This is a genomic window from Amycolatopsis albidoflavus (assembly GCF_039525725.1).
GTDB classification, from domain to species: Bacteria; Actinomycetota; Actinomycetes; order Mycobacteriales; family Pseudonocardiaceae; genus Amycolatopsis; species Amycolatopsis albidoflava.
On sequence record NZ_BAAAHV010000016.1, the window covers coordinates 1 to 55,151 of the forward strand.

General features: G+C 69.9%; 56 protein-coding genes and 1 pseudogene. 24 read left to right on the top strand and 33 right to left on the bottom strand.

All coding sequences use genetic code 11. From position 1 onward, the window contains the following. Nucleotides 1-8 precede the first annotated feature (8 nt). A complete protein-coding gene (locus tag ABD156_RS26130) occupies nt 9-140 on the bottom strand; it encodes a hypothetical protein (RefSeq protein ID WP_344279005.1) in 132 nt (43 codons plus the stop codon). A gap of 15 nt (nt 141-155) precedes the next feature. Continuing rightward, a complete protein-coding gene (locus ABD156_RS26135; protein ID WP_344279008.1) occupies nt 156-653 on the bottom strand; it encodes an EXPERA domain-containing protein in 498 nt (165 codons plus the stop codon). Between the two features lie 52 nt (nt 654-705). On the opposite strand from ABD156_RS26135, the gene ABD156_RS26140 reads away from it, so the two are divergent. From ABD156_RS26140 to ABD156_RS26155, 4 genes are all read left to right on the top strand, one after another. Further along, nucleotides 706-1,530: a DUF1295 domain-containing protein gene (locus ABD156_RS26140; RefSeq protein ID WP_344279011.1), complete on the top strand. Its 825-nt coding sequence runs from the start codon at nt 706-708 to the stop codon at nt 1,528-1,530. 123 nt (nt 1,531-1,653) lie between these two features. Next, nucleotides 1,654-2,031 (top strand): hypothetical protein, encoded by a 378-nt coding sequence (locus ABD156_RS26145; protein ID WP_344279014.1) that lies wholly within the window; start codon nt 1,654-1,656, stop codon nt 2,029-2,031. Nucleotide 2,032: 1 nt separating this feature from the next. Next, complete coding sequence (locus tag ABD156_RS26150; RefSeq protein WP_344279017.1) at nt 2,033-3,070, top strand: hypothetical protein; 1,038 nt, start codon at nt 2,033-2,035, stop codon at nt 3,068-3,070. Between the two features lies 1 nt (nt 3,071). Further along, nucleotides 3,072-3,683, top strand: a complete 612-nt coding sequence (locus ABD156_RS26155; protein WP_344279020.1) for a YbaB/EbfC family nucleoid-associated protein — start codon at nt 3,072-3,074, stop codon at nt 3,681-3,683. Nucleotides 3,684-3,687: 4 nt separating this feature from the next. Here ABD156_RS26155 and ABD156_RS26160 read toward each other — a convergent pair whose 3' ends face one another. Further along, on the bottom strand, nt 3,688-4,356 hold the full coding sequence (locus ABD156_RS26160; RefSeq protein WP_344279023.1) for a TetR/AcrR family transcriptional regulator: 669 nt from the start codon (nt 4,354-4,356) through the stop codon (nt 3,688-3,690). 140 nt (nt 4,357-4,496) lie between these two features. On the opposite strand from ABD156_RS26160, the gene ABD156_RS26165 reads away from it, so the two are divergent. Then, nucleotides 4,497-5,348: a 3-hydroxybutyryl-CoA dehydrogenase gene (locus ABD156_RS26165; protein ID WP_344279026.1), complete on the top strand. Its 852-nt coding sequence runs from the start codon at nt 4,497-4,499 to the stop codon at nt 5,346-5,348. A 20-nt stretch (nt 5,349-5,368) separates the two neighbouring features. Then, nucleotides 5,369-6,523 (top strand): acyl-CoA dehydrogenase family protein, encoded by a 1,155-nt coding sequence (locus tag ABD156_RS26170; protein ID WP_344279029.1) that lies wholly within the window; start codon nt 5,369-5,371, stop codon nt 6,521-6,523. Between the two features lie 584 nt (nt 6,524-7,107). On the opposite strand, the gene ABD156_RS26175 is transcribed toward ABD156_RS26170, so the two are convergent. Further along, nucleotides 7,108-7,515, bottom strand: coding sequence for a winged helix-turn-helix transcriptional regulator (locus ABD156_RS26175; RefSeq protein WP_344279032.1), 408 nt, complete (start codon nt 7,513-7,515; stop codon nt 7,108-7,110). 87 nt (nt 7,516-7,602) lie between these two features. Between ABD156_RS26175 and ABD156_RS26180 the strand changes: the two genes are divergently transcribed. The 4 genes from ABD156_RS26180 to ABD156_RS26195 all read left to right on the top strand — a co-directional run bounded on the left by ABD156_RS26180 (nt 7,603) and on the right by ABD156_RS26195 (nt 9,848). Continuing rightward, the gene (locus tag ABD156_RS26180; protein WP_344279035.1) at nt 7,603-8,457 is read left to right on the top strand and encodes an NAD(P)H-binding protein; all 855 of its coding nucleotides are present in this window, start codon (nt 7,603-7,605) and stop codon (nt 8,455-8,457) included. A gap of 91 nt (nt 8,458-8,548) precedes the next feature. Then, nucleotides 8,549-8,905, top strand: coding sequence for an ArsR/SmtB family transcription factor (locus ABD156_RS26185; protein WP_344279038.1), 357 nt, complete (start codon nt 8,549-8,551; stop codon nt 8,903-8,905). Between the two features lie 26 nt (nt 8,906-8,931). Next, complete coding sequence (locus tag ABD156_RS26190; RefSeq protein ID WP_344279041.1) at nt 8,932-9,096, top strand: hypothetical protein; 165 nt, start codon at nt 8,932-8,934, stop codon at nt 9,094-9,096. Beyond that, entirely contained in the window at nt 9,093-9,848 is a 756-nt protein-coding gene (locus ABD156_RS26195) for a hypothetical protein (RefSeq protein WP_344279044.1), read from the top strand. The genes ABD156_RS26190 and ABD156_RS26195 overlap by 4 nt, the downstream gene beginning before the upstream one ends. Nucleotide 9,849: 1 nt before the next feature. On the opposite strand, the gene ABD156_RS26200 is transcribed toward ABD156_RS26195, so the two are convergent. From ABD156_RS26200 to ABD156_RS26210, 3 genes are all read right to left on the bottom strand, one after another. Next, nucleotides 9,850-10,401: a DUF6069 family protein gene (locus tag ABD156_RS26200; RefSeq protein ID WP_344279047.1), complete on the bottom strand. Its 552-nt coding sequence runs from the start codon at nt 10,399-10,401 to the stop codon at nt 9,850-9,852. A 45-nt stretch (nt 10,402-10,446) separates the two neighbouring features. Next, the gene (locus ABD156_RS26205) at nt 10,447-11,040 is read right to left on the bottom strand and encodes an HdeD family acid-resistance protein (RefSeq protein WP_344279050.1); all 594 of its coding nucleotides are present in this window, start codon (nt 11,038-11,040) and stop codon (nt 10,447-10,449) included. Between the two features lie 87 nt (nt 11,041-11,127). Continuing rightward, on the bottom strand, nt 11,128-12,264 hold the full coding sequence (locus ABD156_RS26210) for a cytochrome P450 (RefSeq protein WP_344279818.1): 1,137 nt from the start codon (nt 12,262-12,264) through the stop codon (nt 11,128-11,130). A gap of 97 nt (nt 12,265-12,361) precedes the next feature. Here ABD156_RS26210 and ABD156_RS26215 point away from each other — a divergent pair, with 97 nt between their 5' ends. Next, on the top strand, nt 12,362-13,438 hold the full coding sequence (locus ABD156_RS26215) for a TetR/AcrR family transcriptional regulator (protein ID WP_344279053.1): 1,077 nt from the start codon (nt 12,362-12,364) through the stop codon (nt 13,436-13,438). Nucleotides 13,439-13,446: 8 nt separating this feature from the next. Here ABD156_RS26215 and ABD156_RS26220 read toward each other — a convergent pair whose 3' ends face one another. The 6 genes and pseudogenes from ABD156_RS26220 to ABD156_RS26245 form a co-directional block, all read right to left on the bottom strand. After that, nucleotides 13,447-14,607 carry an MFS transporter gene (locus tag ABD156_RS26220; protein ID WP_344279056.1) on the bottom strand — a complete coding sequence of 387 codons (1,161 nt, stop codon included), beginning with the start codon at nt 14,605-14,607 and terminating at the stop codon, nt 13,447-13,449. Nucleotides 14,608-14,746: 139 nt separating this feature from the next. Beyond that, nucleotides 14,747-15,910, bottom strand: a complete 1,164-nt coding sequence (locus ABD156_RS26225) for a S8 family peptidase (RefSeq protein WP_344279059.1) — start codon at nt 15,908-15,910, stop codon at nt 14,747-14,749. A 61-nt stretch (nt 15,911-15,971) separates the two neighbouring features. Beyond that, on the bottom strand, nt 15,972-16,433 hold the full coding sequence (locus tag ABD156_RS26230) for a thioredoxin family protein (RefSeq protein ID WP_344279061.1): 462 nt from the start codon (nt 16,431-16,433) through the stop codon (nt 15,972-15,974). An 11-nt stretch (nt 16,434-16,444) separates the two neighbouring features. Then, the gene (locus tag ABD156_RS26235) at nt 16,445-16,846 is read right to left on the bottom strand and encodes a rhodanese-like domain-containing protein (RefSeq protein WP_244223542.1); all 402 of its coding nucleotides are present in this window, start codon (nt 16,844-16,846) and stop codon (nt 16,445-16,447) included. Between the two features lie 144 nt (nt 16,847-16,990). Next, nucleotides 16,991-18,127 (bottom strand): annotated as a pseudogene (locus ABD156_RS26240) (purine-cytosine permease family protein); the annotation flags it as partial. Then, on the bottom strand, nt 18,124-18,807 hold the full coding sequence (locus tag ABD156_RS26245; protein WP_344279063.1) for a tRNA-dependent cyclodipeptide synthase: 684 nt from the start codon (nt 18,805-18,807) through the stop codon (nt 18,124-18,126). The gene ABD156_RS26245 and the pseudogene ABD156_RS26240, both read right to left, overlap by 4 nt. Nucleotides 18,808-19,034: 227 nt before the next feature. On the opposite strand from ABD156_RS26245, the gene ABD156_RS26250 reads away from it, so the two are divergent. Both ABD156_RS26250 and ABD156_RS26255 read left to right on the top strand, forming a co-directional pair. Continuing rightward, on the top strand, nt 19,035-19,988 hold the full coding sequence (locus ABD156_RS26250; protein WP_344279066.1) for a LysR family transcriptional regulator: 954 nt from the start codon (nt 19,035-19,037) through the stop codon (nt 19,986-19,988). Next, the gene (locus ABD156_RS26255) at nt 19,964-20,899 is read left to right on the top strand and encodes a LysR substrate-binding domain-containing protein (RefSeq protein ID WP_344279069.1); all 936 of its coding nucleotides are present in this window, start codon (nt 19,964-19,966) and stop codon (nt 20,897-20,899) included. Before ABD156_RS26250 ends, ABD156_RS26255 begins: the two co-directional genes overlap by 25 nt. 63 nt (nt 20,900-20,962) lie before the next feature. Here the strand turns inward: ABD156_RS26255 and ABD156_RS26260 are convergent, their stop codons facing one another. From ABD156_RS26260 to ABD156_RS26270, 3 genes are all read right to left on the bottom strand, one after another. Then, complete coding sequence (locus ABD156_RS26260; RefSeq protein ID WP_344279072.1) at nt 20,963-24,340, bottom strand: S8 family peptidase; 3,378 nt, start codon at nt 24,338-24,340, stop codon at nt 20,963-20,965. A gap of 244 nt (nt 24,341-24,584) precedes the next feature. Continuing rightward, nucleotides 24,585-25,808: an MFS transporter gene (locus tag ABD156_RS26265; protein ID WP_344279075.1), complete on the bottom strand. Its 1,224-nt coding sequence runs from the start codon at nt 25,806-25,808 to the stop codon at nt 24,585-24,587. Further along, a complete protein-coding gene (locus ABD156_RS26270) occupies nt 25,805-26,443 on the bottom strand; it encodes a GntR family transcriptional regulator (RefSeq protein WP_344279078.1) in 639 nt (212 codons plus the stop codon). Before ABD156_RS26270 ends, ABD156_RS26265 begins: the two co-directional genes overlap by 4 nt. 92 nt (nt 26,444-26,535) lie before the next feature. On the opposite strand from ABD156_RS26270, the gene ABD156_RS26275 reads away from it, so the two are divergent. After that, a complete protein-coding gene (locus ABD156_RS26275; RefSeq protein WP_344279081.1) occupies nt 26,536-27,420 on the top strand; it encodes an ornithine cyclodeaminase family protein in 885 nt (294 codons plus the stop codon). 59 nt (nt 27,421-27,479) lie between these two features. Then, a complete protein-coding gene (locus tag ABD156_RS26280) occupies nt 27,480-28,109 on the top strand; it encodes a class I SAM-dependent DNA methyltransferase (protein ID WP_344279084.1) in 630 nt (209 codons plus the stop codon). 594 nt (nt 28,110-28,703) lie between these two features. On the opposite strand, the gene ABD156_RS26285 is transcribed toward ABD156_RS26280, so the two are convergent. Continuing rightward, nucleotides 28,704-29,261, bottom strand: coding sequence for an antitoxin (locus tag ABD156_RS26285; protein ID WP_344279087.1), 558 nt, complete (start codon nt 29,259-29,261; stop codon nt 28,704-28,706). A gap of 208 nt (nt 29,262-29,469) precedes the next feature. On the opposite strand from ABD156_RS26285, the gene ABD156_RS26290 reads away from it, so the two are divergent. Then, the gene (locus tag ABD156_RS26290) at nt 29,470-30,564 is read left to right on the top strand and encodes a CaiB/BaiF CoA transferase family protein (RefSeq protein WP_344279090.1); all 1,095 of its coding nucleotides are present in this window, start codon (nt 29,470-29,472) and stop codon (nt 30,562-30,564) included. A 125-nt stretch (nt 30,565-30,689) separates the two neighbouring features. Here ABD156_RS26290 and ABD156_RS26295 read toward each other — a convergent pair whose 3' ends face one another. Together ABD156_RS26295 and ABD156_RS26300 are read right to left on the bottom strand one after the other, a co-directional pair. Continuing rightward, nucleotides 30,690-31,913, bottom strand: coding sequence for a cytochrome P450 family protein (locus ABD156_RS26295; protein WP_344279093.1), 1,224 nt, complete (start codon nt 31,911-31,913; stop codon nt 30,690-30,692). 153 nt (nt 31,914-32,066) lie between these two features. Beyond that, complete coding sequence (locus ABD156_RS26300) at nt 32,067-33,602, bottom strand: purple acid phosphatase family protein (RefSeq protein WP_344279096.1); 1,536 nt, start codon at nt 33,600-33,602, stop codon at nt 32,067-32,069. 295 nt (nt 33,603-33,897) lie between these two features. Between ABD156_RS26300 and eno the strand changes: the two genes are divergently transcribed. Next, complete coding sequence (gene eno, locus ABD156_RS26305) at nt 33,898-35,172, top strand: phosphopyruvate hydratase (RefSeq protein WP_344279099.1); 1,275 nt, start codon at nt 33,898-33,900, stop codon at nt 35,170-35,172. 45 nt (nt 35,173-35,217) lie between these two features. Here the strand turns inward: eno and ABD156_RS26310 are convergent, their stop codons facing one another. The 3 genes from ABD156_RS26310 to ABD156_RS26320 form a co-directional block, all read right to left on the bottom strand. Further along, nucleotides 35,218-36,315, bottom strand: a complete 1,098-nt coding sequence (locus ABD156_RS26310; RefSeq protein WP_344279102.1) for an MFS transporter — start codon at nt 36,313-36,315, stop codon at nt 35,218-35,220. Between the two features lie 1,144 nt (nt 36,316-37,459). Then, the gene (locus ABD156_RS26315; protein ID WP_344279105.1) at nt 37,460-38,215 is read right to left on the bottom strand and encodes a S1 family peptidase; all 756 of its coding nucleotides are present in this window, start codon (nt 38,213-38,215) and stop codon (nt 37,460-37,462) included. Between the two features lie 740 nt (nt 38,216-38,955). Then, nucleotides 38,956-40,167, bottom strand: coding sequence for a hypothetical protein (locus ABD156_RS26320; protein ID WP_377926502.1), 1,212 nt, complete (start codon nt 40,165-40,167; stop codon nt 38,956-38,958). A gap of 173 nt (nt 40,168-40,340) precedes the next feature. Here ABD156_RS26320 and ABD156_RS26325 point away from each other — a divergent pair, with 173 nt between their 5' ends. Further along, a complete protein-coding gene (locus tag ABD156_RS26325; protein WP_344279108.1) occupies nt 40,341-41,168 on the top strand; it encodes an SDR family oxidoreductase in 828 nt (275 codons plus the stop codon). Between the two features lie 20 nt (nt 41,169-41,188). Here the strand turns inward: ABD156_RS26325 and ABD156_RS26330 are convergent, their stop codons facing one another. From ABD156_RS26330 to ABD156_RS26340, 3 genes are read right to left on the bottom strand one after another with little or no spacing between them, the layout of a single operon-like run. After that, on the bottom strand, nt 41,189-41,581 hold the full coding sequence (locus ABD156_RS26330) for an Imm1 family immunity protein (RefSeq protein WP_344279111.1): 393 nt from the start codon (nt 41,579-41,581) through the stop codon (nt 41,189-41,191). 30 nt (nt 41,582-41,611) lie between these two features. Further along, nucleotides 41,612-42,853: an RNA polymerase sigma factor gene (locus tag ABD156_RS26335; RefSeq protein ID WP_344279114.1), complete on the bottom strand. Its 1,242-nt coding sequence runs from the start codon at nt 42,851-42,853 to the stop codon at nt 41,612-41,614. Continuing rightward, nucleotides 42,853-43,251: a YciI family protein gene (locus tag ABD156_RS26340; protein ID WP_344279117.1), complete on the bottom strand. Its 399-nt coding sequence runs from the start codon at nt 43,249-43,251 to the stop codon at nt 42,853-42,855. The genes ABD156_RS26335 and ABD156_RS26340 overlap by 1 nt, the downstream gene beginning before the upstream one ends. Nucleotides 43,252-43,458: 207 nt before the next feature. Here ABD156_RS26340 and ABD156_RS26345 point away from each other — a divergent pair, with 207 nt between their 5' ends. Beyond that, nucleotides 43,459-44,250 carry a thioesterase family protein gene (locus ABD156_RS26345; RefSeq protein WP_344279122.1) on the top strand — a complete coding sequence of 264 codons (792 nt, stop codon included), beginning with the start codon at nt 43,459-43,461 and terminating at the stop codon, nt 44,248-44,250. 126 nt (nt 44,251-44,376) lie between these two features. On the opposite strand, the gene ABD156_RS26350 is transcribed toward ABD156_RS26345, so the two are convergent. Continuing rightward, a complete protein-coding gene (locus ABD156_RS26350; RefSeq protein WP_344279125.1) occupies nt 44,377-45,153 on the bottom strand; it encodes a GntR family transcriptional regulator in 777 nt (258 codons plus the stop codon). A gap of 96 nt (nt 45,154-45,249) precedes the next feature. Here ABD156_RS26350 and ABD156_RS26355 point away from each other — a divergent pair, with 96 nt between their 5' ends. Further along, entirely contained in the window at nt 45,250-46,302 is a 1,053-nt protein-coding gene (locus ABD156_RS26355) for a YeiH family protein (RefSeq protein WP_344279128.1), read from the top strand. Nucleotides 46,303-46,306: 4 nt separating this feature from the next. On the opposite strand, the gene ABD156_RS26360 is transcribed toward ABD156_RS26355, so the two are convergent. Continuing rightward, on the bottom strand, nt 46,307-46,576 hold the full coding sequence (locus tag ABD156_RS26360) for a hypothetical protein (RefSeq protein WP_344279130.1): 270 nt from the start codon (nt 46,574-46,576) through the stop codon (nt 46,307-46,309). 94 nt (nt 46,577-46,670) lie between these two features. On the opposite strand from ABD156_RS26360, the gene ABD156_RS26365 reads away from it, so the two are divergent. Continuing rightward, nucleotides 46,671-47,177: a putative immunity protein gene (locus tag ABD156_RS26365; protein ID WP_344279133.1), complete on the top strand. Its 507-nt coding sequence runs from the start codon at nt 46,671-46,673 to the stop codon at nt 47,175-47,177. Here the strand turns inward: ABD156_RS26365 and ABD156_RS26370 are convergent. From ABD156_RS26370 to ABD156_RS26385, 4 genes are all read right to left on the bottom strand, one after another. Further along, nucleotides 47,174-48,793, bottom strand: coding sequence for an ABC-F family ATP-binding cassette domain-containing protein (locus ABD156_RS26370; protein ID WP_344279136.1), 1,620 nt, complete (start codon nt 48,791-48,793; stop codon nt 47,174-47,176). The two genes, ABD156_RS26365 and ABD156_RS26370, sit on opposite strands and share 4 nt — an antisense overlap. A gap of 114 nt (nt 48,794-48,907) precedes the next feature. Further along, on the bottom strand, nt 48,908-50,434 hold the full coding sequence (locus ABD156_RS26375; protein ID WP_344279139.1) for a catalase: 1,527 nt from the start codon (nt 50,432-50,434) through the stop codon (nt 48,908-48,910). Beyond that, nucleotides 50,431-50,871 (bottom strand): Fur family transcriptional regulator, encoded by a 441-nt coding sequence (locus ABD156_RS26380; RefSeq protein WP_344279142.1) that lies wholly within the window; start codon nt 50,869-50,871, stop codon nt 50,431-50,433. Before ABD156_RS26380 ends, ABD156_RS26375 begins: the two co-directional genes overlap by 4 nt. Nucleotides 50,872-50,934: 63 nt before the next feature. Then, nucleotides 50,935-51,570, bottom strand: coding sequence for a TetR/AcrR family transcriptional regulator (locus ABD156_RS26385; RefSeq protein ID WP_344279144.1), 636 nt, complete (start codon nt 51,568-51,570; stop codon nt 50,935-50,937). Between the two features lie 67 nt (nt 51,571-51,637). Here ABD156_RS26385 and ABD156_RS26390 point away from each other — a divergent pair, with 67 nt between their 5' ends. From ABD156_RS26390 to ABD156_RS26400, 3 genes are all read left to right on the top strand, one after another. Next, complete coding sequence (locus ABD156_RS26390) at nt 51,638-51,916, top strand: hypothetical protein (protein ID WP_344279147.1); 279 nt, start codon at nt 51,638-51,640, stop codon at nt 51,914-51,916. After that, nucleotides 51,913-52,056: a hypothetical protein gene (locus ABD156_RS26395; protein WP_344279149.1), complete on the top strand. Its 144-nt coding sequence runs from the start codon at nt 51,913-51,915 to the stop codon at nt 52,054-52,056. The genes ABD156_RS26390 and ABD156_RS26395 overlap by 4 nt, the downstream gene beginning before the upstream one ends. A 145-nt stretch (nt 52,057-52,201) precedes the next feature. After that, nucleotides 52,202-53,155: an alpha/beta hydrolase gene (locus tag ABD156_RS26400; protein ID WP_344279152.1), complete on the top strand. Its 954-nt coding sequence runs from the start codon at nt 52,202-52,204 to the stop codon at nt 53,153-53,155. Nucleotides 53,156-53,515: 360 nt separating this feature from the next. On the opposite strand, the gene ABD156_RS26405 is transcribed toward ABD156_RS26400, so the two are convergent. Both ABD156_RS26405 and ABD156_RS26410 read right to left on the bottom strand, forming a co-directional pair. Then, nucleotides 53,516-54,619, bottom strand: a complete 1,104-nt coding sequence (locus tag ABD156_RS26405; protein WP_344279155.1) for a helix-turn-helix domain-containing protein — start codon at nt 54,617-54,619, stop codon at nt 53,516-53,518. A gap of 21 nt (nt 54,620-54,640) precedes the next feature. Continuing rightward, a complete protein-coding gene (locus tag ABD156_RS26410) occupies nt 54,641-55,108 on the bottom strand; it encodes an HNH endonuclease (protein WP_344279158.1) in 468 nt (155 codons plus the stop codon). Between the last annotated feature and the right edge of the window lie 43 nt (nt 55,109-55,151).

Below are 55,151 nucleotides of genomic sequence, written 5' to 3' on the forward strand. Positions count from 1 at the left end.
GACGACGGTCAGTGCGGCCGGATCGCCGGGCCGGTGTCGTTCTTCAACCGGCTCGGCGGATTGGCCGGTCCGATGGTGCTTTCGCCGCCGGTCACGCCCGCGCCCCGGAAGCGCTCTTCGGCGAGCCAGTCCCTGCCCATGTCTGTCCACAGTGGTCAAAACCGCCGAGCGAACGGCAGCGGTCGACGCATCCTCACCAGCAACAGCAACGGGATCAGCACGTAAGGGAGGTTGAACGCGAGGAACTTGCCCGGGTTGCCGGTACGGGTCGCCGGGTCGCTGAAGAACTCGACGCCGAACACGACGATCCCGGTGAGGGTGACGATCATCGTCGCGTAGATCACCGCGAACAGCTGGATCCCGTTGCGGCCGGTGACGAGACACCAGACGAGCACGACGTAGAAAGGCAGGTAGACGAACGCGGACAGCCCGGTGACGATCCGCATCCAGTCCGGCGGGTGCATGAAGAGCGGGTCGGCGTCGTGGGCGTACCAGTAGTTGGAGTCGACGAAGAAGTTGCCGGTCGGCCGCGAGAAGTCGACGCCGATCGTCGGCAGCAGGTCGCTGATCAGCGACGTCACCGTGAAAACCGAGAAGATCACCGCGAAGAAGAGGTCGATCTTGCGCTCGCGCAGGGGCAGGTTCGCCGTCATCGGCGGATTCTAACGGCGTCGCGCGGGCGATCCCGGCAGTAAAGTCGCGGTCATGAACGCGTTCCAGGTGTGCCTCTGGGTTTTCGCGGGCGTGTGCGCCGGCTGCTGGCTGCTGTCGGTGCTCACCAGGGAGCACTCCTGGGTGGACCGGATCTGGTCGGTCGTCCCGGTGGCCTACGCCGGGATCTTCGCCGGTCACGCGGGGTTCGCGGACGCCAGGCTGAACCTGCTGTTCGCGCTCGTGTTCCTGTGGGGCGCGCGGCTGACCTTCAACTACGGCCGCAAGGGCGGCTACGCGCGCGGCGGCGAGGACTACCGCTGGGCGGTGCTGCGCGGCCGGATGGCTCCGTGGCAGTTCCAGCTGTTCAACCTCTTCTTCATCACGCTCTACCAGAACGTGATCCTGCTGCTCATCACGCTGCCCGCGTGGACCGCGCTGGATCATCAGACGCCGCTGGGCGTCGCCGACATCGTGCTGGCGGTGGCGTTCGTTGCCTGCTTGGCTGGCGAAACCCTCGCCGATCAGCAGCAGTGGAACTTCCACCAGCGGAAGAAGCGCGAGACGGCCGCTGGGCGCACCCCCGACCCGCGGTTCGCGCAGACCGGGCTGTTCCGCTTTTCCCGCCACCCCAACTTCTTCTTCGAACAAGCGCAGTGGTGGCTCGTGTTCCTGCTCGGTGTGTCCGCGGCGGGCGCGGTCACCTGGACGATCGCCGGCGCGGTCCTGCTGACGGCGCTGTTCATCGGCTCGACGATCTTCACCGAGAGCATCACTCTCGGCCGCTATCCGGAGTACGCGGACTACCAGCGGCGCGTTTCTCCCATCGTGCCGTGGTTTCCGCGCCGAGCGGCGTCCGCGCCCGCGCGCGAGGGGTAGAGCCGGTACGTCCGGAATGTGGCGGTGGTCACGTCGATGTCGTGAACCGGCGTCATGTCCGATGAGTCGGAAGGATACCGTTCGCTCAGTAGGGTGACGGTTCATACGACTGGGGGTGGACCCATGATCGGTTTTGAAACCGACGTGAAGGATCTGCGCAAGGCGAGCGGGTTCGTCGAGGACGCCGGGCACGCGGCGGAAACCGCGCGCGACGGCGTGCGCGGGCTGGACATGCCCGAGGCGACCGGACCGCAGGGCATCTTCGGCGGGTTCAACCCGTTCGGCGGAGGCCCGACGACGGCGTTCGGCGGCTCGCTCGGCATGCGCCAGGTCGCGGCGGCGTACGAGTACCACCGTTCGAAGGTCGAGGAAGCGCTGGCGAAGCTCGCTTTCACCACGCAGCAGGCGAGCGTCGCGCTCGCGCGCGTGGCCGACCTGTACGAGAGCGCCGACGGGGAAGCGCGGATGGGCGTGCGCAACGCGGCAGGGGAGGGGCTCTGACGTGAGCGACCAGGAAAACTACTTCGGGCTGAGCGGCGGTTCGGACGAACGCTCGCGCGAGCAGCTGCTCGAAGGCATCTGCGAGGACCTGCGGCAAGGCGCGAACGACGCGCTCGACGGCGTGCTGGCGTTGCGCTACGCGGAGTTCATGCTGTTCCAGATGATGGACGGCCTGTACGAGTCCTATCAGGACGAGGTCACGAGCATCTTCCGCGAGTTCTCCGAGGCCGACCTCAAAGACACCGGCGCCGGACTGCAGTCGCTGATCAATTCTTACGAGCACATCTGGCAGAACCTCGGCCGCGGCTCGATGACGGAGCTGCGCCGGGCGAAGGAACTGATGGGCTCGTGGCGCGGCGAGGCGGCCGAGGACGTGAAGACGTATCTCGACCGGCTGTCGGAGACCTACGACCAGATGGCCACTGAGATCTCGGTGCTGGAGAGCGGCGTCGTCGCGGGCCGGGACAGCGTGTGGGGCGCGCGGGACGACCTCAACACGCTCGGCAAGTCGTTCAAGGACGCCGCGGAGAAATACCAGAAGGACAAGGCCAAGGAGGGTGAGATCTCGCTGTCCAAGGTCATGACGACGGCCTTCACCGCGGCTTTGGTCGGGATGCTCGCCGCGGTCGCGACCCCGGCGGCCGCGGGCGCCGGGCTGAGCCTCGCCGCCGCGGGCACGCAGGCCGCGGTGGCCGGTGCGGGCGCGGGGCTGTCCGAGGTCGTGGCGGAGGCCTCGGCGCGGGTCGAAGGGGAGTCCTCGAAGGAGATCTTCGAGAGTTTCCTCGACAACGTCGAGAAGATCCGCTCGGGAATGGACCAGTCGACCGGACGGCTCGCGGACAAGATCCGCGAGAAGGCCGACGGCCTGCCCGACATCCCGAAGCCCGCCGACGTGAGCCCCGGCGATTCGTTCGACCCGTCCAACTTCGAGACCTCCAACACCCCGAAGGACACCGAGAAGAAGGTCCGGGACCGGAACGTCGACATCGCGCCGGACGGTTCGGTGTCGCAGCCGCTGTCGCCGTCCACAATGGACTGACGTGGCCGATCCGGAAGAACTGCTCCAGGCACTGTCCGCGTTGTCGGTCGAGGCGTCCTCGGCCGACAACGCGGTCACGGCCACGGTCAACACCGACGGTGTCCTCACTGGACTGAAACTCTCCGGCGCAGTGCGGAATTTGCCGCCGGAGGAGTTGGCCGCGCTGGTGCTGCACACGTACGCCGAAGCGCAGCGGCAATCGGCGCACCAGACGGCGTCGTTGCTGGCTCCGCTCGGCACCCGCGGGTACGTGATGGACCGGCTGATGTGGCGGGCCGGGTTCACGCCGGACGTCGCTCCCGCTGCTCCGGCCGCTGCTCCTCGGCGGCCTGCTCGGCCCGTTGAAGCGAAACCGCCCGCCGTGCCGGTCCAACCGAAACCGGCTGCTGTGCCGGTCCAGTCGAAACCCGTTGCTGCATCAGGGAATCCTTCCGCGCCGCTGGCAACAGCTCCCGGACCTCGGCAAGCAACGGGCGGCGCTTCCGCGGCTCCGGGAGAGGGCGACTACCTCCGCAACCGCACCGCCGACCCCGAGCAGCCGACGGAGCCGGAACGCCCGGTGAGCGACGAGGACTGGTACGAGGGCGGCGTGCGGTTCGACGAGGCCTGGTAGCCGCTCAGCTGAGCGTGCCCTCGTCGCCGAGCAGCTTGCGCAACCCCGGCAGGACCGCGGAAAGGTCTTTGCCGGTACGGAAAGCGACGACCGTCGTCTCGGTCTCGCCGGTGTTGCCGAACAGCGCGACCGTGTCCGCCATCGCGGCGTCGAAGGCCGCCTCCGGGTCCGCCGTCTGCCCACGCAGCCAGCGGCGGAGGACGTGGTTGTGCGCCGTCACCACGGCCGCCGCCATGAGTTCGGCGCGCAGTGCGGTTTCTTCGCCGCCGCCCATCCAGCGGTGGACGAATTCCTGGAACAGCCGTTGATACTGCCGCGTGCCGGCGATTTCCCGGGCGCGCAGCGCGGGAACGCTGCGGGTGAGCCGGTACCGCGCCAGCGCCAGGTCGCCTTCCGCGACGTAATGCCGCAATACCAGCCGCGAGGCCTCGGTGACCGCGACGGTCGCGGTGCGCGGGTCGGAACCGGCCAGCCGGGCCTCGATCGCGCTCAGCAGCACCTCGTGGTCGGGGAAGATGACGTCCTCTTTGGACCGGAACGCCCGGAAGAACGTGCTGCGCCCGACGCCCGCGCGGTCGGTGATGTCGTCGACCGTCGTCTGGTCGTAGCCGCGCTCCTCGAACAGCGCGAACGCGGCCTCGGTCAGCCGTTGCTTGGCCGGTTTGTCGGGCATCGGGCCACCTTTCGCACGCACGCTGCGGCCAGCCTAATCGCCTCCTGGCCCGAGCGAGCAGGGTGAGGTGGACCACCCCGCTCTGGCCTACCGGTCGGTACTGAGTACCGTCATCATGAAACCAAGTACCGGAGGGATGGGTGAGGCACGTGGAGCTCGTCGGCGTGGTCGGCTGCGGCCAGATGGGGGCGGGGATCGCCGAGGTGTGCGCCCGGGCCGGGCTGGACGTCGTGGCGGTCGAGTCGACCCGGGCGGCCGCCGACGCGGGCCGGGCGCGGCTCGAGGCCTCGCTGGGCCGGGCCGAGCGCAAGGGGAAGATCGCGTCCGCGGCCGACGTGCTGGAGCGGATCCGGATCACCGAGGACCTCGACGACCTGGCCGACCGCACGCTCGTCGTCGAGGCCATCGTGGAGAACGAGGCGGTCAAGGCGGAGCTGTTCGGGAAGCTGGACAAGATCGTCGCCGCGCCGGACGCGGTGCTGGCCTCCAACACGTCCTCGATCCCGATCATGAAGCTCGGCACCGCGACCGCGCGCCCGGCGCAGGTGCTCGGCATCCACTTCTTCAACCCGGTCCCGGTGCTGCCGCTGGTCGAACTGGTCCCGAGCCTGCTCACCGGCGACGAGACCACCGCCCGCGCGCGGAAATTCGCCGAGGAGACGCTGGGCAAGCACGCGATCCTGTGCCAGGACCGCGCCGGGTTCGTGGTGAACGCGCTGCTGATCCCGTTCATCCTCGCCGCCGTGCGCATGCTGGAATCGGGCTTCGCGACAAAGGAAGCGATCGACGAGGGCCTCGTGCGCGGCGCCGCGCACCCGCAGGGCCCGCTCGCGCTGGCGGACCTGATCGGGCTCGACACCACGAAGGCGGTCGCGGAATCGCTGTACGAGGAGTTCAAGGAGCCGCTGTACGCGCCGCCGCCGCTGCTGGCCCGGATGGTCGACGCCGGCCTGCTGGGCCGCAAAACCGGCCGCGGCTTCTACACCTACTGAGTTCCGGCGAGGAGATCCCGATGAGTTTCGACCTGTTCAAGATCAACGAAGACCACGAAGCGATCCGCGAGGCCGTCCGCGCGGTCGCCGAAGAGCAGATCGCTCCGCACGCCGCCGAGGCCGACGAGCGCGAAGAATTCCCCAAGGCGTCCTACGACGCACTGGTCGCGTCGGACTTCCACGCCCCGCACGTGCCGGAGCAGTACGGCGGCGCCGGTGCCGACGCGTTGGCCACCTGCATTGTGATCGAGGAAGTAGCGCGAGTGTGCGCGTCGTCCTCGCTCATTCCCGCGGTGAACAAACTCGGCAGCCTGCCGTTGATCCTGGCCGCGAACGAGGACGTCAAGGCGAAATACCTGCCGCCGCTGGCTTCGGGCGAGGCCGGATTCTCGTATGGACTGTCCGAACGCGACGCGGGCTCGGACACCGCATCGATGCGGTGCCGCGCCACCCCTTCCGGCGACGACTGGATCCTCAATGGACAGAAGTCGTGGATCACCAACGCCGGTGTGTCGGAGTACTACACGGTCCTGGCGGTCACCGACCCGGACGGCCGCCGCGGCGCCAACGTGAGCGCCTTCGTGGTGGAAAAGTCCGACGCCGGTTTTTCCTTCGGTGCCAAGGAAAAGAAACTGGGCGTGAAGGGCTCGCCGACGCGTGAGCTGCTGTTCGACCAGGTGCGCATCCCCGGCGACCGGATGGTCGGCGAGCCGGGAGAGGGTCTGAAGATCGCCCTGCGGACGCTCGACCACACCCGCGTGACGATCGCCGCGCAGGCCGTCGGCATCGCCCAGGGCGCGCTGGACCACGCGCTGGGTTACGTCAAGGAGCGCAAGCAGTTCGGCAAGCACATCGCGGACTTCCAGGGAATCCAGTTCATGCTGGCGGACATGGCGATGGCAGTAGAGACGGCGCGCCAGATGGTGTACACCGCGGCGGCGAAGTCCGAGCGAGGTGACGCGGACCTGTCGTTCTTCGGCGCGGCGGCCAAGTGCCACGCCTCGGATGTGGCGATGAGCGTGACGACGGACGCGGTCCAGCTGCTCGGCGGTTACGGGTACACCCGGGACTTCCCGCTGGAGCGGATGATGCGGGACGCGAAGATCACACAGATTTACGAAGGCACGAACCAGATCCAGCGGTTGGTGATGGCTCGGCAGCTTTTGAAGGGCTGAGGTTCTTCAGTTCGGGAGGCTTTGGCTGCTCGTGATCGGACCCCGTCGAGGTCGTCATGAGCAGCCAGGCCGCTCGGAGAGTCAGGTGCGCTTCCCCGAGCCCGGGTGTCCGCCGCTGACGATCTGTACCTGGCGCACCGGGTACAGCGGTCCGCTGATCCGTTTCTTCGCCCTGTTCCTGCTCGGAGCGAATAGTCTCGGCTTTGTGCCATGCAGTCGGTGGATTGCTGCCCAGGTGCGGGCGCGGACACCGTTTTGCCGAACGGAACGGGCCGGATTCCGTTCGAAAGCCCGGATGACGGCCCGGAGGGCCACTTCGAGATCGCGTTCGTGTTGGCGAGCCTCTGCGGGGAAGGGCCCCGGCTTGCGGCGACGCTTGGTGCCATAACGCGCGACGTGAACTGCGACCTCTTCCTCAAGGCGCGCAACAATGCTTGCGGCGGCCTTGGTTCCCGACTGCGATCGTTGCCTTTTCCCGCCATCCGGCCCAGTCATATCAGATAAATCGGATGGAACACCGGGACTGTTACGACAGAGGCTGCTGTTCCGAGCCGGTCGTTAACCCGTCTGCTGGTTTTCCTCGCTCAAGACGCCGGCTTGTGCTGCCGATCATGCCGCCTCTGCGCCTTCACCACATCCATCGTCCGCGCACCGACCCAATCCAACAGCCCCTGCAACGGCGTCGCCAGCTCCTGCCCAAGCTCGGTGAGCGAGTACGTCACCTTGGGCGGCGTCGCGGGCTCCACCTCGCGGTGGATCAAGCCATCACGGGTCAGGGTGCGCAGGTTCTGCGAGAGCATCTTCTCGCTGATTCCGCCGATCGTGTCGCGCAGTTCGTAGAAGCGCGCCGGTCGTTCGCGCAGCGAGAGCAGGATCAGCGTGCCCCAGCGGCTGCACACGTGGTTGAGCACCCCGCGGCCGGGGCAGTCGCTGTCGAATGCGTCACCCGGGTCCGCGGCGGCGCGGCGTCCTGCCTCGGTGCCTACTCCCATGTCGGGAGCTTACCTCGCGGTTCGTACTTACGAAAGGTTAGCCCAAAACCTACGGTGAGCCTCACTGCGACACAAGGAGGTACTCCCGTGACCAAGATTCTGGTGATCGGCGCGACCGGCAACGTCGGCCGTCAGGTGGTTGTCCAGTTGACCGAACGCGGCGTTCCGGTACGGGCGTTGGCTCGGCGGCCCGAACAGGCCGAGCTGCCCGGCGGCGTTGAGGTCGTGTCCGGTGATCTGTCTGATGTGGACAGTCTGCGCACCGCGTTGCGGGGCGTGGACTCGGTATTCTTGATGTGGCCCTTGATTTCCGGCAAGCCGGCTCAGGAAATCGCGGACACGATCGCCGAAAGTGCTCGTCGGTTGGTGCTGTTGTCGTCGGCCGCCGCGCGCACTGACTCGGACGACGCGATCAGCCGGGTCCATCGCGCGGTGGAGAAGGCGATCGAGCGCACGAGTCTCGAGTGGACTTTTCTTCAACCCCACGGCTTCGCGACCAACACGCTCGGCTGGGCGGCGCAGATTCGCGAGGACGGCGTCGTGCGCGGGGCATACGGCTCGGTGTCTTCGACGCTCATCCACGAGGCCGACATGGCGGCGGTCGCGGTGGCCGCGCTGACTTCTGACGGGCACGTCGGCGCGAAGTACGACCTCACCGGCGCGGCCGCGCTGACGCAGGTCGAGCAGGTCCGGGTGATCGGGGAGGTGATCGGCCGGGAGACCCGCTGGGAGGAGGTGTCCCGGGAGGTCGCGCGCGAACTCCTCCTCGAGCGGATCCCGGCGGAGTACGCGGACGCCATGCTCGACGCCTTCGCCCGCTTGGCCGACCGCGAACCTGACCGGCCGACGACGACGGTGGAGGAGGTCACCGGGGTTCCGGCGCGGACGTTCGCTCAGTGGGTGGCCGATCACGCGGGCGAGTTCGGGCCTGCGGAGCGTTGAGGAGGCCTGTCGCCTAGCTGGTTCAGCAATTGCTAATATTTGCAATTGCTGAACCAGTCAGGCGCGGAGGGCGAGACCCGGAGGCGGCATCGTGAGCAGACCGCTGTACCAGCTGAAAGCCGAGTTCTTCAAGACGCTCGGCCATCCGGCGCGGATCCGGGTGCTGGAGCTGCTGGCGCAGCGCGAGCACGCCGTCGCGGAGATGCTGCCGGAGGTCGGGATCGAGCCGGCGAACCTGTCGCAGCAGCTCGCGGTGCTGCGGCGGATGGGGCTGGTCACGACGCGCAAGGAAGGGTCGAGCGTCTACTACTCGCTGATCAGCCCGCAGGTCGCGGAGCTGCTGGCGGTCGCGCGCGAGATCCTGACCGGCGTGCTGTCTGGCCAGGTCGAACTGCTCGACGACCTGCGCGCCGCGCACGCGGGCGGGCCGCGTTCCCCGGAGAGCTGAGACTGCGAAATCCGACCGGAGGCGATGTGACGAGCGAATTCGTGCGGGAACTGAAGCGGGGCATCGCGGCGGCGCTGCAGGCGCTGGAGCATGCCGGCGAGGACGAGGCGGAAGGCCACCGCGAGCGATTGGCCGAACTGCGGGAAATCGCGCGGCAGAACGACGTCGACCTCGGCGAGTCAGGCCGATGAGCTGGGCGCACTCCGAGCTGGCGATAGTCGGCGACGGCGAGTCGGCCGGAGTGTCGCGGCTGCGGGAGGACGCGCGGGCGATCCGCGAGCACACCGGCGTGCCGGCGTCGGCGTTCACGGTGCGGTCGCGCGACGCGGCGGAGCTGGCGGCCGCCCTGCGGTCGCTGCCGGGCGAGGTCGCGGCGGTGTACCTGACCGGGGCTGAACCGGCGAAAGCCCGTGCGGCGCAACGAGAACTCGCCGCTAGCGTTCCGGTGATCACCGAGGAAGAAACCGCCGGGATCGTGCTGACCGCGGCGGTGCTGATCCGGACGCGACGGCTGCATGTCGCGCCGTTCGACGCGAAAGTGGTGGTAGCCGGGTCGGACACGATGCCGTTGCTGGTACCGCTGCTGGTGGCGTCCGGGATGGGCGAGGTGGTGGCCTGGCGACGCGACGACGCGGCCGGATTCCCGCTGCCGGAAGTCGCCCGGAACGCGACAGTGGTGGTCGATGCGGTGGGGGAGTTCGGGGGTTCCGCGCTGGTGCCGCCGGATCGGAGCGCGAGGCTGTTGCCGCTGCCGGGCCTGTTCGCGGCCCTGCGGCGGGGGCTGGCCGGGTCTGACCCGATGGACCAGCTGGACGTGCACCGGGCGTGCGCGCACGCGTTGACGACGCTCGCGCCGGTGGATCAGCCGTTGCCGGAGTTGTCGGATCCGGATGTGGCCGTCCGGGTGCTGGACGCGATAGCTGAAACGGCTCGGAGGCGTTAGGTCAGCGGTCGTAATACGTAGTCGGCCCCTCCGGCCACTGCCGCGTCGGCGGGGGAGGCGGCGGCTGCTGCTCCGCCCGGCTGCTGCGCTTCCGCCGGTGCAACGTCCGCGCACTGGCCGCCATGCTGCTCACCAGCGAGGCGATCACCAGCCCGATCACCAGGTTGATCGCCGCGGTGGCGATTTTCGCCTCCATGCCCACCGTGAGCGTGAGTGGCAGGACCACCGCGATGGCCGTGACCAGCACCATGATCCACCCGAAGAACTGCCCCGGCGCGGGCGTCGCCACGCTCAGCAGGTGCATCAGCCCCGTCGCCAGCAGCGCGACAGCGGCGGCGGAGATCGCATACGTCGGCGTGCTCGCCTTGCCCCAAAGGCCGTCGCCTTTCGGGGCGAGGACGGGCACGTCGAAGATCCCTCGCGCGATCAGCAGGCCCACCACCGCCACGAGCGCCGCGACTACCGCGGTGGCCACACCGCCCGCCCACAGCCTCGCCGCGTCGATGCCTGGCCGGGTGTCCTCCCCGTAACTGCCGGGGTACTGCTGAACCATCGGGCGGTCCTTCCCTCGCAAAAGCGGTCGCTGTCGATTGTCGCGCTACTGAGGCTGTTCCGCCGGGTCGGCGGATTTCGCCAGCTTGCGCAGCCGGAACGACAGGACCACGAGGGTTACCCCGTAAATGACCGCGTAAATCCCGATCAGCAGCGCGACGCCGAAGGCTCCGGCGATCGGGTGGAACAGCACGAGCACCCCGGCGATCACCGAAAGCGCGCCCGCCACGATGAGAAACGCCTCGCCGGTGATCTGCTTGCGCAGCCGGATCGCCGCGGCGATTTCCATGATCCCGGTGACCACCGCCCACGCCCCGACGAGCGTCGCCAGCACCAGCACGGTCACCCCGGGCCACACGAGCGTCATGATCCCGGCGACCAGGCCCAGCACGCCGAGCAGCGCGTACGCGATCCGGTGCCCGCCGTCGCCCGGCCGGAACGCCTGCATGATCGCGCCGACCGCGTCGATCAGCACGTAGATCCCGAAGAGGAAAGCCAGCGCCAGCACGGTGATCCCCGGCCACGCCAGCGCCAGCACGCCGAACAGGATGCCCAGGATCCCGCGCGTGAGCACGAGCGGCCACGCGCGCCGCGGGTCGAGCACCGCGAAGCCGAGGACGGGCGGAATGGGCGTGGACATGGATTGCCTCCCGGGGTGTCGTGCTGACCTGGCGAAACGGTAGCCGGACCTGCGCGCCGTCGCCGGGACCTCACCCGATCGAGGGCGTTACCAATCGACCGTCAATCCGGCCAGCCGCCACGTTCCGGGGTCGGGTACCCGCTTCGCCTCGAGGACACGCAATCCGGCGAACCGGTCCAGCAACGCGGTCAGCGCCACCTCCGCCTGCACCCGCGCGAACGACGCGCCGAGGCAGAAATGCGGCCCGTGCGCGAAACCGAGATGCGCGCCGGCCGAGCGGCGGACGTCGAAGCGGTCCGGATCGGCGAAGACGCGCGGGTCCCGGTTCGCCGCCGCGATCGACGCGGTCACCGGCTCGCCCTCGCGGATCCGCACGCCGTGCAATTCCAGATCCTCGGTGGCCCGCCGGGGAATCGTCAGCAGCTGCGAACCGCACCAGCGCATCAATTCCTCGACCGCGCCCGGCCACAGTTCCGGTTCCGTGCGCAGCAGTTCGAGCTGATCCGGGTGCGCCAGCAGGGTTTCCACGGAATTGGCGATGAAATTCGCCGGCGTCTGCCCGGCCAGAACGAGCTGCCAGACGAGCGCGACGGCTTCCGTTTCCGTCAGGCCCGCATTCGTCAGATGCGCCAGCATCGCGCTGTCCGGATGCGCGACCAGCGTCCGCGAGCTGTCGATGATCCCGGGCACGGCGGTGGCGAACTCGTCGCCGGACACCTGGACGACCGCCGCGCCGTATTCGTGCCAGCGCGGCCGTTCGGGTTCCGGCACGCCGACGAGCGCGCAGATGACCTCCATCGGCAGCGGCTGGGCGAACTCCGCCAACAGGTCGACGGGGCCTTCCGCGGGCAGTGCGTCCAGGTACCGGGCGACGATTTTCTCGATCTCCGGCCGGAAATCGAGCGCGCGACGGGCGGCGAACGCCGGCGTGGCCAGACGGCGCAGCCGGGCGTGCTCGGCTCCTTCCATTTCCTGCATGGTCCGCAGGTAAGGACGGCAGTGCTCGGGCACATCCGGCCGCTGGTAGCTGGCCTCGCTCAGGGCGAACCGCTGGTCAGTCAGCATCGCGCGGGCTTCGGCGTGCCGCGTCAGGACCCACATCGGCGGCATGCCGGGGCCGGTCAGTTTGGCGAGCGGGCCCTGCTCGCGGGCGGCGCCGTAGGTCGTGAACGGGTCGCTCGTGACGGCCGGATCGGTCAGGTCGAGTTCGGGAACGGGGGCCAAGGCAGACACCAGCAACCTCCAGATGGGCAATTCAGATGATCTCATCATATGAATGGTGACGGTATCTTGGCAAGGAAGCGGACCGGGAGGACTCACGATGGCGCGGCTGACCAGGGCGCAGACGCAGGAGCGCAACCGGGCGAAGGTGCTGGCCGCCGCTCGCGACGAGTTCACCGAGCGCGGGTTCCGCGACGCCAAGATCGACGTGATCGCCGAGCGCGCCGAGCTGACCCGCGGCGCGGTCTACTCCAACTTCCCCGGCAAACGCGCGCTCTACTTCGCCGTGCTCGCGGCCGAGGCGGAGCGGTTCGCCGCCGAGGCGCCCGATCCGGACCCAGGCCTCACGCCCGCCGAAGCGCTCGGTGCGTTCGCCCGCGCGTGGGTCGCCCGGCTGCCGCTGGCCACCGATCCGGACGCGCGTCTCGGCGTCGACCTGCTGCCGGAAATCCTTGCCGACGAACTCACCCACCGGCCGTACGCGCAGTTGCTGCGGTTCGACGCGATTGTGCTCGGCTTGGCGCTGGAACGGCTTTCGCTGTCGTCCGGACGGCTGGTGCGGGTGGCGGAAGCGGCGCTGACGATGCTGCATGGTGCGAGTCAGCTCGCGGCCGCGGCACCCGGGTTCGGCGAGCCGTTCAACGTCGTGCGCGCCTGTGAAGCGTTGCCCGCGCTGGAACTGAGCGATGCCTGGCCGGAGCCGCCGATCGTGCCGCAAGCGCGGGCGGACGGGGAAATCTGGTCTCCGCCAGAGGTTTTCGACGCCCTGCGAGAGCGGTCGGTTCGCATCGACGGCGACGGAGTGGTCGCGGTGATCGGGCTGCACCGGCTGTCCGCAGTGGAGGAAGCCCTGCGCGCGGCCGGGGAGGTCACGCTCGTGGTGGTGACGGGTCAGCCGGGGGAGCTGGTGCCGTTGACCAATTTAGTGCTAGCGGATCTGCGCGGATTGTTGAAGCGCTCGTGTCCGGAATCGGCGTGGCCGAACGTGCGCGTGATCGTGGACGAGACCGGCGCGGTGGCCTCCGCCGCAGGGGTTTCGGCGGTCAGCGACGCGACCGAAACCGCGATCCGGGTCCACAATGGACATATCCTGCTGCGCGCCGAGGGCTTCGGTGCCTGCCAGGCCGCCGCGACCAGCCCGGTGCCCGCCGAATCCGGGAAGGGCGCTGAAAGCTGACCGGCGTTTCACCGTTCCTGGAGAACAAAACGGGAAAGGCAAATCGGCACGATCATCAGCGCGATGGCTGTCCAAGGCAGTGCGCCGGGCGCGGTGCCGAGCAGGACGCCGCCGATCAGCGCACCGCCGGCGACGGCGCCGTTCCAGCTGGCGATGGTCAGCGACTGCGCGATGTCGGCACGGCGTCCGGCCAGGACCGCGGTGACCGCTTGGAACGACGTCGGCGCGCCGCCGAAAGCCAAGCCCCACAACGCACACGCGGCCAGCAGCAGCACCGGGTCGCGGCCGCCGAGGACCAGTATCCCTAAACAGACCGCGGTAACGGCGGCGCAGCACGTGAGCACGGCGCGGGGATAGCGGTCGAGGGCGAGCCCGACCAGCCACAGCCCGGCCACCGTGGCGGCGCCGAACAGCAGCAGCCCGGCGCTCAACAGCGCGAGATGCCCGCGACCGGCGTAGAACGGTCCGAGATAGGTATAGAACATGTTGTGCGCCAAGGAAAACGCGATCACCAGAAGCAGCAGCGGGCGCAGGCCCGGCGTGCGCAGCACCGCACGGAAGCTCGTCCGGACACCCGGTTCTTCGCCGGGCAGCGGCGGAACCACCGCCACGATCCACCACAGCAGCGGCGCCGCGACGAGGGCCATTCCGGCGAACACCCAGCGCCAGCCGACGAGTTCGCCGAGGGCGGCGCCTGCCGGGACGCCGAGCGCGAAACCGACCGGGGTGCCCGCCATCGCGACGGCGAGCGCGCGGCCGGACCGCTCCGCGGGCACGAGGCGCATGGCGTAATTCGCCACGAGGGACCACAGAATCCCGGTGAGCGCCCCGGAGGCCACCCGCGCCGCGAGCACCAGCGCGAACCACGGGGACAGCGCGATCGCCAGGTTGGTCGCCACGAATCCGGCGACCAGCAGGAGAAGAAGTTTCCGGCGGGGCATCCGGGCCGACGCCGCGGTCAGCGGCAGCGCGGTGAGCGCGGTGGTGATCGCGTACACCGTCACCAGCTGTCCCGCGGCGGCTGGCGACACCCCGAGGTCGGCCGCGGCGGGGAGCAGGATTCCGGCCGGGACGATCTCGGTCAGGCAGCCGAGGAACACTGACGCGGCCAGGGCCAGCAGGGAGGGGAAGGGGAGGGCGGTGCGGCCGGGCGGTGCCGTGACGTCCATGGCGGGGTCCTTGGGGTCGTGGCGGCCCGGCCGCGCGGGTTGTGTGGTTCGTCGCGTGGTGGTTTGGCGACCGCGTTGGTCGTGCTGGTGCGGAGTGCGGTGCGGCCGGGCCGAAAACGTCCGGCCCGGCCGCGACCGGTTATGCGGTGTGCAGCAGCAGGTTGTGCGATCCCTCGCCAGGATCGACGACCTTGTCCTTCGTCGCCGCATCGGTCATGCCCTTGACCACCTGATCCGGCGTGGCGTCCGGATGCGCGGACAGGAACATCGCGGCCACCCCGGCGGCTTCCGCCGACGCGATCGACGTCCCGGAAACCACGCTGGACGCGCAGTCGTCGGTGCTGTCCGCCGTCGGAATGTCCTTGCCTGGCGCGTAAAGATCCACGCAACTGCCGAAATTCGACGACGGCACCCGATGGTCGGCCTGATCGGTGGCACCCACGGTGATCCCGGTGGTCTGCCGGGCGGGCGTGATGTCACAGGCGTTCACCCCGGTGCCGCCCGAGCCATTGCCTGCGGCGACGGTGTAGGCGAGGCCGTTCTGGGTCATCTTGTAGAGCTGGATGTCGAGGACCGTGCCGCTGGGACCGGCGAAGCTGAGGTTCAGCAGGGCCGGGCGCTGGGCGTTGAGGTTCACCCAGTCCAAAGCGGACAGAATCTCCTCGGACGTACCCGTGCCGTCGCAGCCTAGAGTGCGCACCGACTCGACCGAAGCCTCTTTCGCGACGCCGTAGTTGCGGCCCGCGATGGCGGCGGCGACCTGGGTGCCGTGGCCGTTGCAGTCCGAGCCGCTCTGGTCGTTGTCGGGATCGACCGCGTCGTACGCGGCGTGCGCGCGGCCGTCGAAGTCGTGGTGGCTGGTGCGCACCCCGGTGTCGAGCACATAAACGTGCACATTGGCCGCGGTATTCGGATAGCTGTAGCTGCCGTCGAGCGGGAGGTCCGCCTGGTCGATCCGGTCCTGTCCCCACGAAGGCGGGTCGTCTTGGGTCCCGGCCGCGGTGTAGACCTGGTTGGCCCCGACCGTGGTGACCGCGGCGTCGGTCAGGTACTTGTCGTGCTGTTCCCGGGTCAGCGAAAGGGAAAACGCCTGCGAGACCGAGTAGTAGACCCGGCGCAGCGTGCCGCCGTACTTGGCGATCAGCGCGTTCGCGGCGGCGGTGACCTTGTCCTTGTCTTTGTCCATCGGCTTGAGCCGCACGATGTACACGGCGGTGTCTTCCGCGACCGCGGCGGGCGCCGCCGTGCCGGCCGCGACACAGAGAAGCGCCGCCAGCACGACGGCTTTCGGGGTGCGTTTCATGGTTATCCCTTCGAGGGGCCGCCGCCGGGACCTCGGGGAGTCCCGGCGGCGGCCGGCGATGTCAGAGACCGTTCAGCCAGGTGCGCAGGTCGTCCGGGCCGCTGCCCTCGTCGAATCCGACCACCCGGCTGCCCTTCTCCTGACCGCTGGCGACGTCGATCAGCGTCGGGATGTACTCGATGCCGTATTTGTCGGCGATGTCCTTGTTCTGGCCCTGCTCGCTCAGGTCCACCTTCGCCCAGATCCACTTGCCGTTGTCGGCGGCGTGGTATTTCTCGAGGTAGGGAGCCATCTTCTGACAGGGTCCGCACCAGCTGGCGTAGAAGTCCAGCACCACCGGCTTGGTCTTGGACATCTCCATCACCTGGTCGTAGTTGGCCGAGGTGACGTCGATGACGGTCTCGTCCTGCGGGGCCAGCGAAACGTAGGACGCCGGCGCGGCGCCCGCCGGCGTCGCGACGCCGCCGAGGACTCCCGCCGCGATCGCCGTGACGGCCGCGAACATCCGGATTCTGGTTCCCATGTTCTTCTCCTCTATTCGGGGTGGTTGACCGGCACCGGCGCCGGGCGCGCCGGGGCTTCGGGGGCGGGGCCGGTTTCGGTGGGATGGCCGGCTTCGACCCAGTCTTCGATTCCTTCGCGGTACTTGCGGACGTCGGCGTACCCGAGTTCGAGCAGCCGGGCGCCGACGAATTCGCTGTTGCGGCAAGGGGTGTTGGCGCAGTAGACGACGATCGCCGCGGTCTTGTCCGGGACCACCCGCGGCGCGTGCTCGTCGGTGAACCGCGCGGCCTGCTCGTAGGGGAAGCCGGGGATGTTGCGGGCGCCGGGAAGGTGTTCGCGGGCGTAGTAATCGGGCGGCATGGTGTCGACGACGATCACCGTGCCCTCGTCCATCGCGGTTTTCAGCTCTTCGCGGCCGATCAGCGGAAGCATGCCGGTTCCTCCCGGGGTCCGGCGGCGGGCCAGCAGGCCCGCCGCGAGGTGACAGACGAACGCCACGACCACCGAGTTGATCGTGGGAATCCCGAAGTCGAAGACGAGCGCGAAAGCGGTCCCGAGCGTCCAGCTGACGAGCGCGGCCGGTTCCCAGTCCCGACCGGCGACCGCCTGTCCGCGGCGCAGAGCGGCGAAAACGGGACGGCATCGGCGAAGCACGAAGTACTCCGCGATGAGCACCCCGGCGACCGGCGGGGCGAGCACGCCGACCGCGGTCAGGAACCCGGCGAAGTCGTCGGCGATCCCCAGCGCCGACGCGGCCGTGCCGAACACTCCGAGCACCAGGACCACGTGCACGCGGCTGACTTTCCGGTCGAACAGCACGTCCACGACGTTGACCACGCCGAGCGAGGAGGAGTACAGGTTCCAGTCGTTGATCTTGAGGATCGCGGTGGCCAGCACCAGGGTGCCGAGCAGCCCCGAGGAGGTGGTCACGATGCCGACGACGTCCGAGGTCGCGGCGGCGTGCGCGAGCAGCACGCCGATCAGCCCGATCAGGTACTCGCCGAGCGTCACGCTGAGCACGGTCTGCTTGACCACGTCGCCGCGGGTGCGGTTGAACCGCGTCATGTCCGGCGTCATCAGCGCGCCGAGGATGAACGCCCCGGACACCAGCGTGGTCGCCGCGCCGAGCGACAGCGGCGGTCCCGGCGGGGGAGCGGCGACCAGGTCCGCGAGCGAGTGCGTGTGCAGCGCGTCCAGCACCGAATACCCGGCCAGCACAAGGAACGCGGGCACGGTGAGGTAGGCGGTCCAGGCCATCAGGCGGAAGCCGTAGACGGTGATCACGGTGATCGCTGCTCCGCCGACCAGCGCCCAGCCCCATTCCGGCAGCGCGCCGCCGAGCGCGCGCATCCCGTGCGCGAACACCCCGTTCTGCACGCCGAACCAGCCCGCGAGGCTGATCGCGACCAGCAGGCCGACCAGCGCGGAGCCCTTCCGGCCGAACCCGGCCCAGCGCGCCAGCACCGAGGTGGACAGTCCCTCGCGCACCCCGGCGATGCCGAGCAGCACGGTGATGACCTCCAGCAGCGCCGAACCGATCGTGATGGCCAGCACCGCGTTCCAGAACGTCATGCCGTAGCCCAGCAGCGCGCCGACGATGAACTGCTGGAACGAAGACACCTGCCCGAACCGCTGCACCGCGACCGACGGCCAGGACCGGCGGGCGGCGTCCGGGACGCGGGTCAGCGAATAGTCGTCGTGGCGCTCGCTCATCGGCCCGTCGCTTCCAGCGCGGCTTCGGCGACGACCAGGAAACCCTGGCCCGGCTCGGGCCGGAACGCGAATTCCCGGTCGAAGAACTTCTCGAGAAACGGCACCCGCTGGTGGTAGACGAACATCGACCGCGGATTTCCGGTGATCAGCCCGGAACCGGCGAACAACGGGAGTTCGGCGAGGAAGTAGCGCACCGCGAGCCGCAGCGCCCGCTCGTCCGGCACGTTTCCGGTCCGGCCCTGCAGCACCCAGGTGGAAGCGCCGTAGCAGGCGGAGCGGAATGCGTCGTCGGTTTCGAAGCGGTTTTCCGCCGAGGCCAGCAGCCGCCGATAGGCGGGGAGTTCGCGCAGCCGGGCCATGCCGAGGATTCGGCTCTCCGGGTCGGGCACGTCCAGCGCGCGCAGCGCGGCGGCGATCTTGTTGTGCACGTGGCAGGACTGCCGGTGCGCCTTCTGTTTCGCCCTGGCCGGCGGGTATCCGAGCGCTTCGAGCGTGTAGGCGGTGACCTCGTCCGGGACGAAAAAGCAGAACTCGGCGAAGTGCTCCGCGGTCCACGCGGCGAGCCGGGTCAGCCGTTCCGCGGTGAAATAGCCGTTGAACGGGCTCACCCCGACACAGGCGTGCCGGACGTCCGGATACAGGCGGGCGCAGCCGGAAGACAGCGGAGTCGCGTCGAACATGGGAAACCTCCACCTTTTCTCGTCTCGATTCCGCGTTTTCTCCCGGCGGGGCGGGACTGGTGCGCTCACTGTGCCGGGATCCGGGCGGCGCGGGTAATGCCTGCCGGTTATGCCGTCGCGGGACGGCGACGGCGGCAGTTCGGAAAGAGGATTTCCTACTTTGGTCGGGCGATTGCCACACTTTCGCCGGTGCACTCGCCGCGGCGGGAGTCATATCGTGGACTTTCGTGGAGTTGGAACTCAAGCATTTGCGCCACCTCCAGGCGATCGCCAAAGCGGGCAGCCTCAACCGCGCGGCCACCGAACTGGTGCTGCCGCAGCCCGCCCTCAGCCGCGAACTGCGCAGGATCGAGGAACTGCTCGGCCGGGCGCTGTTCGAACGCGCCCGCGCGGGGGTGCGGCCCACGCCGTTCGGGCAGCTGATCCTCGACTACGCGGACGGGATCCTCGCGCGCACCGCCCGGATCGGGCCCGCTCTCGCGCAGCAGCGAGCCCAGCGCGAAAGCGCGTTGCGGGTCGGCTGGTCGGAAACCGTGCTGTCCGGCCCGTTGCTCCGCGCGCTGGAGACGACCGGGCTCGGCGACCGGGCGGAGATCCGGACCGCCGAGTCGACCGCGGAGATGCTCGGCTGGTTCGGCCGCGGCGAACTCGACCTCGCCGCGCTGTCCGAACAGTGCGAGGTGCCGCTTCCCCCGAACACCGGCCGGATCGACCTCGCCGAGGACCCGCTGCTGATGATGCTCCCGGACTGGCATCCGCTCGCCGCCCGCCGCGAGGTGGACCTGGCCGACCTGGAGCACGAGCGGTGGATCTCCTCGACCGGGCCGGACCGCTGCCGCGAGTTCCTGGCCCGGGTGTGCGGTCCGTACGGGTTCGCCCCGGTGATCGCCCACTACGTGCCGGTCTCCGGCCCGCGCGACGAGATCGTCCGTTACCAGGGCGACGTCACGCTCGTCCAAGCCTCGCGCCCGCTCGCCCCGGGGGTGGTGCACCGGCCGATCCCCGGTCTGTCCTCGCGGACCAGGCACTTCCTGCTGTATCGCGAGGACAGTCCGGTCGCCGGGCGGGCGGTCCTGCTGGCCGGATTGATCCTCGACGCCTATCACGACGAAAAGGGCGGCTTCGACGGCCCGCGCGCGATTCCGGGGGAACTGCCGTGGCTGACCGCCCGGACCAGCTGATCCGCACTGGCGCGGACGTCGAGCTGCGGCAGCTGAAGCTGCTGGTCGCGGTCGCCGAGGCGGGCAGCGTGGCCGCCGCCGCGACCGCGCTCGGGACTAGCCCGGCCAAACTCGCGCTGCGGATCCGGCGGCTGGAACGGATGGTCGGCGCCGCGCTGCTGGCCGCGGAACCGGACGGGAGGCTGTTCACCGAAACCGGCGAGCTCCTGCTCGAACACGCCACGGCGGTGGTGCCGCAATTCGACCGGATGCTGACCGCCGCCCGCGCCGGCCTGGAACGCCCCGCAGCGCAGATCCGGATCGGTTCGGTGCTGACTCCCGTGCTGCCGCGGCTGATCCGTGAGGTGGGCCTGCGCAATCCTGGTGCCGGATTGGCGGTCCGGGCCGGTGAATCCGCCGCGGAACTGGCCGAAGCGCTGCTTCGCGACGAACTGGACCTCGGCCTGCTGCGTCAGGACGCCGTGCGGGAACGATCCCTCGAATGGGTCTCGGTAGCCACGGAACCGCTGGTGGTCGGCATTCCTGCCGGACATCCGCTCGGCGTTCCGGACTCGCTCACCCCTGCCGCGCTGTCCGGCCAGCGCTGCGTTCTTCTCGACCAGGCAGTACAGCCCCGAACGCGCGCACTGCTAGCGGCCTTCGCCGACGCCGGTGCCGATCCGCGGCTCTGCTACGCCGACAGCGAATGGGCGGCGCTGTGTTTCGGTTACGGGGCGGGAATCCTGACCGTGACCGCTCCGCCGACGAGACCGATGCCGGACACCTCTTACCGGCCATTGCATTGCGCGGCCACGAATTCGACTCTCGTGCTCGCCTGGACAGACGACGGCCCGCTCGCCGACTGCGTTCCCCGCGTCCGCGCGGCACTGACCCGCGCGCACGCGGAACTCCTCCGCGCGCTCATCACATGACGGACGTGAGGGGACCCCTGAGGGACTCAGAGTCCCTCAGGGGTCCCCTCACGGAACGCGAAATCAGCCGATGCGGTAGCTGTACGGCAGAGTCGCCAGCACCTCACCGGTTCCGACCTGCGGCAGACCGGTCACGCCGGTCGGCAGCGAAGGCACGGTCACGATGTTCAAGTGCCCGGCCACCTTGTCGCCGCGGTTGCCCGACGGGGTGATCGTGACCAGGACGGTTGCGGTCTCGCCCGGCTTGATCAGCTGCGGCGTGCCGCCGGTGCCGTTCGGGTCCACCGACTGGCCGTACGGGTCGCCGGTCGACGACGTCACCGAACCGTCGAAGCCCGCCGTCTGGATCGACGCCGTGTAGCTCGAATGCCCGGCGGGCGCGCCTTCCGGACCGAACGGGCCGATCTCCTGCACGTCGGCGAACCAGACGCCCTTGGTGACATACCCGGTCTTCTCGCCGATCGTCGCGACCGACACCGTGCTGCCGTTCTGCGCGGACTTCAGGTCGCCGAGCACGTCGATGCCCGCCGCCGAGCCCTGGATCTCCGCCTGCGCGGGCACGGTCGAGGACGTCGCGACGGTGAACTTGCTCGTCTCCGGCGGAATCGAGTACACCGGCGCGTCCGTGTTCAGTTCCGGCAGGTTGACCTCGGTCGAACCCTGGATCGGCTGCGGCTGCAGCGTTTGGCGGGTGTTCGTGCGCGCGTCGACGCCGATGGCGATCGGCTCGACTCCGGTGTTGCGCACCGTAACCGGCACGGTCACGGCCTTGCCCGCGGCGAGCGACGCGGACTGCGGCAGCGCGGGCGCGCTGGCCGAGACCTGGTCGAAGCTCACGGTGCCGCTGAACGGCTGGTCGATCTGCTTGCCGGTCACCGGGTTCTGCACGACGAGCACCAGGTGCCAGCGGCCCGGCAGCGGGTTCGCGTCGACGAGCTGCAAGCCGGTGCCCTGCTTCAGCGTGGTGGCCGAATCGAGGTAGGCGTTGCTGTTCACGTCGGCGAGTTCGCCGTTCGGGTCGACCAGGACGCCGTCGAGCAGCGTGCCCGGATCCTGCAGCTTCACCGCGACGTCGAGGTCCCGCTTGCCGCGCGGCACGTCGAACTCGTAGGAGAAGGTCTGCGCCGGCGACACCGCGCGGGCGTTGCCGCCGGTGATGGTGCCGTTGAAGGTTCCCGGGCCGTTCTTCGTCGGGATCAGCGCGCGCAGCACGGCCGACACGGAGGTCTGGTGGCCGTCGGAGCTGCCGAAGGTGATCGAGTAGTCCGCGTCGCCGCCGCTGCTCGGAGTCTGCAGCGAGACGTGCACCGGCTTGGTCTGGCCCGGCTTGAGTTCCAGGATCTGCGGCGACACCTGGCCGTACGGGACGGCGCGCTGCGCGGTCGTCGCCAGCTGGATGTCACCGGTGTAACCGGCCGGTCCGGACGCCGAGTACAGCACCGCGGTCCACGTGCCCGCGACCGGGCGCGTGACGTCCACGTTGGCGTAGTTCGCCGTCGCGGCCCCGCCCTGCGGACGGCTGTTGGCGACGAAGGTGCCGTCCGGCGCGAGCAGCGTCAGCCGCACCACCGGGGTGACCGACTGGCCGTTGACCGACTTCGGGCTGCCCTGCCACGCCATCCGCGCGAGCAACCGCTGCGCGCCGTTCGGCACGGAGAACGTGACCTTCTTGTACGCCCAGTTCGTGCCGTTGAAGTACGGGAACGTCGGCAGCTTCGTCGAGTCGAACGCCGTGGTCTGCGCCTGCGTGCCCATCGGGGAGAACGTCCGCGTGCCGGTGCTGACCGTCAGCGGCTTGGTGCCCGAGTTGGTGACGTTGACCGACGCCTGCTGCGTGCTGCCCGGCGCGCCTTCCAGCGTCAGCTGGTCGGCCGACAGCGAGATGTTCGACGAAACGCCCGCCGGCGCCCCGGTCGAGCCCGGAGCGGTGAGCGCCGCTTCGACCGCCGCGCGCGCGTCGAGAAGGCCTGCGCCCTGCTCGTCGGCGGGGAGGTTGAGGTCGCGCGCGGTGCTGGTGATGATCTGCTTCACCTGCGCGGGCGACGGCGACGCACCGTGGTGCGCATTGCGGTAACTCTGGATCACCAGCGCGGCGACACCCGCGGTCAGCGGGGCGGATTCGCTGGTGCCGCCGAACGATTCGAGGTCGGTCGGCTGCGGGACGGTGTTGAAGTTGCGGCATTCCGAGTACGCCGGCGCGCAGTCGGCCCAGTTGCCCTCGCCGGGCGCGACGAGGTCGATGGTGCGGCCGTTCTGCGTGATGCCGGACGAGGACAGCGCGGAGATGTTGTCGCTCACCCATTTCCCGTTGGAGAACGGGAAGGCCGCGTAGCCGGTCTGCGCGTACAGCCGGTTGTCGGTCGTCGCGCCGGTGGAGATCACCAGCGGGTCGGTGGCCGGGCTGCCGATCGTGGACGTGGTGCCCGCGTCGCCGCTGGAAGCGGTCACCGTGACGCCCGCGGCCACGGCCTGGTCGTTGAAGACCTGGAACAGGTTGCGGGAGCTGGAATCCGGGTACTGGTTGAGGCCGAGCGACTCGTTGATCACGTCGACGTGGTCGACGGTCACCGCGTAGTCGATCGCCTGCAGCACCGCGGAGTTCGTGGCGGTCTTGCCGAAAACGTTCAGGCCGACCAGGCTCGCGCCCGGCGCGACGCCCTTCACGACGATGTTGCAGCCCGCCGGGAGCGGGTGCTTCTCGTTCACGAACTTCGACAGGTCGTGGACCACGACGCCCTGCGCGGCGATCGACGAAGCGTCGCCGAAGGCCTCGGCCCCGGCGTCGGTCGTGTTCGGACCGTCGCCGGAGAAGTCCTGGTAGTCCGAGAACACATGGCTGCCGTCGGGACGGATGAAGTCCGCGTAGTTCGGGTCCATGTTGTCGGCGAGGAACGCGACCTTCACCCCGGCCCCGTTGGCCAGGTCGGACGCGCTCTTCCCGCCGGTGGTGCTGTACGCGCGGATCGACGTCAGCGCTTCGGGCTCCAGCAACGGTTTCGCCGGGTCGCTCGGGCAGGTCGCGTTCGGCAGGGCCTGCGACGCGGCCGGTCCGCCCGCCTTCGGAGCGGCGGCCGGTGCGCTCGGCTTGGCGTCCGGCAGCGTCACCTTGCTGTCCGGCAGCACCTGCGCGACAGCCGGGTCGTGCGCGAGCTGTGCGGCCTGCGCGGGCGTGACGGTGGCGGAGAAAGCGTTGCCCAGGGCGAAGTGCTTGACCTTGGCCGGTGCCGAGCCGGCGAGCTTGGCCAGCACCGAGTCCTGTTCTTGGGTGGCTTTGGCGCGGCGAGTGTCCGAGGCCGCCTTGGTGGGCGGCGCGCTGGGCAACTGGTCGGAGAGGACGACGATCACCGATTGCGGCGTCGTGTCGGCCGTCGCCGCGGCTGGCCCGGCAGCCTGCGCCGGCTGGGTGACCCCGGCCAGCACCAGACTGCCGGTCGCAGCCATGACTAGGGCGCGAACGGATCGCGAGGAACGCCCCATGTGCAGTTCCCACTTCCTGCTAGAAGGGTTCGTGAGTTACCGGCCCCGATGAAATCGGGCGCACTTGTCGCACGCTCGTTTTCCCGGCAGTCAGAACTCTTTCCGACTCCTTCACGATCCACAAGAGACAATAGTGGGAAACAAATCCGGCAAACGGGACCGAATTTCCGCGCGGTCGCGCATTCGGTCCCGTTTGCCGGAATCGGGGTCAGCCCTGGGGGAGGTGCCGGCGCGAGTGTCGGGTCACCACAAGGGTTCCCGCGATCGCGACCAGTGCTACGCAGGCGAGCAGCACCGGGTAGCCCGCTACTCCGTTCAGGGCCGCTAAAAGTGACGGCAGCAGGAATCCGATGTAGGCCAGCGCGTAGTACACGCCGGTCAGTTCCGCGATTTCGTCCGGCCGGGCAAGGCGTTGCAATTCCAGCAGTCCGGACACCACGACGATGCCGTAAGCGGTGCCCAGCACGACTGCCGCGCCGAGTGCGATCCACGGCGATTCCTGCGCGGCCGCGAAGACGCTCAAGACGAGGCCGACGCACAATACGGTCATTCCGGTGAGCACGGCCCGAGCGCTGGTGGCGCGGTCGACGCGCTTGGCGATGGGCTGAATCCCGACGCCCGCGCCGATCGCGCACACGGTCAGCAGAGTGGAGTAGGCCAGCGCCCACGACCCGGTCTGATGTTGGACGAGCTGCGGCAGAATCGCGTACGCCACGCCGCAGGAGCCGAAAATCCACGGAGCCGCAGGCAAGATGACCCGGCGGAACCGCGGATGCCGTGCGGTGGCGGGCAAAGCGGCGCGGACCGAATCGGTCCGGACAGTAAGCGTTTCCCGACTGCGCGTGACCACGGCGAGCGAGACCAGCGCGAGTCCGATGTGGACCAGATAGGGGAGGACCATCGGCCACGGGCCCCATTGCGCGAGCACGCCGGCGACGCCGGGACCGATGCCGAGCCCGAGCGTCAGGCACAGTGCCGCGCGGCGGGTGCCGGTGTCGGCCGCGGTGTACGGGTCGGCGTCGGCGAGTTCCTTGATCCAGGTGGACCCCACGGCCATCGCGACCGCGACCGCGATACCGGACAGGAACCGGCCGCCGGCGATCCACGCGACGCCGAGCGGTCCGAGCGCCAGCAGCAGGCTCGCCAGCAGGGACAGCACGGTCCCGGCGAACATCACCGGGCGGCGACCGTACCGATTGGACAGTCCGCCGGACAGCAGGAGCCCGGGCACGAGGCCGACGACGTACGCGCCGAGCAAGGCGTCGACGGTGAACGCGGAGTAGCCCGCGGCGTGGTACATCACGAGCAGCGGGGTGAACTGGTTGCCGCCCCATCCGGCGGCGAACACCGCGGCGGCGGCCGGGAACCAGGCCGGACGGGTGGTTGTTTCGGGCGTTCCGGGCAGGGGAGCGCGGTCAGCGGTAGTGGTCATCGTTTGTGCACCGAATCCAGGTGTGCGCGCAGGGCCGGGGCGAAGGTGTCGGCCTTCGTCTCTGCCTCCGCGATGATGTTCAGGAGCTGTTCGTGTTCGCCGACGACCTGCGGCAGGCGGGCCGGGATCGGCGCGAGCGCGTGGACGTTCATCCGGCGCTGGCGGTCGGCGAGGGTGGTGTAGAAGGTGAGCAGCAGGGCATTGCCGCCTGCCGCGACGATCGTGCGGTGGAACAGCTCGTCGGCCTCGGCGAACGCGGGCACGTCGCCCGCTTCCGCGTGCTGGCGCTGGGTTTCCAGCACCGCGCGCAGCTGTTCGAGCGCGTCCGGGATCAGTTCCGGACGGCGGCCCAGCCGGTGTACCGCCGCGCTCTCGACGGCCTCTCGGGCTTCGAGCACGTCTTCGGCCTCGCCAGGGGTGATCGGCACGACGATCGCGCCGCGCTTCGGGATCAGGTTGAGCAGTCCTTCGACCTGCAGCCGCAGGAAGGCCTCGCGCACCGGAGTCCGGCTGACCCCGAGGCGTTCGGCGATCTCGCCCTCGCTGAACAGGTGCCCGCCGGGCAGTTCGCCGGTGAGCACCAGTTCCTTGGTGAGCTCGTAGGCGCGGTCGGCGGCGGGTTTCACAGCGGTCACACGCTCGACGCTAACATGCATCCCAGCTTGTATCTAAGGTGTTGTGACCTGCGGCTCAACGTTCTGTCGGCGGCCTGTGCGATGCTCCGGGGGTGCGATTGCTCCTCGATGCCCGGCCCACTGTCCAGCAAGCCGTCGACGCGGTCCGCGCGGCCCTCGCCGGCGGTCTCGACCCGGACCAGGACCCGCCGCGGTCCGTCGTGCCGGTGCCGACCGGGCAGTTCCTGCTCATGCCCGCGTTCTGGGACCGCTACGCCGGGGTCAAGGTCGCGTCCGTCGCGCCGGACAACCCGGCGCGGGGCCTGCCGCGGATCCAAGGCCACTACCTGCTGATGGACGGCCCGACGCTCACGCCGATGGCGCTCCTGGACGGCGTCGCGCTCACCTCGGTGCGCACGGCGGCCGTCTCCGCGGTGGCGGCGGACCTACTCGCCGTTCCGGACGCGGAACGCCTGGTGGTGTTCGGTACCGGCCCGCAGGCGGAGAGCCACATCGAGGCTTTCCGGGCGGTCCGGCCGGTGCGGGAGGTGGTGGTCGTCGGGCGGAATCCCGAGCGGACGCAAGCCTTTGCCGCGCAGTACCCGTTCGCGCGGGTGGGTACGCCGGACGACATCGCCTCGGCTGATTTGGTCGTGTGCTGCACCTCGTCCCGGACCCCGGTGTTCGACGGCGCGAAAGTCCCCGAGCACGCCACCGTGGTCGCCGTCGGTTCGCATGAGCCGGAAGCGCGGGAAGTCGACGATGTCCTGATTGGACGGTCCACAGTGGTCGTCGAGGGGATCGGCGCGGCTACCCGCGAGGCCGGGGATGTGGTGCTGGCACTGGAATCCGGTGCCCTCGCGGCGGATGACCTCGTCTCGCTCGCCGCGCTGGCTCAGGGGCATTCGGTGCCTTCGAGGCCTCGGCTGTTCAAGAGCGTCGGGATGGCTTGGGAGGACCTGGTGGTCGCCGCGGCCACCTACGAAGCCGCCGACTGACCGGAATTGTCGGTGGGGGCCGATAGCCTGGACTCCTTCGACGGCGAGGGGAGATGGGGATGTCCGAGGAGCTGACCACCGCGGAGCTGTTCGACGCGATCGGCGCCAGGTACGAGGAGGCGTTCGGCCGCCGGCCGGTGGTGGACGCGGCAGTGCGGGAGTTGATCGAGGTGCTGCCGTCGTCCGCCCGGGTGCTCGACATCGGCAGCGGGACCGGCCGTCCCGCCGCGGCTGAACTGGCCGCGGCCGGGCATCGGGTGACCGGGATCGACGTGTCGGCGGAGATGGTGCGGATCGCGCGCGAGCAGGTGCCTTCGGCGGAGTTCGTCCAGGCTGACGTGCGGGAATGGGAGTCGCCGCCCGGGACGTGGGACGCGGTGTGCGCGTTCTTCTCGTTCGTGCAGCTGTCGCGAGCCGAAACGGAGCAGGTCCTCGGCCGGATCGCGGGCTGGCTGGTCCCGGGCGGAAGGTTCGCGCTGGTGACGGTGCCCGCGGACATCGAGGACGTGCCGATCGAGTTCCTCGGCCACACGATCCGCGTGACGAGTTTTCCGGTGGACGCGCTCGCCGACCGGGTGCGTGCGGCCGGACTGGAGGTCACCGGTACGAGGGAAGAGTCTTTCGCGCCGGACAAACCGGGAGCGCCGCCGGAGGAACACGTGCTGATCTCGGCGCGCAAACCCTCCTGACCGGCACCCGGAAAAAGCGCCGCCGACCACGGCATCGTGAAATAAATTCAGCGGCTCGGACGGGACGAGGGAAAAACGGGACGGCATTTTCGCGCGGTCCGGGTGAACACGCCGGAAATTGCGCGGAAAATGCCGTCCCTTCCGTTCGGTGCGGCAGGTTCGGTGGTCAGCCGAATAACTCCCGGCCGCGGCCGGACGATTGCCGGATCACCGTCGCCCGCTCGCCGCTTCGCGAGCTGCCCTCGTCGGCCGATTCGCTCGGCCCCGCGCACCGGGGCTGATGCTCGCGGGTCCTGACCCGAGCGTTTCGCTTGCCGCGGCTGGCTTCCGCGGCTGACTGCGGTTGTCGAGCCGTGTGGTTGGCTTGCCGCGGCTGGCTTCCGCGGCTGACTGCGGTTGTCGAGCCGTGTGGTTGGCTTGCCGCGGCTGGCTTCCGCGGCTGACTGCGGTTGTCGAGCCGTGTGGTTGGCTTGCCGCGGCTCGCTTCCGCAGTTGACTGCGGTTGCCGAGCCGTGCGTTTCGCTCGCCGCGGCCGATTCACGAAGCGGTCGGCCGCAGCGTTCGGCGCGGAACCTCAGGCCGGAACAGTCCTTGCTACTGCTGGTTGCCCCACTGCTGCTCGCCCTGCTGGCCGCCCTGCTCGTAGCCGCCCTGGTCGCCCTGCCCGAATCCGCCTTGCTGGCCGCGCTCTTCGAAGCCCTGCTGCTGGCCGCCCTGCTGGAAACCTTGCTGCTGCCCGCCTTGGCCGAAGCCCTGCTGCTGCTCGCCTTGGCCGAATCCGCCTTGCTGGCCGCCCTGTTCGCGGCCGCCCTGGCCGTAACCGCCCTGCTGGCCCTGGCCCTGCTGACCGCCCTGCTCGCCCTGGCCGAAGCCGCCCTGCTGCCCCTGCGGCCCGCCCTGCTGGTGGCCCTGCTGACCGCCCTGGTCGAAGCCGCCCTGCTGCTGTCCGCCGCCTTGTTCCTGGCCGCCTTGCTGGCCTCCGCCGAAGTTTTCCTTCAGCTTGTCCGCGCCCTGGCGGATCTGGTCGCCGTGCTTGCCGCCGGTTTTCTCGTCGGCGAATTCGGCGGCCTTGTCGATGCCCTCGCCGACCTTGTCCTGGTTGTTGCCCGCGAATTCCTGGATCTTGTCCTTGGCCTGGTCGAAAAAGCTCATCGAAATCCTCCTTGATCTATTCGTGACACATGGATACCAGCCGGGTACCCGGCTGACGCGGCGGCGAGACGCCAGTCCCCGGTTCGGGTGAGGCGCGGCGCCGGTTCTGCCCGGGTCGGGCCACGGGTGGGTTACCCCACACGCCCGGACGCGGGCCGGGCCGGCCGGTAGGGTCGCCGCCGCGGGGCACCGGAGCCGAGGAGGACATGTGGCGGGACCGTTGAGCGGGCTGAAAGTCGTCGAGCTGGCCGGGATCGGGCCGGGGCCGCACGCTTGCATGGTGCTCGCCGACCTGGGCGCGGACGTCGTCCGGGTGGAACGGCCCTCCGGATCGCTCGACCTCAGCGGCGGCAAGCCGGACCCGCTGCTGCGCGGCCGCCGCTCGGTCGCGGCGGACCTCAAGACCCCCGAGGGCCGCGAACTCGTGCTGCGGCTCGCGGCGAAGGCGGACGTGCTGGTCGAAGGCCTGCGCCCGGGCGTCACCGAACGGCTCGGCGTCGGCCCGGACGACTGTTTCGCCCGCAATCCCCGCCTGGTCTACGGCCGGATGACCGGCTGGGGCCAGGAAGGCCCGCTCGCCCAGCGCGCCGGCCACGACATCAACTACCTCGGCCTCACCGGCGTGCTGCACGCGATCGGCCGCGCGGGCGAACGTCCGATGCCGCCGCTCAACCTGGTCGGCGACTTCGGCGGCGGGTCGATGTTCCTCATCGCGGGCGTGCTCGCGGCGTTGTGGGAATGCGGCCGGACCGGTCGCGGCCAGGTCGTGGACGCGGCGATGGTCGACGGCGCGAACGTGCTGTCCCAGATGATGTGGGCTTTGCGCGGCCTGGGTTCGTGGTCCGACGAACGCGGCACGAACCTCCTGGACGGCGGCGCGCCGTTCTACGACACGTACGTCTGCGCGGACGGCCGTTACGTCGCGGTGGGCTCACTCGAACCGCAGTTCTACGCGGCTCTCCTGAACGGCCTCGGCCTCGCCGCGGAAGACCTGCCGCCGCAGCTCGACCGCGACGGCTGGCCCACGCTCCGCGCCACCTTCACCCGCGCTTTCCTCAGCCGCACTCGCGACGAATGGGCCGAGGTCTTCGACGGCACCGACGCGTGTGTCACGCCGGTCCTGGCTCCCGACGAGGCGCCCAAGCATCCGCACATCGCCGCGCGGTCCGGCCTGATCACGGTGGACGGGATCGTCCAGCCCGCTCCGGCACCGCGGTTTTCGCGCAGCACAACGGATGTGCCGACGTCGCCGCCGGTCCCGGGCTCTCACACGGAAGAGGTGCTGGCCGAGTGGGAGTCGTGAGCGGCGATGCCGGTTAGAACAGGCATACGCACTCACGACGACCTGCCCCGCCCGCCTGCCTCGCCCGAGTCCGCATCGCAGCCGGTCTCGTGAGGGGCGATGCCGGTGAGAACCGGCTTAGGCGCTCACGAGCGCCTAAGCCGCACCGGCAGCGTCACGTGCCCGTTGGTAATAAAGGACGGCACCGGCTCCAGCTCCTCCCCGCCCACCGCCAGCGCCAAGTCCGGGAACCGCTCGAACAACGCGGGCAGCCCGAGTTCCGCTTCCATCCGGGCGAGCTGCGCGCCGAGGCAATAGTGCACGCCGTGCCCGAACGCGAGCGCTGACTTGTCCTTCCGGGACAGGTCGAACTCGTTCGCGTCCGGCCCGTGGTGGCTCTCGTCGCGGCCGGCGGGGCCGAACGACGCGAGGATCGGGTCGCCCGCGTGGATGGTCGTGCCCTCGACCTCGATGTCCTCCAGCGCGAAGCGCAGCGGCAGGTGCGAAAGCGGTGCCTGCCAGCGCAAAGTCTCGTCCACGACGTCCGACCAGGTGCACGCTCCGGCCAGCACCGAGCGCAGCTGCGCGGGATGCGTCAGCAGTGCGGTCACGGCCTGGTCTAGCAGGTTGACCGTCGTCTCGTGACCGGCGGTGATCACCAGGATCAGCGTGTCCACCAGTTCCGCTTCGCTCAGCCGGGAGCCGTCGGAGTCGCGGGCGGTGATGAGTGCGGTGGCGAGGTCGTCCCCAGGCTCGGCGCGCCGCTGGGAGACGAGGTCGGCGAGAATTCCGTACAGCAGTTCGACGTTCGCGGTCGCTTCCTCCGAGGTCGCCGACGTCGCGAAGATCCCGGCCACCGCGGTGCGCAGGCCCGGCCGCGCTTGTTCGGGGACGCCGACCAACCGGCAGATCACCTCGATCGGCAACCGATAGCAGTACTGGTCGCGCAGGTCGGTTTCCGCCGGTCCGGCTTCGAGGCCGGCGAGCAGGCCGTCGACGATTTCGGCGACCACCGGGCGCAGCGCGGCGATCCGGCCGGGCGCGAAAGCCTTCGACACCAGCGAGCGCAGCCTGCGGTGTTCGTCGCCGTAGGCGGTGAACATGTTCTGCACCGAAACCCAGATGTTCAGCGACCAGTCGGAGGTGATCTCGCCGTCCCGGTAGGCGGGCCAGTGCCGCCGGGCGTCCTTCGACACCCGCGGGTCGGCGAGCAGGCTGCGCAGCAGCGGCAGGCTGGTGACCGACCAGGCGAGCACGCCGCCGGGCAGTTCGACCACGGTCAGCGGTCCGCGTGCGCGAAGCCGGGCGCCCTCGCCGTGTATGTCCGGCGCCGCCGGGTCCAGCACGAAGGGGGTGACGGCGTGATCCATGGGGCGCTCCTCGCGGCCCGATGGTCCACAATGGACTGACGATGGGGGAGGTGTCCGTTGCGGCCACCGGGTCCGCGGCAAGCGTAGCGCGGCTAAGGATCGTTCTGTCCCGCTTGAGGGGTGGTCCGGACCAGGGCCGGGAAGGGGTTGACGTCAGCCGTCGGCGCGCTTGCGGTGCAGCGAGAACCGCTCGAACACCGACAGTTCGCCGGTCGGCTTGTTCACGTTGTAATAGGTGACGTGCATGGTGGTCGTGCCGCCCGGACGGCGCCCGGGGTCCACAGTGAACGCGGCGAATCCGTAGGGGTGGTCGAGGTCGCGCACCGCGCTCCACACCGCTTTTTCGCGCACGTAGGTCGGTTTCCGCTTGCCCGTGGCCGGATCCCGTTTGTCGGCGACGGCGGTCAGCACCTTTCCGGTGCCGTCCTTGAAGAAACTGCCGTTGGTGGTGCCGGAGACGCCGCCTCCGCCGAGAATCATGTGCACGGTGCCGTGCGTGGCGTCGATGTTGTCGGTCGCGTCGGACACCGGATTCGGCGTGAGCGTCTCGCTTTCCGCGACGACGCCGTGCACGGCGAGGGAGCGTTCGTAGTCGTGCTCGTGCCCGCACAGCACCAGGTCGACGCCGTAGCGGTCGAACAGCGGGCCGTACTTCTCGCGCAGGCCCAGGTCGGCGCCGTTCGCGTCGGACGTGCTGATCATGACCTGGTGCATCGCGACGACGATCCAGTCCACGTCGCGCGACGCCCGCGCCGCGGCCAATTCCTTCTCCAGCCAGGCCAGTTGCCGTCCGCCGGAGTAGCCGTTGACGTAGACGTCGCCGCCGTCCTGCAGGCAGTTGTCGTCGTTCTGCAGCACGATCACCCGCACCGAGCCGACGGTGAAGCCGTACCAGAGGCCGGCGAGTTCCGGATCGGTTTCGGTGGAGGGAAGCTGGAAGTACGCCTGGTAGGCGCCCATCCCGATCGCACCGTTTTGCTTCTCGATCTCGTGGTTGCCCGCGGCGGGCATCCACGGCCGGTACCGCGCCGAGCGGGTGTTGTTGGTGAAGAAGTTGTTCCAGGTGCGCACGCGGTCGACGTCGAGGTTGGCGTAGCAGAGGTCGCCGTTGAGCAGGTGGAACAGCGGCGCGACGGTCTCGATGCCGGTGACGATGTCCTTCGTGGCCGGCGTGGAGAAGAAGTCGAGCGCGGGCGCGCCCTTGAGATCCCAGGTGACTTGCGGCGCGGACTGGTCGCCGAAGCTGGTGAAGGTGAACGCGGACCTCCCGCCGGGCGCGGTGCGGAAGGTGCCCGCGTCGGGCGTCGCGCCGTCGTGCTGGGCGATGTAGAGGTACTCGGTGTTCGGGCACAGACGGTTGATCTCGGCGTGGTGCACCCAGACCGTGCGGTTGGAAGTGCCGTCGACGTAGGTGCGGGTGACCGCGGGAGCGTATGAGCCGAAGCCGTCGTCGAGCGTGCCGTAGAGGACGCGGGGACGGCGGACCGGGCCGTCGGTGAGCCACGAAACCACCATCTGCTGCGCGGGATCGCGGCCGAACGTGAGATGCAAACCCTGCACCGGTGTCGCGCCGCCGCCCGGAGCCGGCGCAAGAGGAGCGGCAGCGGCCGTACCAGTGCCGAGCAGTGGTACGGCAGCGCTCGCACCCATAAGGCCTAACGCTCCTCGACGGCTGACGGTGTTGGACATGACGGCCTCCTCCGGCTCCCAGGCGGAAGCGAAGTTATGCTGGCCGCGCGGCCCGTCGATGAACGCCGGGCGTCCGGCGCGTGAAGTGTTTTTGCGCGGAGTTCCGGTTCGTTCCCTTTGCCGGGAAACGGTTTCCGGACTGTCCGAAGTGGAGCGTCCCGGATTAGCCGGATCGATTCAGAACGGTTCTGCTAGCCTCCAGCGTGACGTGCGGCTCGCCGTGGTGCCGCGTTGCTGCCGGAGCGCTTCACGGAGCGTGCGCTGAGTGCTTCGGCTCGAACCTCCGAGGAGCGTTATGACAGGCATCGTCCGGGTCCGGGGCCGTGAGGTGCTCGACAGCCGGGGCAACCCGACGGTCGAGGTCGACGTGGTGCTGGCGGACGGGTCGGTGGGCCGCGCGGCGGTGCCGTCCGGGGCCTCCACCGGCACGCGCGAGGCCGTTGAGCTGCGGGACGGCGACGCGAAGCGGTTCCACGGCAAGGGCGTGCGCAAGGCGGTCGACGCGGTGAACGGCGAGATCGCCGACGCCGTGACCGGCATGGAGGCCGAGGCGCAGGCCGACGTCGACCGCGCCCTGATCGCCCTCGACGGCACCGAGAACAAGGCCCGCCTCGGCGCGAACGCGACGCTCGGTGTGTCGCTGGCGGTGGCGAAGGCGGCCGCCGCGGCGAACACGCTGCCGCTGTACCGGTACGTCGGCGGGGTGTACGCGCACCTGCTGCCGATGCCGATGATGAACATCATCAACGGCGGCGCGCACGCGGACAACCCGATCGACTTCCAGGAGTTCATGATCGGCCCGGTCGGCGCGGAAACGTTCGCCGACGCCGTGCGGATGGGCTCGGAGGTGTTCCACACGCTGCGGAAATCGCTGCACGAGGCGGGACACAACACGAATGTCGGCGACGAGGGCGGGTTCGCGCCGCAGCTGGGATCGGCCGACGAGGCGCTCGAGTTCGTGGTCCGCGCCATCGAGAAGACCGGGTACGAGCCGGGCAAGGACATCGCGCTGCTGCTGGACCCGGCGGCGTCGGAGTTCTACCGCGACGGCGCCTACGACTACACCGGCGAGGGCCGCAAGCGCAGCATCGAGGAACACGTCGCGTACCTGACCGAGCTGACCGAGCGTTTCCCGATCGTCTCGATCGAGGACGGCCTGGCCCAGGACGACTACGCCGGCTGGAAGCAGCTGACCGACGGCATCGGCGACCGCGTGCAGCTCGTCGGCGACGACCTGTTCTGCACGAACGTCGAGATCCTGCGCGACGGCATCAAGCGCGGCATCGCCAACTCAATCCTCATCAAGGTCAACCAGATCGGCACCCTGACCGAGACGCTGTCCGCGGTCGACACCGCGCACAAGGCGGGCTATTCGGCGGTCATGTCGCACCGCTCGGGCGAGACCGAGGACACCACCATCGCCGACCTCGCGGTGGCGACCGGCTGCGGCCAGATCAAGACGGGCTCGCTGTCGCGCTCCGACCGGACGGCCAAGTACAACCAGCTGATCCGCATCGAGGAGGAGCTGGGCACCGAGGCTCGCTACGCGGGCTGGGACACGCTCCGCTGAGCTGTTTTTCGAGGCGGCCCGGGTTCTTGCCCGGGCCGCCTTTCGCTATTTCTTCACCCGAAGGAACATCGCCGCGGCGGTGAAGGCCGCACTGACCCAGAACGCCGCGCTCGCATGCGCCGCATCGAGGACGACGGCCCCCGCCACCGCAGGCCCGGCCACCGCGCCGAGATTGAACGCCGTAGTCGCGATCGCCCCGGCCACCCGGGGCGCTTCCTTGCTGGCGGAGGTGACAATCGCGGCGATCAACGCGGACCCGACGCCGAACGCCATCGCCCCGGTGATCAATGCGGCTGCGATGAGCCCCGGAAGACTCTGCGCCGCGAAGAACGCCGCCACCCACACGGCGGTCAGCACTGCCGTGCCCGCTTTGAGAATCCTCGGACCTGCCTTGCCCGCGATCGTGACGCCGACGAACGATCCCACTCCGAACACCGCCAGCACTACTGGAACCCAGCTGGCTGATTGCGTCATCGTGCCGAGATAGGTGAAGGCCGCGAAGGTTCCGCCGTTGACGAGAATCCCCTTGACCACGGTGGCCGCGACGCGTGGCTGTGTCAGGACTCGCCACTCGCGGTACACCGGGCTGGTGGCTGACGGGCTGTCGAACTTTGTTGTCGTCAGCGCGACGGCGGCGGCCGCCGTGATCGCCGCGATGGCCCAGAACGCGGCTTGCCACCCGGCGTACTGGCCGAGCAGCGTCCCGGCCGGAACGCCGACGATGCACGCGAGCGTGACACCGGACAGCAGCACGGAAGTCGCCCGCCCGACGGCGTCCTCCGCGACGAGCGACGGCAGCGCCGCGAGCGCTACCGAGAGGAACCCGGCGTTGGCGAACGCCGCGAGGGCGCGGGTGGCGAGGAGGAGCGGGAAATCGGTGGTGAGAGCACCGATGACGTGAACTGCGGAGAAGAGGCCGAGGAAGGTGAGGAGTGCCAGCTTGCGCGGCAGTTTGCTGCCGAGCATCGCGAGAACTGGTGCGCCCGCGACCATTCCGGCCGCGAAGAGCGACGTAAGCAGCCCGGCCGCGCCGAGCGAGACGCCGGTGCCCGCGGCGATTTGGGGGAGGAGCCCGGAGAGGACGAACTCGGACGTGCCTTGGGCGAAGACCGCACAGGCCAGGAGGAAAATGACGGGAGGCAAGGGAATCGGCTCCGAGTAGCTGTCGGCGTCGGGGACGCCGGAGGGATGAGGACGGTTCGCTTGCGGAGTGGGGTGCCTCGGGCCTCGCGCGCAGCGGCTCGCGGCTTGGCTTGGGCGCTTGGCTGCAGTTTCGCCGGGCGAAGCACTGCTGCGGCGCGGGGGCCGCGAGCAGGCTTTGTCCGGGTACTGCGGTGCTGAGCACGCTTTGGCCGTGGTGCCGCGGTGCCGAGCCCGCGGTTCCCGCGGTGCCATGGTGGCAAGCATGCTTTGGCCGCAGTGCCGCGGTGCCGAACACCCTTTGGCTGCGGTGCCGAGCGCGCTTTGGCCGCGGTGCCGTGCACGCTTTGCTCGCGGTGCCGTGGGTGCCGAGCATGCTTTGGCCGCGGTGCTGTCGTGCCGAGCATGCTGTGCCCGCGATGCCGCGATGCCGCGATGCCGTGGTGGCAAGCACGCTTGCCGGTGGCTCTGCTGTGCGCAGGCTTCGCCAGAGCGCGTGTCGAACGGCAAGCTTTGCCTGTGGCGTCAGACTTCACCACGACATCGCCACCGTGCGCAGGCTTAGCGCTGGCCGACCGACCTTGCCGTCGGCGTGCTCGCTTGCGCACGGCAGCCCGATTGGCTATGCCTCGCTGTCGTGAGTGCTTGCGTCGGTTGGAGCCGGAGTAAACACTCACGAGGACTTGTTCGGGGCACAGCTCAACCGCACGGTGTCTGCGGTGAAAGTTTCGCCGGTCAGCCCAGCCCAGGTGTGAACCCGGTACCCGTCACTCCGCCGCCCAGCTTGCGGCTGGGCGGCTACCGTCTGCTGGCCTCCGGCGACGTCATGCCCTGGACTGTACCGTGCCGTGCTCAGGGAGTCGCGTGCGTTCTGCCATTCCTTCCGTGCGGAGCGGAAACCCCGCCCGTTTGTAGATGTTCGTCTTGGCGATGCGGCCGCCGTCGATCGTCGGAGCTTGTGTTCGGCGTGCCTTGGCGGATCCCGTCCGTGCGGAGCGGAAATCCGGCCCGGTCGTAGGTGTGCGTGGTGGCGATGCGGCCGCCGTCGATCGTCGGAGCCTGTGTTCGGTGGGCCTTGGCGGATGCCGTGCGGGGCGAAATGAGGAGTGCCGATCCGGGCGGTGTCGTGCCGGTTGGTCTCGCGGGATCAGGTGAGTCCGGCGTGGGCGGCGATCTCGTCCGCGAACGACGTCACCCTTGTGTACATCCCGGGTTTGCCAGGCTTCCCGCATCCGTCGCCGTAGGAGACGATGCCGACCACCGTGTCGCCGACCAGCAGCGGGCCGCCGGAATCTCCTTTGCAGGCGTCGATGCCGCCGTTGGGGTAGCCGGCGCAGAGCATGCTCGTCACGGTGTATTCCGGATAGCCGGTGTGGCAGGTGTCGTCGTCGGCTAGGGGGACGGTGGCTTGGCGCAGGTAGTCCGAACGGTCGCCGCCGTCGGCGAGGCGGCCCCAGCCCAGGACGGTGGCATTGGTGCCGGCGGGGTAGCGGCTCGGGTCGCGGGCCAGGTCGGCGGGGCGGTAGGGGAGCGAGCCGCGGACGGTGAGGACTGCGACGTCCGAACCTTGTTGCGGCGTATGGAAATCAGGGTGTTGCCAAGCGGCGGACACTGCGCGGACGACGCCGTCTTGGCTGCGTTTGTCTTCCCGGCCGGCTACTACGCTGAGTTCGCCGGTCGGGACGGTGGCGGCACAGTGCGCGGCGGTCGCCACCGCGGTGCGGCTGACGATGACGCCGCCGCAGAACTGGGTTCCGTGACTGTCCACTAAGTACACTGCGTACGGATGTTGTTGCAGGGAAGCCTTTTCTCCGCCGATGACGGCTGGAGCGGCGTGGGCGGAGGTGCTCAGGGTGATGGCGAGCAGGATGACGGTGGTGATGAGTGCGAAACGGCGTGGCATTGCGGACCCCCTCGGCTGCGGCAGTGCACGTTAGCCACTTTACCGGGCGGTTGAGGGGAAAACCGTCGCTGAACCGGGTGGAAACCGCGGGGGCCCGGATCCGGACCCCCGCGGCTGCTGCGGGGAGGAGCTTCGGAAAACGGCTCGGGCAAAGGGAATCCGGTCGGGGCCGCGAGGAATGGTCACACTGGAACTGAGCGCACTGCGGATGCCTCGCCGCACGTCCCGCAAACCCGGCTTGCGGGTTGGCTGCGCGGAAACGAGCGCGGCTGGATGGAGCAACGGTGAAGCCGGAATGCATGCTGGTGCGGAATCCGGAAGCGAGACTCACCGGCGACGGGTTCGACGTGCGGCCACCGGGAAGTACCGGCAAAGGCGTTGCGACCCCTCGACTCGCGTTAGCCGAGCGGTCGAGTGAGGGGTCATCGGCGGGGGTCATTGCAACGCCCTCCAGGGGAAGCACGCTTCGTCTCAGCCAAGCAGCCAAGCAGCCAAGCAGCCAAGCAGCCAAGCAGCCAAGCGGCCGTGCGGCGATGCGGCCGTGCGGCGATGCGGCCGTGCGGCGATGCGGCCGTGCGGCGATGCGGCCGAGCGGCGATGCGGCCGTGCGGCCGTGCGGCCGAGCGGCGATGCGGCCATGCGGCCGTGCGGCCGAGCGGCGATGCGACCAGGCGGCCATGCGAAGGGAGCCGTCGCCGGTGAGAACCCCCAGGCCTCACCGGCAACCCACCGAAGCGGCCTCAGCAGAGCGGCGCGACAGGACCGTCCGAACCGGTCTTCACATAGGTGTCCGAGATGTAGTGCCCGGGCCCGATCCGGTCCCAGATCTTGCTCGTCCCGAACTTCCCGGTGACACTGTCCCCGTTGACGTAGCACTCGATGTTCACCTTGGCGTAGTTGGCCGCCAGGCCCTTCACCGACGAGGACGTGTGCGCGCCCGACCGCACGTTCACCGGGTCGCCCGCCGTCTGCACCAAACCGCTCGCGGCGGCGGAGCCCGTCCACAGGTAGGTGACCTTCACGTTTCCGTTGTCGCCCAGGCCGACGCCCTCACTGAAAGTCCCGTCGGCCAGGTCGATGCCCGCGGGGTTGCCGACCTTGTACCCGAGATCGTCCCGGCCGCCGTTGTAGCCGTTGTGGTAGGCGGCGTAGGCCTCGGGCTGGCCCTGCGGCAGGTCCTTGTACTCGGCGCGCACCGAGGACGGGTTCCAGTAGTCGTCCTTGGTGTTCCACGGTCCGACATCCCAGACCGGCGCGTATTCGCAGCGGCTGTTGTCCGTCTTGCACACGCGCACGCTGTAGTTTCCGGTTCCCTTGGGCGACAAGGCTTTTCCGGAGGGCAGTGCGACGAAGTGGTCGTTGCTGGAAATGACATGGCCGTTCGCGGTGGTGTGGCCGGCGAGGCCTTCGCGGGTGGCGTAGACGGTGTAGGTGAGCGGAGTGGACGCGGCGATGGCGTTCGCCTGCGGGGTCAGGGAGCTGGTCAGTTCGACGTCGCGCACGGTGGGGCGCGCGGCGGCGGTGCCGGACAGCGTGATCCTGGTCTGCACGACGCTCACCGCGCGGGGCAGCGCGGTGCCGGCGGGGGTCCATTCCGTCCAGTCGTCGGCGCCGGAGCGGCCGCGGACGTCGACTTCCACCGAGGTGCCTTGTGGGGCGTCAGCGGAGATTTCGGCGGCGACCCGGTTCGCCGGCGCGGGCAGGCGGCGTTCGGCGGAGAGCAGGTAGCCCTCGCTTCCCGCGGCCTGGTCGGCGGGTCTCCACGCAGGATCCCGCAGCGTGAGCGTGCCGCTGGCCGTGACGACGTTGACATCGTCACTGTCCACTGAGGACAGATCGGCGCGCCAGGCGCCGGAAGCCTCGGCAGCGCTCACGGGCGTCGCGACTGCGGTGACCGCCCCCGCGGCGAGCAGCGCGGCGACCGTGCGCCGGACCATCACTTTCCCGACCACGACGGATCTCCCTTCACTCGTCCGAATCGAACTGCCGGAGTGTCGGAGGGATCCGTACACGATCCATACAACGATCTCGCTCGGTCGTGTACCGGAAGCGGGAGGTTGACAGCGGCGGGTGATCAAGATTAGCTTTGAGTGCAAAGTTAATTTAAGGGCAAAGGGAGTGTGGGATGACCATCCTGGTGACGGGGGCGCGCGGGAATGTCGGGAGCGAGGTCGTCCGCGTGCTCCGCGAGGGCGGGCACGAGGTGCGTGGCTCGGCGCGCGACGCGGGCGGGCTGGATCTGCCGGACGCGGTGTCGTTGGACCTCACGGCCGACGGCGGGTTCGAGGAAGCGCTGAGCGGTGTCGAGGCGATTTTCTTGTATCCGACCCGGGCGAAGAGTGCCGTGGATTTCCTTGCGGCGGCGAAGAAAGCAGGCGTGTCGTACGTCGTGCTGCTGTCGTCGCCGGATGTCTACGAGGGCGCTGCGGACAACCCGATCCGGCGGGCGCATCTGCCCGCGGAGGCGGCGGTGGCGGAGTCCGGACTGCCGTTCACGGTGCTGTACCCGGGCTGGCTGGCGGGTAACACCCGGCGGGACTGGGGTGCGGCGATCCGGGCCGGGGAGCCGGTGCGGCTCGTCTCGCCGGAGTCGCAGTGCGCGCCGACGGCCGAGGAGGACGTGGCGGCGGTTGCCGCCAAGCTGCTCACGGAGCGTAGCTACCCGGGGCGGAGGCTGCCGCTGACTGGGCCGGAGTCGATGACGCAGCGTGCGGTGGTGGAGACCCTGGCGGAGGAATTGGGTAGCTCGATCGAAGTGGCGACCGAAACGCGGAGCGAGGCTCTGGCGCGGCGTCCGGAGTGGATGCCGGAGGCGGTGCTGGAGCATCTGATGGACGTGGAGGAGGCGGCGGTGGGCCGAGCAGCCCCGGTGAACAACACGGTGGAACGGTTCGCGGGACGGCCGACGTCATTCCGCGAGTGGGCCAGGGCGCACAAGGACGACTTCGCCTAATAGTCCTATGTGGACAAAACTCAAGCGGGCTTCCAGGAAACGCCGGAGGGCCGCGTCTGGGATTCGCACAGCTCCCGCACCGCGCGCAGTACTTCCTCGGCGGAAACCTCGCTCCCGGACGGCTGCGGGAAGTGCGCGCCCTGAAGGCTGAAGTAGTCGACGGGATCCTCGCCCGAGCCGTCCGCGGGCAGGTAAGTCTCGCCGTTTTCGTGCCATGCCAGGCTTCCCCGCGTGCCGCGCAGGCCGGCGACCAGGTACGGCGTCCGCGGCTTCCGGCCCGCGTACAGCCACCAGACGACCCCGGCGTCCGGCGCGGGCGGTTCGGCGGCGCGCAGGGCGGAGAGCACGTCGTCGGCAGCCGTCTCGGTGACGTCGTACCCGGTCCGGCGACGGGCGTCTTCGATGCTCGCCATGGTGCGCTCCGCTCGTGAAGTGTCCTGATACTACTCGGTGCCGATCGGCGAGCGACTTGTGGAATGGCCGGCGCGGAGCCGGGCCGCGCGCAGCGTCAGATACCGCTGCTCGGCGGTGTTTCCGGTGCGGGCGGCGGCCGCGGTGTAGTGGCGGATCGCTTCCTCTCGTTCGCCGGCCATTTCCAGCAGGTGCGCGCGGGCGGCGGCGAGGCGGTGGTGGCCGGGGAGCCGGTCGTCGAGCTCGGCCAGCATCGCGAGCCCGGCGTCCGGCCCGTGCACCATCGCAGTCGCGATCGCGCGGTTGAGCGTTACGACGGGGTTGCCGGTCAGCGCCTCTAGCCGCGTGTACAGCGTGAGCACGCGCGGCCAATCGGTGTCTTCGGCCCGCAAGGCGATGTCGTGCGTCGCGGCGATCGCGGCCTGCAGCCGGTATTCGCCGATGCCGTCGCGGGTCAACGCGGCGGTGATCAGCGCGACGCCTTCCCGGATCAGCGAACGATCCCACTGTGACCGGTCCTGGTCGGCGAGCGGGATGAGGTCGCCGTCCGGTCCGGTGCGGGCCGGACGGCGGGCGTCGGTGAGCAGCATCAGCGCGAGCAATCCGGCCGCTTCGCCGTCGTCCGGCAGCGCGGCGTGCAGCAGTCGCGCGAGCCGGATCGCCTCGGCCGACAGTTCAGTGCGGTGCAGGCGACGGCCCCCGCTGCTCGTGTATCCCTCGTTGAACACCAGGTACAGCACGTGCAGCACGGACCGCAGCGATGCCTGCCGCTCGTCCGCCTCGGGCATCCGGAACGCCAGGCCGGACTTCTTGATTTTCGCCTTCGCCCGGCTGATCCGTTGCGCCATCGTGGTTTCCGGCACGAGGAACGCGCTGGCGATCTCCGCCGTCGTCAGTCCGCCGACGGCCCGCAACGTCAGCGCGATCGCCGACGCCGACGTCAGCGAGGGGTGCGCGCACAGGAACAGCAGCGTCAGCGTGTCGTCCCGATCCGGAACGTCGGCGGCCCGCGGCTCGGCGGCGACCGTGTCCTCGCGCCGCCGCCGAGCCTGGTCGCTGCGGAAGCTGTCGATGATCCGGCGGCTGGCGGTCTGCAGCAGCCAGCCGCGCGGATTCTCCGGGATCCCCTCCGCGGGCCAGTGCTGCACCGCAGCGAGGAGCGCTTCTTGTGTCGCGTCCTCGGCCGCGCCGAAATCGCCGGACCGGCGCACGAGGACGGCGAGGACCTGGGGCGCGAGCGTGCGCACCAGGTCCTCGACCTCAGGCCGCGACATCACACCTCCGGCGCGCTCATCACCTGGCGCACCTCGATCGGCACTCGCAGCGGTGCGCCTTCCGGACCCGGCGCGGCCGACACCCGGGTCGCGATCTCCAGCGCCCGCGCCTCCGATTCGACGTCCACCACGCGGTATCCGGCCAGCAGTTCCTTGCCCTCCGGGAACGGCCCGTCGGTGACGACCGCGCCGCCCTTGCCGTCCGCGACCACGGTCTTCGCCGCTTCCGGCCCGGCCAGGCCTTCCGCCTCGACGAGTTCTCCGGCCTCGGTCAGTTCGGCGTTGAGCACGTGCTGGAACTGGATGTGCGCGCGAATGTCCGCCGGGGCCCACTCCGGCAGCGGGATGTCGCAGCCTTCGCCCTGGGCGTAGGTCTGCAGCAGCATGTACTTCGGCATAGCGTTTCCTCCAGTGTCCGGCTCGCCGCTTCCGGGCGGGCTCACCAAGGGAACGGAACCCGCGCGCCGTCCTCGACACGCACCGCGCACATCTTGCCGGGGAACTCCCGGCGGTGCGGGCGGAACGGGTGGTGTGGGTCTCAGTGCCCGGGACACCCGAACGGCCTAGCAGGTAGGTTGCGGGAAGCAACTCACCTGGAGGGAACCGTGAGCACGACGACCTTCGCCGCGGTGTCCGCGGTCAAACAGCGCTCGGACACCGAGTTCAGCGTCGACCTGAGCCCGGCGTGGACCATCGGCGGCCGCCCGAACGGCGGCTACCTGCTGGCCGCGATCGCCCGCGCGGCGACCGTCGTTTCCGGACACCCGGACGTGCTCGCCGCCAGCGCGCACTACCTGCGCTCGCCCGAACCGGGCCCGGCGGAGATCGAGGTCGAGGTGCTGCGCACCGGCCGGACCGCGACCCAGCTGCGCGGACGGCTGCTCAAGGACGGCGTGCCGCAGGTCGAGGCCCTGCTGACACTGGGCGTGCTCGGCGAGGCCGAGCCGTTCTGGCAGGACGGGGTGCCGCAGCCGAAGTTCGGGCCGTTCCCGGAGGAGCCGTGGGGCCCGGACGTGCTGTCGTCCGGCATCCCGATCGCGATCCGCGACGAGATCGACGTGTACTTCGACCGCCCGCTCGCCGATGGGCCCAGCGGCCGCGGCGAACTGCGCGCCCTGCTCGCGCTGCCCGGCGACGAGCCGTTCGATCCGGTCAGCCTGCTGTTCGCGGTCGACGCCCTGCCGCCCGCAACCCTCGACGTCGCGCCGTCCGGCTGGGTGCCGACGCTCGAACTGACCGCGTATGTGCGGGCGCATCCGGCTCCCGGCCCGGTGCGGGTGCTGCACCGCGCTCACCTGATCGGCGACGGGCGGGTCGACGAGTCCTGCCACGTATGGGACAGCGCCGGGACTCTGGTCGCGCAAGGCACGCAGCTGGCCGGTATCCGGATCGGCTGAGCCTCGCGGACCACAACTCCGCTCTCGCTGGCCGTCCGGGAGTTCAGTCCGTGAAGGGAACCCTGAGGGACTCTGAGTCCGTGAGGGTTCCCCTCACGGAAGTTCTCGCACGCGGAGCATGCTCGGTCAGCGGGTTCCGGCGAGTGCCCCTGTCGTGACCAAGCGGTACCCGGTGCGCCCGGAAAACTCCGCCGTCAGCGCGAACCGGTCGCCGCGCACCAGCGTGTGCCGCCATTCGATGCGTTTGCCCGCGCTGGTGCCCAGGCGTCCGATGGAGAACGCGCCGACGGTTTCGCCGCAGCCCAGCAGGGCGCGTTCGGCTCGCGTCGGCACGACCGCGCGGATCTGCTCCTCGCCGTGGTCGAGCCGGACGCCGGTGCGGCGGTGGAGTTCGCCGTACAGGCTGGTGTGCTGGAAATCCGCGTCCAGCAGCGGCCGGGCGAGGTCGGCGGGCAGCCACACCCGGTCGACGGCCAGCGGGTCGTTTCCGGCCAGCCGCACGCGTTCCAGGTACAGCAGGGGAGTGGAGCCCTCCAGCGACAGGCGTTCGGCGACCACCGCGTCCGCGCGGATGTCGAGCCGGCGCACGACGCTGTGCTGGTCGAGCCCGGCCTCCTCGACCGCGGCGAACAGGCTGTAGAGCGCGCCGAGCGGCTGCTGGATCTCGGCCGCCGCGGCGACGCGGGGCTGGCGTCCGCGTTCGGCGATGAGCGTGCCGTCCGCGCGCAGTTCCCGCAGCGCCTGCCGGACCGTCTGCCTGCTGACGCTGTATTCGTCGGCGAGCGCCAGTTCCCCGGGGAACGCGCCGTCGAACTCCCCGGCGCGGATGCGCACCAGCAGCCGCTGCTGCAGCTGCCGCCACAGGGGCTGTCCGCCGGTGCGCACCAGCTCTGCCTCGCCCATGCCGGGAACAGTACCGCTTGCCAAATGTACGGACAGCTCTTAGATTAAATGTACGTACATTACCGAGGAGGCCAGAGTGCGCACAGGAGTGAACCGGTGACCGGCGCGGCGCTGGGAGCGACGCGCGCGACGGTGCAGTGGCGGGCCAAGCTCGCCCGCCCGGTGCCGGGGCTCGCGGTCGCGCTGCTGGTCGCGGCGGTGGCGACGGCGGGCGGGAAGCTGGTGCCGGTGGTCGGCGGGCCGGTGCTCGCGATCCTGCTCGGCGCGGTCGCCGGCGCGGTCGTGCCGTCGTTGCGGAGCTGGCGGTTCAGCCCGGGGTACGCCATCGCGTCGCGGCCGGTGCTGCAGCTGTCGATCGTCGTGCTGGGCACGGGACTGTCGATCCAGCAGGTGGTGCACGTCGGCGGCCAGTCGCTGCCGGTGATGCTCGGCACGCTCGCGGTCGCGCTCGGCGGCGCGTGGGTGCTCGGCCGGCTGCTTGGCGTCCGCGGGGACACGCAGACGCTCATCGGCGTCGGCACCGGCATCTGCGGTGCGTCCGCGATCGCGGCGACCAGTGCGGTGCTGAAGCCGAAGGAAGCCAATATCGCTTACGCGCTCGGCACGATCTTCACCTTCAACGTCGCCGCGGTCCTGCTGTTCCCGCCGCTCGGGCACGCGCTCGGGATGTCGCCGCACGCCTTCGGCCTTTGGGCCGGAACCGCGGTGAACGACACGTCTTCCGTGGTCGCGGCTTCCTACGCTTACGGCGGCGACGCCGGCTCGTACGGCCTGGTCGTGAAGCTCACCCGTACGCTCACGCTGATCCCGATCGTGCTGTTCCTCGCCGTGCTCGCCGCGCGTAAGCAGTCGGGCGGCCGGGTTTCCTTGCGCGCCATGCCTTGGCACCGGCTGGTGCCGCCGTTCCTGATCGGCTTCCTCGCCGCGGCCACCGTGGAGAGCGCGGGCTGGATCCCGGAATCGTGGCACGCGCCGCTGTCGACGCTCGGCACCTTCCTGATCACCATGGCGCTCGCCGGGATCGGCCTGGCGCTCCAGCCGTCCGACCTGCGCAAGGCGGGACACAAGCCGCTGCTGATGGGAGCCATCCTGTGGATCGCGGTCGCCGCGTCGAGCCTCGGGCTGCAGGCGCTGACCGGCGGGATGTGACGCGTTAGCGCACGCGCGGGTTCCGCTTCCGCCGCCTTCGCGCGGCAAGAACCTCGAAGAGCCGGGACACCCCTCGGCTTCGGCGCACGAACACCACGGATTCGCCGCGTGGGCCCTCGGCCCGCGCGGCGGTTTCGTTTCGGGGGCCGCGCCGGAACTCCCGGAGCCCGGCGGCGAACTCGGCCGGGTCGCCGCCGACGTCCGGGTGGTGGGTGCGCACGAACCGGCGGTAGGCCGCCTTGTCGGCTTCGGACCACGCGCTCCGCTCGTCCACCGCCGTCCTTCCCCGGTTGAGAGTTTCGCCTGACATTCCTGCCGGAAGTCTGAGGCAAGTGCCAACCGGCAGTTCAACGATACTGTTCAAGCACATGACCGAGCAGATCGCACTCGACCTCGCCGAGCTTCGCGCCGTCACCGCGTACGCCGTGGCCTGTACGGAGCCCGCGCTGCCGATCTTCGAGCAAGCCCGTCCGGACGACCGCCGCCCGCGCGACGCGATCGAGGCGGCGCGGGCGTTCGCCGAAGGAGCCAAGCGCAGCAAGACAATCCGGGACAGTGCGTGGGCGGCGCAGCGGGCGTATCAGGAAACCCGCGACGCTGGGCAGACCGCGGCGAGCGAGGCCGCGCGGGCTGCTGTCGCCGCTGCCGGGGCGGCGTTTCTGCATCCGCTCGCGAAGGCGACGCAGGTGTGGCACATCCTCGGCCCGGCCGGCCATGCGGCGTACGCGTTCGAGCTGGCCGGGATGGCGGCTCAGCACCCGGCGGCCGATCCGGTGGTCGTCCGGGTGTTGTCGCGGTACCCGATGGCACCGGGCGGTCGCGGGCGGTTAGGGGAGTTGGTGCGTGAGCTGGACGTGTTGCTGCGCAAGGGTTAGCGAACCCGTTCGACCCGCCGCTCGTCCCAGACCGGTTCCGGCGTCTCGCGGACGACGCCGTCTGAGCCGAAGACTAGGTAGCGGTCGAACGAGCGGGCGAACCAGCGGTCGTGAGTGACTGCGAGCACGGTGCCTTCGTAGGATTCCAGCCCGTCCTGCAGCGCTTCGGCCGATTCCAGGTCCAGGTTGTCCGTCGGCTCGTCCAGCAGCAGCGCGGTTGTTCCGGCCAGCTCCAGCAACAGGATCTGGAACCGCGCCTGCTGCCCGCCGGACAGGCGGTCGAAAACCTGCTCGCCCTGGCGGTGCAGTTCGTACCGGCGCAGCGCGGACATCGCCGCACCGCGGTCGCGCGCGTGTTCCGTCCAGAGCACGTCGACCAGCGTGCGGCCGGTGAGCTCCGGGCGGGCGTGCGTCTGCGCGAAATGGCCGGGCACGACGCGCGCGCCGGTCTTCCAATCGCCGGTGTGCGCGACGTCGCCGCCCGCGAGCAGGCGCAGGAAGTGCGACTTCCCGGAGCCGTTCGACCCGAGCACCGCGACGCGCTCGCCGAAGAAGATCTCCAGCGAGAACGGTTTCATCAGCCCGGTCAGTTCCAGGTTCTTGCAGGTCACCGCGCGCATTCCGGTACGTCCGCCGCGCAGCCGCATCCGGATGTCCTGCGGCCGCGGCGGTTCCGGCGGGGGACCGGCCTCCTCGAACTTCCGGAGCCGGGTCTGCGCCGCCTTGTACCGCGACGCCATCTCGTCGCTGCGCGCGGCGTACTGCTGCATGTCCCGGACGAGCCGTTTGAGCTGGGCGTGTTTCTCGTCCCAGCGCCGGCGCAGTTCGTCGTAGCGGGCGAATCGTTCTTGCCGCGCCTCGTGATACGTGCTGAACCCGCCGCCGTGCACCCAGGCGTCCGCGCCGTCGCCGCCGGGCTCGACGCTCACGATCTTGTCCGCCGCTCGCGCGAGCAACTCGCGATCGTGCGACACGAACAGGACGGTTTTGCGGGTTTCCTTCAGCCGGGCTTCGAGCCAGCGTTTGCCGGGCACGTCGAGATAGTTGTCCGGCTCGTCCAGCAGCAGCACCTCGTCCGGCCCGCGCAGCAACGCTTCGAGCACCAGCCGTTTCTGCTCGCCGCCGCTGAGGGTGCGCACGAGCCGCCAGCGCGCGCGGTCGAACGGCACGCCGAGCGCCTCTGTCGTGCACATGTCCCAAGTCGTCTCGAACTCGTACCCGCGGGCTTCGGCCCAGTCGCTGAGCGCCTGCGCGTACCGCATTTGCGCGGCCTCGTCGTCGACCTCCAGCAGCCGCTCCTCGGCCGCGTCGACCGCCATCGCGGCGTCGCGAACCCGCTGCGGGGCAACGGAAACCAGCAGATCCCGCACCGTGCGCTCGTCGCGCACCGACCCGACGAACTGCGCCATCACGCCCAGCCCGCCGGTCACCGTGACCGCGCCCTCGTCCGGCTTCAGCTCTCCCGACAACAGCCGCAGCAACGTGGTCTTGCCCGCGCCGTTAGGGCCGACCAGCGCGACGACCGCGCCCTCGCCGACCCGGAACGAGACGTCGCCGAGCAGCGGACGCCCGTCGGGCAGCACGTAGCGCAGGTGCGCGGCCTCCAAATGCCCCATGCCCCGGCACTCTACCCAGACCGCCGCGAATCGCCGCACGGTTTTCCGGCCGTCCACAGAGGACGCAAAGCGGCGGTGCCGGGGAGAACCGGCACCGCCGCTCTTGGGATCGCCTTATGCCTTCCGCTGCATGCTCTCCCGCGCCGGGTTGGCCTGCTCCGCCGCCTTCGGGTCCTTCTCGTCCTGCTTCGCGCGCACCCCGGATTCGACGCGGTCGCCGAGGTCCTTGTCCACGTTGTGCCAGTACTCGAAAGCCCGCTTCAGCACCGGTTCGGTCACCCCGTTCAGCAGGTGCCCGACGATGTTGTCCACCAGCCGCTCGCGCTCGGCGTCGTTCAGGACGTCGCGCACCATCGTGCCTGCCTGGCCCCAGTCGTCGTCCTCGGCGTGGTCGACGTAGGCCGACCGGACCATCTCGCCGTCGGAATGCCAGCCCGCGGGGGTGCCGTAGCGTTCGGTGTCGGCGCGCGGGCCGCCCTTGGAGTTCGGCGCGTACACCGGGTCGGAGACCTTGGCGTAGCGCATCGCGCCGTCCTTGCTGTAGCTGTGCACCGGCGAGGTCGGCGCGTTCACCGGCAGCTGCTTGTAGTTCGCGCCGATCCGGTACCGGTGTGCGTCGGCGTAGGCGAAGAGCCTGCCCAGCAGCATCCGGTCCGGGCTCGGGCCGATGCCGGGCACCAGGTTGTTCGGCTCGAACGCGGCCTGCTCGATCTCGGCGTGGTGGTCGGTCGGGTTGCGGTCGAGCGTCATCTTCCCGACCTCGATCAGCGGGTAGTCGCCGTGCGGCCACACCTTCGTCAGGTCGAACGGGTTGAACCGGTAATTCTTCGCGTCCTCGAACGGCATGACCTGGACGTGCAGCGTCCAGCTCGGGTAGTCGCCGCGCGCGATGGCCTCGAACAGGTCGCGCGTGTGGTAGTCGGTGTCCGCCGACGCCATCTGGTCGGCCTCGTGCTGGGTGAAGTGCTCGACGCCCTGGTCGGTCTTGAAGTGGTACTTGACCCAGAACTTCTCACCGGCGGCGTTGACCCACATGTAGGTGTGCGAGCTGTAGCCGTTCATGTGCCGCCAGGTGCGCGGGATTCCCCGGTCGCCCATCAGCCAGGTGACCTGGTGCGCCGACTCGGGGGAGAGCGTCCAGAAGTCCCACTGCATGTCGTGGTCGCGCAGATTGCTGTCCGCACGGCGCTTCTGCGACCGGATGAAGTGCTGGAACTTCAGCGGGTCCTTGATGAAGAACACCGGGGTGTTGTTGCCGACGAGGTCGTAGTTGCCCTCGGTCGTGTAGAACTTCAGCGCGAACCCGCGCGGGTCGCGCCAGGTGTCCGGGCTGCCGCGTTCGCCCGCCACGGTCGAGAACCGGGCGGCCATCTCGGTTTTCACGCCCGGCTGGAACACCGCGGCCTTGGTGAAGCGGCTGACGTCGTTGGTCACCTCGAAGCGCCCGAACGCGCCGCTGCCCTTCGCGTGCGGCTGCCGCTCCGGCACCCGTTCCCGGTTGAACTGCGCCATCTGCTCGATCAGGTAGTGGTCCTGCAGCAGGATCGGGCCGCCCGGGCCGACGGTGAGCGAATGTTCGTCGCTCTCGGCCGGGATGCCGGCGTCCGTGGTGGTCGCCGGGGGTTTCGGTTCTTCGGTCATCTCGCGAACTCCTCGTGGTGGTCGGAAACGCCGGAGCAGTCCGGGCACAGACCCCAGAAGACGATCTCGGCCTCGTCCACGGCGAACCCGCGCCGGTCGTGCGGCGTGAGGCAGGGGGCCTCGCCGCGGACGCAGTCGACGTCCTCGGCCCGGCCGCAGCGGCGGCACACCAGGTGGTGGTGGTTGTCGCCGGTCCGCCGTTCGAACCGCGCCGGATGCCCGGACAGCTCGATCCGGCGGACGAGCCCCGCGTCGCCGCACGCGGCGAGCACGTCGTAGACCGCCTGGATCGACACGCTGCCCAGGCTCTCGCGCACTCCCGCCGCGATCGCCTCGACGGTCGCGTGCGGGTGCTCGCCGAGCCAGCCGAGCACAGCTTGCCGCGGCTTGGTGACGCGCAGGCCCGCCGCCCGCAGCGTCGCCGCCGAGTCCGGCATCGGAGTCCTCCCCGGGGATCTGGAACCGCTCCAGTTCCGCCGGTTACCCCCTCTCCGCGGCCCTCACACCTGGGTGTCACCCACCGGTCTGATGAGCTCGACGAGGTGCGCGCGAAGCACGGCGACGCACTCCTCCGGCGTCGTGAGTTCCGGCTGCAGCACGGCCCGGAACGCGATTCCGTCGATGAGCGCGGCCAGCCGGGCGGCCTCGACTTCGGGGTCTTTCGGCTCGAACCGGCCGCTGCGGGCCTGCGCGTCGAGGATGCGGCGGGCCAGCGTCACGGTTCCTTGAACCGCTTCCCGTGCCAGGTCGTCGAGGCCCGGATCGGCGCGCGCGGCCATCAGGAATTCCACCAGCACGGTCACTTCGGTGCGCCGGCGCTCGTCCAGCGGCAGCAGTTCCGACAGGAACTCGGTGAGCTGGTCGACGGCCTCCTCCGGCGAGAGTTCCGACAGCGAACCCGTCTTCCCGCGGCGTTCGACGAGCCGTGCGGTCGTCCGGTCGATGGTGGTGCGCATCGCGAACCGCATCAGCGCGTGCTGGCTGTCGAAGTAATGCCGCACCGAGCCGATGTTCAGCCCCGATTCCGCGGCGACCGCGCGCAGCGAGACCGCGTGCAGCCCGTCTTTCGCGGCCAGCCGCAGCACCGCGTCGGCGATGTGGGCCCGCCGCTCTTCCCCGTCCACCACTCTAGGCACTGGACTTTTATATCACAGACGTGATAGAAACGGTTTGTATCACAGGTGTGACAGAAAGGGGTGCGCCGTGGAGACGGTGCTGAACGTCCTGCTGATCCGGTTCGGCATCATCGCCGCGATCGTCGTGGTCGTCGGCCTGGCCGGCTTCGCGCTGATCGTTTCGCTGCGGCGGCGGGGCAAGGGGGAGCGCGTGCGGCAAGGCGCGGCGACGCTCGCGAAGACCGCCGCTCAGGCGATGGACCGGCGCGGGGCGCGGGGAATGCGCGGCCGCGTCGGCGGCGAGGTCGTGCGCCAGGCCGCGCGGTGGCTGGACGAGGACCCGGGCCGGAAGCGGTCCGGCCGGTGAACGCGGTGCTGCTCGCGGACGGGGACGGGATGCTGCAGCACCTCGTGCACGACCTGTTCGTGAAGGGACTGATCGTGCTGGGCGCGGTGCTGGTGGCGGTCATCGGCGTGGTGGTGATCTGGAAGAAGGTGGGGCGCTGAGGCTTTCTCTCGGCGGCCGCCTTCGGCGCTGGGCGGCTCGCCGTTCGGCGGGTTGACTCCGCGCGGTACGCGACACGTGGCGGTGCCTGTCCGGGACGGAATTTCGGCACGATGGAGTTCTTCACCCGGAAGACGGAGGCAGTTGATGAGTTATCCGTTCGATCCCGAAATCGCCGCCGCGATCCCGATGCTGCCCGAGACCGACTTCCGCGACGTGGCTGCCTCGCGCGCGGGCATGGCCGAGCTGATCGCCTCGATGCACGGCGATTTCGACGACACCGGCGTGAGCACGCGCGACGAGGCCGTGCCGGGTCCCGAGGGCGCGCCGGACGTCCCGATCCGCGTCTACACCCCGGATCGCGTCGCGACGAAGGCGCTGCTGTTCGACATCCACGGCGGCGGGTTCGCGCTCGGCGACCTGGAAGTCGACCACGCGACCAACGTCGAATTGGCACGGGAACTCGGCGTCGTGATCGTGTCGGTCGAGTACCGGCTCGCGCCGGAGAATCCGTACCCGGCCGGGCTGGAGGACTGCTACGCGGCGCTCGAGTGGTCGGTCAAGCACGCGGACGAACTGGGCATCGACCCGGAGAAGGTGGTGCTTCACGGCGTCAGTGCGGGCGGCGGACTGGCCGCGGCGCTGGCCCTGCTGGCGCGCGACCGCGGCGGCCCGGCGATCGCGTTCCAGTTCCTCTCCGTGCCGGAACTGGACGACCGCCTCGAGACCGGCAGCATGCGCCGGTTCGCCGACACGCCGATCTGGCACCTGCGCGCGGCCGAGGCGAGCTGGGACTACTACCTCGGCGGACCGGGCAAACGAGGCGGCCCGGACGTCTCGGTTTACGCGGCGCCGGCGCGGGCGACCGATCTCTCGGGATTGCCGCCCGCGTACGTGTCGGTGATGGAGTTCGACCCGCTGCGGGACGAGGGAATCGCTTACGCACAGGGCCTTTTGGCGGCGGGGGTGCCGACGGAACTGCATTTGTTCCCAGGCACTTTCCACGGCTCGGCGGTGCTCCGGCACGCGACGGTGAGCCGCCGGGAGACCGCGGAACGAGGGGCGGTGCTGGCCCGGGTGCTGGGGGTCGAGGCGGGCTGAGTCTGGCGGTCAGCGAGGATCAGTCGAGGTTTCTGTGCTTTCGGCAGTGCCGCTGTCGCCACGACTCCGGTGTGTGGCGGCAGCGACATTGCTTTGCTTGCCGGAGAAAGCCGGAGCCCGTCCAGTCCTTCGACGGACCCGCCGATGCCACCGGTCAGGCCCGCCAGAACGATTGCGCGGGTCTTGTTCCTCTGCTCCTCAAAGAATTCGGCGACTCCGACAGGCCCGTACCTGGAAAAGCCTCGGCTGCGCCCGCCATCGCCTCGGCTGCTACGCACCGGGCTGTTGACTGCGAGAACTGTCGGTGCGCGCCGATAGAATGGAAACCGGGGGGACCCCCGCGAGCGGAACCGTTGCCCCTCAAGCGGATTCCGCCAACCTCCGCGCCACCAACGCCATCCGCGCCCGGAATCGGCCCGCCGGGTCGTCCAGCGTCCACCCCAGCGCGTCCTCCACGTGCGCCAGCCGCGCCGCCACCGAGCTGTGGTGCCGGTGCAGCGCGATCGCTGCCTGGCGGAGGGAACCCGTGCGGCAGAAGGCTTCCAGCGTCTCCAGGTCGCCGTTCTCGGCGAGCGCGTTCAACGCCAGCACGTCCGGCTGCGCGCGCAACTGCTCCGCCGGGATTTCCGCCAGCAGCGTCACCGCGCCGAGGTCCTCGTGCACGATCAACGGCCGCGATTTCGCCGCGAATCGGGTGGCCAAGCGGGCTTGCAGCCACGAACTCCGCGCCGCCAAACCGTCGACCGCGTCGCCGACGCCTACCCGGACGGTGTCCGGCAGCGTGCGGTCCTTGGCCCGCAACGCCAGCGTCTCGCGCAACGTCGGAACCACTGAATCCGGACCTTCGCGCGGCTGAAGCACCACTGCCGCCACCCCGCCGACGACGGCCACTCGCGCCCCGAGCGGACCGCCTCGGGCGACGAGTGCGACGGCGTCCGCACCGGCGTCGCGGCCGGGGCCCGAACCGACTGCCACCACTCGCAGCGGGCGTGTCGTGTCCAGGCCGAGCAGGGTCAGCGCCCGTGTCCGGTCCTCGTCCGCCGCTTGCTCGCCCAGCACCAGTTCGACCAGCGCGGGGTCCGCGAGATGCGGTGCGGCCGGTTGCGGTTCGACGGGTTTGAGCACCTTCGCCGAGATCGCGAGCCGTTCGAGCACCAGGACGTCGAGCGGTCCAGGCTCGCCCGCGCGTTCCAGCCACACCCGCCCGGCGCCGTCGAGGTCCACCACGACGGCGCCGGACGGCACCGGGCCGTCGTCGCCGGGTTCGCCGGTCGGCCGGAACCGCAGGACGGTTCCGTCGACACAGCGAATCCCGGCTACGCATTCCGCAAGAAAAGCCGTGGCGCGCAGCAAATCCGGCAGTGTCGCCCGGCGGGCGATCAGCTCGTCGAAATACGCGATGACGCGCACCGCCGTTTCCGCGCCGGAATCGACCGCCGACAACCGCAGCAGCAAGCCCTTCACGGGTTCCAGCCTACGCGAGTCTCAAGTGGACAGTCCGGCCAGCGGATGCAGCTCCTCCCAGCGCGGGACGCGCGGCGGGAACCGGAGCGTCAGCCCGGCCTCCGCGGGCGTGCGGTCGGCCTTGCGCGCGTTGCAGCTGCGCGCCGACCCGCCGCACGCGGCGACGGTGTTGAGCCAGCTCGTGCGCGGGCCGCCGCGCGAAACCGGCGTGATGTGGTCGACCGTGGTGGCCCGGCGCCCGCAGTAGGCGCACGTGTGCCGGTCGCGCCGCAGCACGCCGGAACGCGACCAGCGCGGCGGCCCGGAATATCGCCATTTCATCACGACGTAGCGCAGCAGCCGCACCACCTTCGGCCTAGGGAAGACACCGAGGTCCGGCCCGTCGCTTTCGTGGACGACCGCGACCTGGCGGACCAGCATCCGGATGGCATGGGGGAGCGAAACGGTGTGCAGGGGCTCGTAGCCGGCGTTGAGAACCAGGACTCCCATGGCGACGGGCACCTCCTTTCCACAGGCGAAACGGGCCGTGAAC

What these genes read in the sequence shown, in the direction of transcription:
- ABD156_RS26230 (WP_344279061.1), bottom strand. Translation starts at nt 16,433, where the DNA reads ATGGGAACCAGAATCCGGATGTTCGCGGCCGTCACGGCGATCGCGGCG.
- ABD156_RS26200 (WP_344279047.1), bottom strand. Translation starts at nt 10,401, where the DNA reads ATGGTTCAGCAGTACCCCGGCAGTTACGGGGAGGACACCCGGCCAGGC.
- ABD156_RS26245 (WP_344279063.1), bottom strand. Translation starts at nt 18,807, where the DNA reads ATGTTCGACGCGACTCCGCTGTCTTCCGGCTGCGCCCGCCTGTATCCG.
- ABD156_RS26315 (WP_344279105.1), bottom strand. Translation starts at nt 38,215, where the DNA reads ATGCCACGCCGTTTCGCACTCATCACCACCGTCATCCTGCTCGCCATC.
- ABD156_RS26135 (WP_344279008.1), bottom strand. Translation starts at nt 653, where the DNA reads ATGACGGCGAACCTGCCCCTGCGCGAGCGCAAGATCGACCTCTTCTTC.
- ABD156_RS26295 (WP_344279093.1), bottom strand. Translation starts at nt 31,913, where the DNA reads ATGGATCACGCCGTCACCCCCTTCGTGCTGGACCCGGCGGCGCCGGAC.
- ABD156_RS26370 (WP_344279136.1), bottom strand. Translation starts at nt 48,793, where the DNA reads ATGGGGCATTTGGAGGCCGCGCACCTGCGCTACGTGCTGCCCGACGGG.
- ABD156_RS26375 (WP_344279139.1), bottom strand. Translation starts at nt 50,434, where the DNA reads ATGACCGAAGAACCGAAACCCCCGGCGACCACCACGGACGCCGGCATC.
- eno (WP_344279099.1), top strand. Translation starts at nt 33,898, where the DNA reads ATGACAGGCATCGTCCGGGTCCGGGGCCGTGAGGTGCTCGACAGCCGG.
- ABD156_RS26195 (WP_344279044.1), top strand. Translation starts at nt 9,093, where the DNA reads ATGAGCTGGGCGCACTCCGAGCTGGCGATAGTCGGCGACGGCGAGTCG.
- ABD156_RS26225 (WP_344279059.1), bottom strand. Translation starts at nt 15,910, where the DNA reads ATGAAACGCACCCCGAAAGCCGTCGTGCTGGCGGCGCTTCTCTGTGTC.
- ABD156_RS26325 (WP_344279108.1), top strand. Translation starts at nt 40,341, where the DNA reads ATGACCATCCTGGTGACGGGGGCGCGCGGGAATGTCGGGAGCGAGGTC.
- ABD156_RS26220 (WP_344279056.1), bottom strand. Translation starts at nt 14,607, where the DNA reads ATGGACGTCACGGCACCGCCCGGCCGCACCGCCCTCCCCTTCCCCTCC.
- ABD156_RS26130 (WP_344279005.1), bottom strand. Translation starts at nt 140, where the DNA reads ATGGGCAGGGACTGGCTCGCCGAAGAGCGCTTCCGGGGCGCGGGCGTG.
- ABD156_RS26300 (WP_344279096.1), bottom strand. Translation starts at nt 33,602, where the DNA reads ATGTCCAACACCGTCAGCCGTCGAGGAGCGTTAGGCCTTATGGGTGCG.
- ABD156_RS26410 (WP_344279158.1), bottom strand. Translation starts at nt 55,108, where the DNA reads ATGGGAGTCCTGGTTCTCAACGCCGGCTACGAGCCCCTGCACACCGTT.
- ABD156_RS26205 (WP_344279050.1), bottom strand. Translation starts at nt 11,040, where the DNA reads ATGTCCACGCCCATTCCGCCCGTCCTCGGCTTCGCGGTGCTCGACCCG.
- ABD156_RS26380 (WP_344279142.1), bottom strand. Translation starts at nt 50,871, where the DNA reads ATGCCGGACTCGGCGGCGACGCTGCGGGCGGCGGGCCTGCGCGTCACC.
- ABD156_RS26365 (WP_344279133.1), top strand. Translation starts at nt 46,671, where the DNA reads ATGACCGAGCAGATCGCACTCGACCTCGCCGAGCTTCGCGCCGTCACC.
- ABD156_RS26280 (WP_344279084.1), top strand. Translation starts at nt 27,480, where the DNA reads ATGTCCGAGGAGCTGACCACCGCGGAGCTGTTCGACGCGATCGGCGCC.
- ABD156_RS26145 (WP_344279014.1), top strand. Translation starts at nt 1,654, where the DNA reads ATGATCGGTTTTGAAACCGACGTGAAGGATCTGCGCAAGGCGAGCGGG.
- ABD156_RS26260 (WP_344279072.1), bottom strand. Translation starts at nt 24,340, where the DNA reads ATGGCTGCGACCGGCAGTCTGGTGCTGGCCGGGGTCACCCAGCCGGCG.
- ABD156_RS26340 (WP_344279117.1), bottom strand. Translation starts at nt 43,251, where the DNA reads ATGCCGAAGTACATGCTGCTGCAGACCTACGCCCAGGGCGAAGGCTGC.
- ABD156_RS26175 (WP_344279032.1), bottom strand. Translation starts at nt 7,515, where the DNA reads ATGGGAGTAGGCACCGAGGCAGGACGCCGCGCCGCCGCGGACCCGGGT.
- ABD156_RS26400 (WP_344279152.1), top strand. Translation starts at nt 52,202, where the DNA reads ATGAGTTATCCGTTCGATCCCGAAATCGCCGCCGCGATCCCGATGCTG.
- ABD156_RS26140 (WP_344279011.1), top strand. Translation starts at nt 706, where the DNA reads ATGAACGCGTTCCAGGTGTGCCTCTGGGTTTTCGCGGGCGTGTGCGCC.
- ABD156_RS26335 (WP_344279114.1), bottom strand. Translation starts at nt 42,853, where the DNA reads ATGTCGCGGCCTGAGGTCGAGGACCTGGTGCGCACGCTCGCGCCCCAG.
- ABD156_RS26160 (WP_344279023.1), bottom strand. Translation starts at nt 4,356, where the DNA reads ATGCCCGACAAACCGGCCAAGCAACGGCTGACCGAGGCCGCGTTCGCG.
- ABD156_RS26265 (WP_344279075.1), bottom strand. Translation starts at nt 25,808, where the DNA reads ATGACCACTACCGCTGACCGCGCTCCCCTGCCCGGAACGCCCGAAACA.
- ABD156_RS26350 (WP_344279125.1), bottom strand. Translation starts at nt 45,153, where the DNA reads ATGGGCGAGGCAGAGCTGGTGCGCACCGGCGGACAGCCCCTGTGGCGG.
- ABD156_RS26215 (WP_344279053.1), top strand. Translation starts at nt 12,362, where the DNA reads ATGGCGCGGCTGACCAGGGCGCAGACGCAGGAGCGCAACCGGGCGAAG.
- ABD156_RS26285 (WP_344279087.1), bottom strand. Translation starts at nt 29,261, where the DNA reads ATGAGCTTTTTCGACCAGGCCAAGGACAAGATCCAGGAATTCGCGGGC.
- ABD156_RS26170 (WP_344279029.1), top strand. Translation starts at nt 5,369, where the DNA reads ATGAGTTTCGACCTGTTCAAGATCAACGAAGACCACGAAGCGATCCGC.
- ABD156_RS26330 (WP_344279111.1), bottom strand. Translation starts at nt 41,581, where the DNA reads ATGGCGAGCATCGAAGACGCCCGTCGCCGGACCGGGTACGACGTCACC.
- ABD156_RS26235 (WP_244223542.1), bottom strand. Translation starts at nt 16,846, where the DNA reads ATGCTTCCGCTGATCGGCCGCGAAGAGCTGAAAACCGCGATGGACGAG.